The sequence below is a fragment of the Micromonospora luteifusca genome (assembly GCF_016907275.1).
GTDB lineage: Bacteria > Actinomycetota > Actinomycetes > Mycobacteriales > Micromonosporaceae > Micromonospora > Micromonospora luteifusca.
Map to the genome: position 1 here is coordinate 3,782,028 of NZ_JAFBBP010000001.1, position 57,671 is coordinate 3,839,698.

Sequence of the window (57,671 nt, forward strand, 5' to 3'; positions counted from 1 at the left end):
CCAGGCCAGCACTGGCGCAGGCGTACGCGATGCCCGCGCCCATCATGCCGGCACCGAGCACCGCCACCCGCCGCGCCGGCGGAACGTCGACGGACGGTCGGGCGGCACCACCGTTGACGGCCTTCAGATCGAAGAAGAAGGCCCCGATCATGTTCTTGGCGATCTGCCCGGTGAGCAGGCCGATCAGGTGCCGGGTCTCCACGGTCAGGGCGGTCTCCAGATCGACCTGTGCGCCCTCGACGGCGGTGGCCAGGATCGCCTCGGGTGCGGGCAGTCGTGCCCCCTTGAGCTGCTTGCGCAGGGTGGCCGGGAAGGCGGGTAGTTGGGCGGCCAGCGAACGGCTGGCCGGGGTGCCACCGGGCATCCGGTAGTCCGGTCGGTCCCACGGCTGCCGGGGGTGCGGGTTCGCGGCGATCCAGGCCCGCGCGTGGTCCAGCAGCTCCGTCGGCGTGGCGACCACCTCGTCCACGATGCCGGCGGCCAGGGCGTCGGTGGGGCGCATCCGTCGACCGGTGAGCAGCACCGTGGTCAGCGCCCCGGCCAGGCCGAGCATCCGAACCGTCCGGGTGACACCGCCGGCCCCCGGCAGCAGGCCCAGGGTCACCTCGGGCAGCCCGAGGCGGCTGCCGGGCGCGTCCAGCGCGATCCGGTGGTGACAGGCGAGCGCGATCTCCAGCCCGCCGCCGAGCGCGGAGCCGTTGACGGCCGCGACCACCGGCCGGCCCAGCGTCTCCAGCCGACGCAGGTCCCGTTTGATGGTGCCGAGCAGCTCCGCCAGCGCGGGCGCGTCCTCGCGGGTGGCCCGGATCATCTCCGGCAGGTCACCGCCGGCGAAGAACGTCGACTTCGCGCTGGTCACGATGACTCCAGCGAGGTCGGGCTCGGCCTCCAGCCGGTCGAGCACCGCGCTCATGGACGCGGCGTACGCCCGGTTCATGGTGTTGGCGGACTGGTCGGGGTCGTCGAGGGTGAGCGTGACGATGCCGTCGGCGCCGCGGTCGTACCGGATGGTGTTGGTCATGGTCGTCCTCCGGGTCAGCAGCGCTCGAGAACGGTGGCTACGCCCATGCCGCCACCGATGCAGAGGGTCACCACGGCGCGGCGCAGGTCACGGCGCTCCAACTCGTCCAACGCGGTGCCCACCAGCATCGCTCCGGTCGCGCCGAGTGGATGACCGAGGGCGATCGCGCCGCCGTTGACGTTCACCCGGTCCGGGTCGAGGCCCAAGTCGCGGACGTACTTCAGCACCACCGCGGCGAACGCCTCGTTGATCTCGAACAGGTCGATGTCGTCGAGGCTCAACCCGGCGGCGGCGAGCGCCTTGTGGGTGGCCGGGATCGGGCCGGTCAGCATCAACGTCGGGTCGGCCCCGGTGACCGCCGCGCCGACGATCCGGGCGCGCGGGGTGAGGCCGAGATCCCGGCCGACCTCCGCCGAGCCGATCAGCACGAGCGCTGCGCCGTCGACGATGCCGGACGAGTTGCCGGCGTGGTGGACGTGGTCGATCGCCTCCAACCAGTGGAACTTCTGCAACGCGACCGCGTCGAAGCCGGCCGCCTCGCCCATCGCGGCGAAGGACGGGGTGAGCGTGGCCAGCCCCTCCCGCGTGGTGTCCGGGCGGAGGTGCTCGTCCACGGTGAGGATGTCCAGCCCGTTGCCGTCGCGTACCGGCACGACGGAGCGGGTGAAGTGCCCGCCGGCCCACGCCTTCGCGGCCCGTTCCTGCGACCGCAGCGCGTAGCCGTCCACGTCGTCGCGGGTGAAGCCCTCCAGGGTGGCGATCAGGTCGGCGCTGATGCCCTGCGGCACGAACGAGGTCGCCAGTGCGGTCTGCGGGTCGGTGGCCCAGGCCGCGCCGTCCGAGCCCATCGGCACCCGGGACATCGACTCCACCCCACCGGCGAGCAGCAGGTGCTCCCAGCCGGAGCGGATCCGCGCGGCGGCGGAGTTGACCGCCTCCAGCCCGGAGGCGCAGAACCGGTTGAGCTGCACCCCGCCCACGTGGTCGGGCAGCCCGGCCACCAGCGCGGCGGCCCGGGCCAGATCACCGCCCTGCTCGCCGACCGGGGTGACGATGCCGAGCAGCAGGTCCTCCAGCCGACCCACGTCCAGGCCGGGATTGCGTTCCCGCAGCGCGTCGATCAGCCCGACCACCAGGGAGATCGGCTTGACCCCGTGCAGCGCGCCGGTGTTCCGGCCGCGTCCGCGCGGGGTGCGAACCGCGTCGAAGACGTACGCCTCAGAGGGCACGGGCGATCAACTCCTTCATGATCTCGTTGGTGCCGCCGTAGATCTTCTGGACGCGGGCGTCGGCGTACATCCGGGCGATCGGGTATTCCGTCGTGTAGCCGTAGCCGCCGAAGAGCTGAAGGCACCGGTCGATGACCTCGCACTGCCCGTCGGTGAGCCAGGACTTCGCCATCGCCGCGGTCGCCACGTCCAGGTCGCCGCGGCTGTGCCGGACGATGCAGTCGTCCAGGAAGACCCGGCTGACCCGGGTACGCGTGGCGCACTCGGCGAGCACCATCCGGGTGTTCTGGTGGCCCATCAGGGTCTTGCCGAAGGCGGTGCGCTCCTTGGCGTACGCGACGGTCAGCGCGACGGCCCGTTCCATGGCCGCGACCGCGCCGACGCCGATCACCAGCCGTTCCTGCGGGAGCTGCTGCATGAGCTGGATGAAGCCCAGCCCTTCGGCGCCGCCGAGCAGGTTGGCCGCCGGTACCCGCAACTCGTCGAAGAACAGCTCTGCGGTGTCGTTGGCGTGCAGCCCGATCTTGGACAACAGTCGGCCACGGCGGAAGCCTTCCGGGTCGCCGCCCACCTCGCAGATCAGCAGGGAGACGCCGGCTGCCCGCTGCTCGGGGTCGGTCTTCACGGCCACGATGATCAGATCGGCCAGGCCGCCGTTGGTGATGAACGTCTTCGCGCCGGTGACGAGGTAGTCGTCTCCGTCGCGGACCGCCCGGGTCCGCATCGCCTGAAGGTCCGAGCCGCCGTCCGGCTCGGTCATCGCGATCGCGCCGACCAGTTCACCGCTGCACAGGCCGGGCAGCCACCGCCGCTTCTGCTCCTCGCTGCCGTACGCCACCAGGTAACCGGTGACGATGCCACTGTGGACAGCCAGCCCGAGGCTGCTCTCCCCGGTGTACGCCTGCTCGTGCAGCAGCACGGCCTCGTGGGTGAACCGGCCACCTCCGCCGCCGTACTCCTCGGGGACGGACAGGCCGAGCAGCCCCAGCTCACCGGCGCGCCGGTAGTGCTCGCGGTCCGGATGCCCCTGCGCCAGCAGGCGGTCGGTGTGCGGCAGCACGTCCTTGGTGAAGAAGGCGCGCGCCAGATCGGCGAGGTCGTCGTGCTCCGGCTCGCGCCAGGGTGAGGGCGAGCCATCGAGCGAGGGCGTTGGCATGTGCACCACCCTCGCGCCCTGTTGGCGGCCTGTCAATAAGTCGTGATCGCCGGCTGGCCCGCGGCCATCGGGGGCGTCCGGGGACGTCAGGCGTGAGGGGTGGCTCAGCGGCGCTGTGGGGTCCTTGTGTGCGCCTGCTCCCTGTAGAGCTGCCTCACAGGTGGGGCGCGACTGAGCGAGGATCGAGGCATGAGAGCCACGCCTCCGGCCCTACTCGACGGAGCCCGGGTCACGATGTTCGCCAGCCTGGCGCCCGGGGTCGCCGTCGGTGCGATCAACGCGCCGCTCTGCTCCGAGGCATCCAACCTGCGCAACCTGGAGGGCCACCTGGTCCGGCGACGTCAGGGCCTGCGGTGATCAAGTGATGAGAAGTAGGTCAGGAACGGCTCTGGCACCTACTTCTCATCACTTGATCGAGGTGGGGCGGTGGTTGACGCTAGGCCTGGCGCGGTGAGTGGTCGATAGGGTCGGGCAGATGAGTGTCGAGACGGCTCCGCGCCGCCGCCGTTTGGAGCCGGACGCCCGGCGTGGGCAGATCCTGGCCTGCGCGGTCCGGCTGTTCGGTGAGCGCCCGTACGCGGACGTGTCGACCACCGACGTCGCCCGCGAGGCAGGTGTCGCTCGCGGCCTGGTCAATCACTACTTCGGTGCGAAGAAGGACCTCTACCTGGAGGTCGTCCGGGTCATGGTGACCATCCCCGAGGTTGCACTGGAGCGGCTGCCCAAGGGTGATCTCCGGACCCGGGTCGACGCCAGCGTCACCTGGTTCCTCGACGTGGTTTCCCGGCACAGCACCTCGTGGCTGGCGGCGGTCACCGCCCGGGGGATGGGCGGTGACGCCGACGTGGAGCGGGTGCTCGCCGAGGCCGAGGAGGTCGCCGCGGACCGCATGCTGGTCGCCGTCGGGCTGGCCGGCGAGGCGGAGCACCGCGAGGAGTTGCGCGGGATGGTCCGCGCGTACGGGGGTCTGGCCACCTCGACCGCCCGCGAATGGCTCCAGCGTGGGGCGCTGACCCGCGCCCAGGTGCACCTGCTGCTCACCACGACCCTGCTGACCATCGTCGAACAGGTCATCCCGCAGGTCCTCGACGTGGACGGTTCGGCCCGACCAGCGCAGCCGGCCGAGCCTCCGGCGTAGCGGCTGAGCCTCCGGCGTAGGGCGCAGCCGGCAGCCCGGACCCGCACCCCGGTCCCCGGGTCGGGCCGCTCTGGTGAAGTGGCAGGACGGCTCACCTCCACCTGGTGGTCCTCGGCGTGCCCGGCCTGTTGAGTGTCGCAGGCCACGGGCGCGATGGCGACCCTGAAATAGGCATAGCGGTTATGGTTATTTCAGCGGTCGGCGGGTACCCACCCGCCACAGGCGGGCGATCCACCACCGAGGAGGAGACATGACCAGTTCTGACCTTTCCTACGAGGTCTTCGTCTCGGACGGTCCCGTGCGGGCGGGTGACCAGCGGATGCCGGACGGGTCACGGATCCACTGGAACCCGACAGCGTCCACGCTGATCTTCGGGGCCGAGGAGGCGCTCCTCGTGGACCCGCCGTTCACCCACGAGCAGATCTCGAAGGTGGGTGACTGGATCGCCCAGTCGGGCAGGCGGCTGACGTACATCTACGCCACCCACGGGCACGGCGACCACTGGTTCGGTGCCGCTGAGCTGGTCAAGCGCTTCCCCGGCGCGGTCACCTACGCGACGCCCGGCACCATCGAGGTCATGCACCAGCAGGCCACCGTCGGGCGGAGCGAGTTGTTCGACAAGGTCTTCCCCGGCCTCATCCCGGAATCGCCGGTCATCGCCGTGCCCGTGCCGGCCGAAGGCTTCCTGCTTGAGGGCAACCTCATCCAGGCGGTGGAGACCGGACACACCGACACCGATCAGACGACCGTGCTGCACGTGCCATCGATCGGCCTCGTGGTGGCCGGCGACGTCGTCTACAACGGGGTCCACCAGTACATCGTGGAGACGGTCGACGGTGGCCTGCGGGACTGGCTCAAGGCCCTGGACCGCGTCGAAGCCCTCGCGCCCCGCGCAGTCGTCGCCGGCCACAAGAATCGGGACCGCTCCGACGACCCGGCCTGCATCGACCAGACCCGGAAGTACCTGCTGAACGTGGAGCGGCTGCTGGCCGAGAAGTCGACCGCCCGCGAGTTCTACGACGAGATGGTGCGGCTCTACCCAGACTGGGTGAACCCGGGCCCGGCCTGGTACGGCGCACTCGCCCTACTCGGAAAGTGACCTGCTGATGCCCCCGGTCCCCGATCGCACGACAGAGCCTGACCAAACGACAGAGCCTGACCAAACGACAGAGCCTGACCGCACGACAGCTGGGGTCTCCGGGCCGTGGATCGCCACCGCGAGGTACGGCATCGACCCGGCTCCCGGCGGCCTCGGACTCGTCCAGGATCTGCTCAACACGATCTCGGCCGGCGTGCCACGGCAGCCGGACCTCCTCGACGAGCTGACCAGCGCTACGACGTGGGCGAACGATGCGTCCTCCCGATGGTCCACGGCCACCGGGAGGCCGGCACCCGAGGTCACGCTCGACGCTGCGGGGCTGCGGGCACTGCGGAGCTTTCGCGACGAGCTGTGGGAGGAGATCGATACCCGACTTCGCGGTACGCCGGAAGTCGAGCACGCCGGCCCCGGGGCGCCGGACCGCGCTCCGACCGGACCGCGTACCGCCGGTGCCTCGCTTCGGCTCGATCGGAGCGGGTCCGTGCAGCTCGACCCCGCTGGCGCCGGGGCCGATCTGCTGATCTCGCTCGTCCTCGCGGCGCTGTTCGAGGCGCAACTCGGCGACGTCCGGCGGCGGCTCAAGACCTGCCGCAACCCGCGCTGCCGGGTGGCGTTCTACGACCGCTCGAACAACAACAGCGGAGCCTGGCACTCCGTACGCGTCTGCGGGAACCCGAGCAACCTGCGTGCCCACCGGGCGCGCCAGCGGCAGGTGGACTGAACCGGGCTGGTGGCGCGAGTCGCAGTGCCACCGGAGCGTTGCTGCCCCCGACGTTCAGGCTGCGCCGCGTTCAGGCGGCGCGGCGTTCACCGGCACGGAGTTCACCGGTCCGGCCAATGCGCGCTGCCGGGGTGGCGTTGCGGTCGGCGGCCTGTGCCGGGTACGACTCGGGGCGAACCACCCGCAGCGGCCGGTCCGCCTCGTCGGCGCGGAACCGCCAGTGTGACGGTGCCGGCTGCCGCTGCGGCGCGGGCCCGCCGGGGCGCAGGCCGGGCCGGGACAGCAGCACGGTGATCAGGTAGCCGACCACCAGGAAGCCGTGGCTGATCAGCCGCTCCCCGCCCACCGATCCGGTGGCCAAGTCGTTGACCGAGAGCAGCAGCAACGTGCCGACGAACGCGCTGAGCATCGGCAGCAGCCCGGCCGGCGGGCTGCGGCGTACCGCCACGAAGAGGAAACCGGCGCCAACCGCCACGTTCCAGGCGGCCGACTCATGCCAGAGGTGTTGGCCGGTGGGGTGCAGGTGATCAGCGGTCGCGCCCCGGCCGACCTGGGCCAGGCCGAGCACCAACTGCACCGCGCCGAGCAGCCCGAGCGCCGCGCGCAGCCCGGCGACCAGACGGCCGCGCCCGGCGATGCGCCGCCACCACGACCGGCGGGCCGGCTCCGCCGTGACGGCGGCCAGGATCGCCGCGGTCCGGTCGGGCACATCGACCACCAATCGGGTACGAACCCGACGGGTCACCGCGGTCGCTGCCGTGAACCAGGCCCGGCACTCGGCACACCCGTCGAGGTGCCCCTGCGCCGCCGTCAGTTCGGCGACGGTCTCCTCCCCGTCCAACTGCGCGGACAGGATCTCCCGCCACTGCTCACACCCCATGTACCGGTAGTCGCTCCAGCGGGCGCTCCGGTTCCCGGCGACCGGGGCCCGTTGTGGAATACTCGCCGGATCATGACGCGTTACGGCCTGCTGATCCTGCCCGCCACCAACCGGGTGTACGCCCGCTCCGCCGTCGACCTCACCCGGGCCGAGCTGGAGATCTTCGGCCGTTCGGCGCTCGACGGCCGGATCGGCGAGCTGGACACCGAGGTCGTCGGTGGGGCCTCCTACGTCACGTTCAGCGGCGACGGGCTGACCGAGCGGGACCTGAGCGTGCTCGGCAACCTCTCCGCGGGGTACGCGCTGTTCGAGATCGTCGGTGAGCTGCTGCGGCCGATCGAGTGGAGTCGGCTGGACCGCTACGACGACGACCTGCTCACCATCCAGAAGTACCCGGGCAAGACCAACGAGCAGTTCACCAAGCTGCTGCTCAACGTCACCCTGCTCGCCTCGGACTGGGCCGCTGAGCTGACCAGCCGGCGGTTCCGGGTGCTCGACCCGCTCTGCGGTCGGGGCACCACCCTCAACCAGGCTCTGATGTACGGGTTCGACGCCGCCGGGATCGAGCGCGACCAGAAGGACGTCGAGGCGTACCGGGCGTTCATCACCACCTGGCTGAAGCAGAAGCGGGTCAAGCACCGGGTGCTGGAGTCGGGGCCGGTGCGGCGGGAGCGCAAGGTGGTCGGCCGGCGGGTGCGGATCGAGTTGGCGCCCACCCGCGAGGAGCACAAGGCCGGCCAGGTGCAGTTGCTGGACGTGGTCAACGCCGACACCACCCGCTCTGCGGAGTTCTTCCGCCCGGAGACCGTCGACCTGGTGGTCGCTGACGCGCCGTACGGCGTGCAGCACGGCAGCCGTACCGTCGAGCACGGGCTGACCCGCGACCCGCTGGCGCTGCTCGCGGACGCCGCGCCGGTCTGGGCGCGGCTGCTGCGCCCGGGCGGTGCGCTCGGCATCTCCTGGAACACCCACGTGGCCAGCCGTGACGACGCGGCGGCGGCGCTGGCCGACGCCGGTCTGACCGTCGTCGACGAGGAGCCCTACCGGGCGCTGCGGCACCGGGTGGACCAGTCGATCATGCGCGACGTGCTCGTGGCCCGCCGCCCGGCCTGATCGGCTCCCCGCACCTCACACAGGCACCATCTGCCTCACCGCACCGCTGCGCCACCGGGGCGTCCGGTGTCCTTTCCGCGCGCCTTTCCACGCCGATCTCCTGCGGGCTTGTGCCGCATTTCACCTGATCAGTGGTCGGGTGTGAAAACCACGTCAAGAAAAGGTGCGCCTCCGTCATGGTCGCGTTATGACCCCTGTCGTCCGGCAGGTGGTGGGGCTTTGATTGCCCGGCGCGACCGGAAGGCGGTCGCGACGAACCTTTCCGGTATGAGGAGTCAGCGTGTCTGACGTGGTGTTCGTGGTCCTGACGGTGGTGCTGTTCGCAGTGCTCGCCCTGGTGGTCCGGGCGGTGGAGAAGCTGTGAACGCGGTCAATGCCGTCGGTCTGGTGCTCGCAATCGTCCTGGGCGCGTTCCTGGTGTTCGCCCTGTTGTTTCCGGAGCGCTTCTGATGACCATGACAACAGCGGGCGTCATCTTCGTGCTGGCGCTGGTGGCCGCCCTGGTCGCCGTATACAAGCCGTTCGGCGACTACATGTTCCGGGCGGTCTCCGGAACGAAGCAGTCGAGGGTCGAGCGGGGGATCTTCCGACTGGTCGGGGTCAACCCGGCCGCCGAGCAGACCTGGGGCGTGTACGCCCGCAGCGTGCTGGCGTTCTCGGCGGTCTCACTCCTGTTCCTGTACCTGTTCCAGCGGGTGCAGAACCACCTGTGGTTGTCCCTGGGCTTCGACCCGGTGGTGCCGCACGGCGCGTGGAACACCGCCGTCTCGTTCGTGACCAACACCAACTGGCAGTCGTACTCGGGTGAGTCGACGATGGGTCACCTGGTGCAGATGGCCGGCCTGGCCGTGCAGAACTTCGTGTCCGCGGCGGTCGGTATCGCGGTGGCGGTGGCCCTGGTGCGCGGCTTCGCCCGTAGCCGCACCGGGCAGCTCGGCAACTTCTGGGTCGACCTGACCCGGATCGTGCTGCGGATCCTGCTGCCGATTGCCGTGCTCGGTGCCATCGCGCTGATGATCGGCGGAGCGGTGCAGAACCTCTCCGCCGGCACCGACGTCAGCACCCTGACCGGCGGCACCCAGACCATCACCGGTGGTCCGGTCGCCAGCCAGGAAGTGATCAAGGAGCTGGGCACCAACGGTGGCGGCTTCTACAACGTCAACAGCGCGCACCCGTTCGAGAACCCCACAAGCTGGACGAACTGGCTGGAGATCTTCCTGATCCTGCTGATCCCGTTCAGCCTGCCCCGGGTCTTCGGCCGGATGGTCGGGCAGAACCGGCAGGGCTACGCCATCGCCGCGGTGATGGGCATCCTCGCGATCGCCAGCGTCGCCATCACCAACGTCTTCGAGTTGGCCGGCCACGGCACGGTGCCGCAGGCGGTCGGCGCGGCCATGGAGGGCAAGGAGGTGCGGTTCGACGTGTCCAACTCGGCCACCTTCGCCGCCGCCACCACGTTGACCTCGACCGGTGCGGTGGACTCGTTCCACGACTCGTACACCTCGCTCGGCGGCATGATGACGATGGTCAACATGATGCTCGGCGAGGTGGCGCCGGGCGGTACCGGTTCCGGCTTGTACGGCCTGCTCATCCTCGCGGTGATCACGGTCTTCGTGGCTGGCCTGATGGTGGGCCGCACCCCCGAGTACCTGGGCAAGAAGATCGGTGCGCGGGAGATCAAGTTCGCTTCGCTCTACTTCCTGATCATGCCGATCCTGGTGCTGGTCGGTACGGCGGCCGCGTTCGCCACCGGCAACAACTCCACCGCGCTCAACGTCGGCCCACACGGGCTCTCCGAGGTGCTGTACGCGTTCACCTCGGCCAGCAACAACAACGGCTCCGCCTTCGGCGGCATCACGGTCAACACCACCTGGTGGGACACCGCGCTCGGGTTGTGCATGCTGCTGGGCCGGTTCCTGCCGATCATCTTCGTGCTCGCGTTGGCCGGCTCGCTGGCCCGCCAGGCACCCACCCCCGCGTCCGAGGGCACCCTGCCGACCCACCGACCGCTGTTCATCGGCATGGTCGTCGGCGTCACGGTGGTCCTCGTCGCACTGACCTTCCTGCCCGCGCTCGCGCTCGGCCCGCTGGCAGAAGGGCTCTGACCATCATGAGGAACGAGGACATGTCCGTCACGTCCGCCCCAACAGAGCAACTCCCCGGCACGCCCGCCACTCAGGGCAACCGGGTCGGCGGTGGCCTGCTCGACCCCAAGCAGCTGATCCGCTCCCTGCCGGACGCGGTGCGCAAGCTCAACCCGACCACCCTGTGGCGCAACCCGGTGATGCTGCTCGTGGAGGTCGGTGCGGCCTTCACGACCGTCCTGGCGGTGGCCGACCCGTCGGTGTTCACCTGGGCGATCACCGTCTGGCTCTGGCTGACCGTGGTCTTCGCCAACCTGGCCGAGGCGGTCGCCGAAGGTCGGGGCAAGGCCCAGGCCGCGACACTGCGGCAGGCGAAGAAGGACACCATCGCCACCCGGCTGATCGACTGGAAGCCCGGCGCGAAGGCCAACGCCTACCGGGATGAGGCGGTGCCCGCGCCGGAGCTGCGGCAGGGCGACTTCGTGCTGGTCGAGGCGGGCGGGATCATTCCCGGTGACGGCGACATCGTCGAGGGCATCGCCAGCGTCGACGAGTCCGCCATCACCGGCGAGTCGGCCCCGGTCATCCGGGAGTCCGGCGGTGACCGCAGCGCGGTCACCGGTGGCACCAAGGTGCTCTCCGACCAGATCGTCGTGCAGATCACCCAGAAGCCGGGGGAGAGCTTCATCGATCGGATGATCGCCCTGGTCGAGGGTGCCAATCGGCAGAAGACGCCGAACGAGATCGCGCTGAACATCCTGCTCGCCGCGCTCACGATCATCTTCCTGCTGGCCGTGGTCACCCTTCAGCCCCTGGCCATCTTCTCCAAGGCGTACCAGGCGGCCGCGCCGGACACCGGCGCGATCACCGACTCCGGTGTCACCGGGGTGGTGCTGATCTCGCTGCTGGTCTGCCTGATCCCCACCACCATCGGCGCGCTGCTCTCCGCCATCGGCATCGCCGGCATGGACCGGCTGGTGCAGCGCAACGTCCTGGCCATGAGCGGCCGGGCCGTCGAGGCGGCTGGCGACGTCAACACCCTGCTGCTGGACAAGACCGGCACCATCACGCTGGGCAACCGGCAGGCCGCCGAGTTCGTACCTGTCGAAGGGGTCACCGCCGCGACCGTGGCCGACGCCGCGCAACTGTCCAGCCTGGCCGACGAGACCCCGGAGGGGCGCTCGGTGGTCGTCCTGGCGAAGAACGAGTTCGGGCTGCGCGAGCGCGAGCCCGGCGTGATGCCGCACGCGACCTTCGTACCGTTCACCGCCCAGACCCGGATGAGCGGCGTCGACCTGACCCCGGACGCCAGCGTGGACGCCGGGGCCGCCGGAACGGGGCGTCGGGTCCGCAAGGGCGCCGCCGCCGCGGTGATGAAGTGGGTCCGCGAGAACGGCGGGCATCCGACCGAGCAGGTCGGCGAGATCGTGGACGGGATCAGCAGCACCGGCGGCACTCCACTGGTCGTCGCCGAGCACGTCGACGGTGAGCCCGCCCGCGCCCTGGGCGTCATCCACCTGAAGGACGTCGTCAAGTCGGGCATGCGGGAGCGGTTCGACGAGATGCGCCGGATGGGCATCCGGACCGTGATGATCACCGGTGACAACCCGCGTACCGCGAAGGCGATCGCCGACGAGGCCGGGGTGGACGACTTCCTGGCCGAGGCGACGCCGGAGGACAAGCTCGCGCTGATCAAGCGGGAGCAGGAGGGCGGCCGGCTGGTTGCGATGACCGGTGACGGCACCAACGACGCGCCGGCGCTCGCCCAAGCCGACGTCGGGGTGGCGATGAACACCGGTACGTCGGCCGCCAAGGAGGCCGGCAACATGGTCGACCTCGACTCCGACCCGACGAAGCTGATCGAGATCGTGGAGATCGGCAAGCAGTTGCTGATCACCCGCGGTGCCCTGACCACGTTCAGCATCGCCAACGACATCGCGAAGTACTTCGCGATCATCCCGGCCATGTTCGTCGGCCTCTACCCGAGCCTGAACGCGCTGAACATCATGCGGCTGTCCAGCCCGGAGTCGGCGATCCTGTCCGCGGTCATCTTCAACGCCCTGGTGATCATCGCGCTGATCCCGCTCGCCCTGCGGGGTGTGCGGTACCGGCCGGCCGCCGCGTCGAAGCTGCTCAGCCGCAACCTGCTGGTGTACGGACTGGGCGGCATCATCGTGCCGTTCATCGGTATCAAGATCATCGACCTGCTCATCCAGTTCATTCCGGGGATTTCGTGATGCGCCTACCCAACTGGCTCTCCCAACACCTCGCCGCCCTGCGCGCTGTGCTCGTCTTCACCGTGCTGCTCGGCCTGGTCTACCCGCTGGCCCTGGTAGCGGTCGGTCAGCTGCCCGGCCTCAACCACAAGACCGACGGCTCGCTCATCTCCTCCGGCGGAACGACGGTCGGCAGCGCGCTGATCGGCCAGTCCTTCACCGACGCGGACGGCAACCCCGTCGCCCGCTACTTCCAGTCCCGCCCCTCCGCCGCCGGCGACGGCTACGACCCGACCGCCACCTCGGCCAGCAACCTGGGCCCGGAGAGCGTGGTCGACACCATCGCCACCGACCCGGAGGAGTCCAGCGAGAGCCTGCTCACCCAGGTGTGCGGGCGCAGCAAGTCCGTCGGCGAGCTCAACGGCGTCGACGGCCGGCGCCCGTTCTGCACCGACGACGGGGTGGGCGCCGTGCTCGCGGTCTTCCGCGCCGACGGTCTGACCGGCCCGGTCACCCGGGTGGTCAGCGTCAACCAGGTCGCCCCGGCCACCCCGTTCGTCACCTCGTACGAGGGGGTTGCGGTGGAGTTGGCCAAGCCTGGCGAGGACTACGTGGCAGCCGGCGGGGTGGTCACCCCGATCCGCGGCGACGCGCCCGCCGACCCGGCAGTGCCCGCCGACGCGGTCACCGCCAGCGCCAGCGGACTCGACCCGCAGATCAGCCCGGCGTACGCCGAGCTGCAGGTGAACCGGGTCGCGCGGGAGCGCGGCGCGGACCCGGCGGCGGTCCGCAAGCTGGTCAAGGAACACACCGGCGGCCGAGCGCTCGGCTTCATGGGCGAGCCGGGCGTCAACGTGCTGGAGCTCAACATCGCGCTCGACAAGCAGTTCGCGGCACGCTGAGCGCATTCCGGGCGGGGCCGTGCCATCCGGGCACGGCCCCGCTCGCCGATCCTGACCAGGGAGGATAGTCCCCGTGCCACGCGGAGAACTGCGCATCTATCTCGGGGCCGCCCCCGGCGTCGGTAAGACGTACGCCATGTTGGAGGAGGCCCAGCGGCGTGCCGCCCGCGGCACCGACGTGGTGATCGGCTTCGTGGAGACCCACGGCCGCCAGCACACCGCCGCGATGCTCGGCGACATCGAGCAGGTGCCCCGCCGCACGATGGACTACCGCGGCGCCGAGTTCACCGAGATGGACCTGGACGCGGTGCTGGCCCGCCGGCCCGAGGTCGCGGTGGTCGACGAGTTGGCGCACAGCAACGTGCCCGGTTCCCGGCACGACAAGCGTTGGCAGGACGTCCAGGAGTTGCTCGACGCGGGGATCGACGTCCTGTCCACGGTCAACGTGCAGCACCTGGAGTCGGTCAACGACGTCGTCGCCCAGATCACCGGCACCACCCAGCGGGAGACCGTGCCGGACGAGATCGTCCGCGCCGCCGAGCAGGTCGAGCTGGTCGACATGACCCCCGAGGCGCTGCGTCGGCGGATGGCGCACGGCAACATCTACCGACCCGACAAGATCGACGCCGCGTTGGGCAACTACTTCCGGGTCGGCAACCTCACCGCGCTGCGTGAGCTCGCGCTGCTCTGGCTGGCCGACAAGGTCGACGAGCAGCTCGACCGCTACCGCAGCCAGCAGGGCATCGCCGCCACCTGGGAGGCCCGGGAACGGGTCGTGGTCGCGTTGACCGGTGGCCCGGAGGGCGAGACGCTGATCCGCCGGGCGGCTCGGGTCGCGGCCCGCAGCAAGGGCGCCGACCTGCTCGCCGTGCACGTGGCGCGCAGCGACGGCCTGGCCGGCGCCGACCCAGCCCAACTGGCCCGCCAGCGGGTGCTGGTGGAGAGCCTCGGTGGCACGTACCACCAGGTGCTCGGCACCGACGTGCCGGCCGCGCTGTTGGACTTCGCCCAGGGTGTGAACGCGACCCAACTGGTGCTCGGCGCCAGCCGGCGAGGCCGCTTCGCGCAACTCTTCGCCCGGGGCGTCGGGGTGACCACCACCGCGCTCTCCGGGTCGATCGACGTGCACCTGGTCACCCACAAGCAGGCCGGCAAGGGTCGTCGGGCAGCAGCCGTCCCGGCGGCGCTGTCCCGGCGTCGTCGGCTGCTCGGCTTCGCACTGGCCGTGCTGGGCATGCCGCTGCTCACCCTGCTGCTGAAGACGCTGCCCGACCTGACGCTGACCAACGACATCCTGCTGTTCCTCGCCGGGGTCGTCGGGGTCGCACTGGTCGGCGGGGTGTGGCCGGCCCTGGTCGCCGCACTCGGCGGCAGCCTGCTGCTCAACTGGTTCTTCACCCCGCCCTTCCGCACGCTGACCATCGCCGAGGCGGACAATCTGCTCGCCCTGGCTGTCTTCGTCGGTGTGGCGTTGGCGGTGAGCTGGGTCGTCGACGTGGCCGCCCGGCGTACCCGGGAGGCCGCCCGCGCCGCCGCCGACGCGCAGACCCTCGCCGCCGTCGCCGGTGGCGTGCTGCGCGGCGAACGCCCACTGCCCGCACTACTCGAACAGCTCCGGGAGACCTTCGGGCTGCGCGCGGTGAGCGTGCTGGAGTTGGCCGAAGACGCCAGCGGGCGCCCGGAGAGAGCCCGCGAGGAACACGCCTGGTGTGTCGTGGCCAGCGTCGGCGACCAGCCACCCTGCACCCCGGAAAGCGGTGAGACGGCGGTACCGGTCGACGACCGGATCACCGTCGTCCTCTGCGGCCGACGGTTGGAGGCCGCCGACCGGCGCATCGTCGAGGCGTTCGCCGCCCAGGCCGCCGTCGCGCTGCGCCAGGAGCGACTCGCCGAGGAGGCCGCCACCGCTCGGCCCCTCGCCGCGGCGGACCGGATGCGCACCGCGCTGCTCGCCGCGGTCAGCCACGACCTGCGTACGCCGCTGGCGTCCGCGAAGGCGGCCGTGACCAGCCTGCGCAGCCACGACATCGAGTTCGACGAGCACGATCGCGAGGAGTTGCTGGAGACCGCCGAGGAGTCGCTGGACCGCCTCGCCCGGCTGGTCGCCAACCTCCTGGACATGAGCCGACTCCAGGCCGGCGTCCTCGGCATCACGGAAACCGCGATCGGCCTGGAGGACGCCGTACCCCTGGCGTTGGACGAACTTGGCCCGGCGGCCGCGAGCGTCGGCACGGACATCCCGGCCGATCTGCCAGCCGCCACCGCCGACCCGGGCCTGCTGGAACGGGTGCTGGTCAACATCATCGCCAACGCGCTGCGCTACAGCCCGCCCGACCAGCCCCCGACGATCACCGCCAGCGCGCACGCGGGTCAGGTCGAGCTACGGGTGATCGACCGAGGGCCGGGCATCCCGGAGGACCAGTGGGAGCACGTCTTCCTACCGTTCCAACGCCTCGGCGACCGGGACAACCAGACAGGTGTCGGTCTCGGCCTTGCCCTGTCCCGGGGGTTGGCCGAGGCGATGGGTGGCAGCATCACCCCCGAGACCACCCCCGGCGGTGGGCTCACCATGGTGCTGCGGCTGCCAGCCGCGCAGACCACCTCCGAGGAGCCGCAGGAATGACGCGCATCCTGGTCGTCGACGACGAACCGCAGATCCTGCGCGCCCTGCGGATCAACCTGCGCGCCCGCCGGTACGACGTGGACATCGCCGGAACCGGTGCCGCCGCGTTGAAGGCCGCCGCCAGTCACCCACCCGACCTGGTGGTGCTGGATCTCGGCCTGCCCGACATCGACGGGGTGGAGGTGATCCGGGGCCTGCGCGGCTGGACCGGCGTGCCGATCATCGTGCTCTCCGGCCGGGCCGGCAGCGAGGACAAGGTCGCGGCGCTCGACGCCGGTGCGGACGACTACGTCACCAAGCCGTTCGGGGTGGAGGAGCTGCTGGCCCGCATCCGTGCCGTCACCCGTCGTCTCGGTGGGCCCAGCGAGGCGGTGCCGGCGTTGCGGATCGGCCAGCACACCGTCGACCTGGCCGACCACAGCGTGCTGCGGGACGACGGCACGGAGGTCAAACTGACCCCCACCCAGTGGAGCGTGCTGGAGAAGCTGCTGCGTCACCCCGGCAAGCTGGTCAGCCAGCGTCAGCTTCTGCAGGACGTGTGGGGTCCGGAATACCAGAACGAGACCAACTACCTACGGCAGTACCTGGCCCAGCTGCGGCGCAAGTTGGAGGACGACCCGGCCCGGCCCCGTCACCTCATCACCGAGCCGGGCATGGGCTACCGCTACCGGCCGTGAGCGAGGACCGCTCCGGTGCCGATCGGGACCGGGCGTGCCGTAGGCCGCGGGTCGACGGGCGCGGCCGGAACCCGGGCCGGCACGGTCGCCGACGCTCGGCCGCGTTCACGCGGCGCGCGCTCCCCGGGTCAGTTGCCGGGGAACCGCACGCCCACCAGCCCTTCGGAGACGGTCCAGAGGCGGGCGGCGTCATCCGTGTTGCGCGCCGAACGGTAGACGGCCAGCTCGGTCGGTCTGCCGGTGAACTGCCCCAACCCGTCCGGGCCGTAGAACCGGCCACCCTGCGCCTGTGGACTGGTGGCCGCGTAGAGGGCGGGGAGCAGCCCGGCATCCACCGAGTGCACCAGGACGCCCCAGCGGGCCAGCCGGCTCAGCACGGCATGGTGCGGGGAGGGGCGGCTGCGGCCGAGGTTGGGACCGGACGCGTAGAGGTTCGTCATGGTGGTGCCCGGGTGGGCGACGTTGCTGACGATGCCCCAGCCGGCGGCTCGACTGCGCCTGTCGAGTTCCAGCCCGAAGTGCAGGGTGGCCAGCTTGGAGGCGTTGTACGCGCGGATCGCCGCGTACCGGCGGGTGCTCTGCAGGTCGTCCCAGTCGAGCCGGCCGGAACGGGCGGCGCTGCTCGACATGGTGGTGACCCGGGCCCGGCCGGCCCGCAGCAGCGGCAGCAGCCGTCCGTTCAGCGCGAAGTGGCCGAGGTGGTTGGTGCCGAGTTGGAGCTCGAAGCCCTCGGCGGTGGCGTTTCGGGTCGGGGGCGTCATCACACCCGCGTTGTTGATCAAGAGGTGGATCGGTCGGCCCTCGCCGAGCAGCGTGTCGGCCAGCGCGGCCACCGAGTCCAGCGAGGCGAGGTCCAACTCCCGCGTCGAGACGACGGCACCCGGTGCGGCGGCCCGGACGGCCTCCAGCGCGGCGGCGCCCTTGGCCGGGTTGCGGACCGGCAGCACCACCTCGGCGCCGGCTCGCGCCAGCCGCGTGGCCAGGCCGAGGCCCAGGCCGTCGCTACCGCCAGTCACCACGGCGAGCTTTCCAGTCAGGTCCGGAACGGTCAGGTCGAGCACAACTTCCCCCAGGTCGACGGTGTCCTTCATCGGTCACGGCCAGCCTGCGTCGACCGGCGACCAGCACCCAGGGCGGTCTTGTCCAGGGATCGGCGGTCCCTGGCTCGGGTGTCGAAGACGTCCGTCCGCACAGCGAGTAGCGTTCTTGACGATCAACAACTGGCGTACGAGGAGGCTCGGTGCAGACGACGACGGTGGACATTCCCACGGATGACGGGGTCGCGGACGCGTCCCTCACCCGGCCCGAGGGCAACGGCCCGTTCCCGGCGGTGCTGCTCTTCATGGATGCCTTCGGGCCGCGCCCGCGCCTGGTCGACATGGCGGAGCGGATCGCCGCCCGGGGCTACCTGGTGCTGACCCCTCACCTGTTCTACCGGGCCGGCCGGGCACCGCTGTTCGACCTGTCCCGGCTCGGTGAGCCGGACCAGCGCGGCGCGCTCTTCGAGAAGATCATGCCCCTGATCGGCGCGTTGACCCCCGAGGTGATCAGCCGGGACACTGGCGCGTACCTCGACTTCCTGGCCGCCCGGGACGACGTCCGGCCGGGCCCGGTCGCGATCACCGGCTACTGCATGGGCGGCACGAACGCGCTGCGGGCCATCGAGGCGTACCCGGACCGCATCGCCGCGGTCGCCAGCTTCCACGGCGGGCGCATCGTCACCGACGCGCCGGACAGCCCGCACCTGGGCGTCGACTCGATCACCGGCGAGGTGTACTTCGGGCACGCCGACCAGGACCAGTCGATGACGCCCGAGCAGATCGCCACGCTGGAGAAGGCGCTCGACGCCGCCGGCGTGCGATACCGCTCCGAGGTGTACGAGGGCGCCCACCACGGCTTCACCATGGCCGACACCCCGATGTACCACGAGCAGGCCACCGAGCGGCACTGGGTCGCCCTGTTCGACCTGCTGGACCGCACCCTGCCGACGACCTGACGTCGAGGGCCGCTGCTGCGGCGCCGTGGTCAGCGGCGCAGCAGCACCGGGCCGGCGTCGATGCGGGTGCGGAACAGCGCGTACGGCCGGCGCCGCAGGTCCTGGCCACGCTGGTACTGCGGCTGCCGGTGCAGTTGGTTGGCGGTGACGTAGAGGTACCCGTCAACGGCGATCGACATGGTGTCCGGCCAGAGCAGCCGCGGGTCGTGGACGAGGGTCTCGTACTCGCCGTCCGGCAGCCGGCGCAACACCGCGTTGTGCTCGTACGAGGTGAGGTAGAGCCGCCCCGCGTCGTCGGACTCCAAACCGTCCGAGGCGGTGCCCCTGTCGCCCTCGTCGACGACGGTCGCCTCGACCGCCTCCTGGGTGACGCCCGGGTCGGCCAGCGCCTCGGTGGAGACGCTGTACCAACGCCGGGACGCCAGCGGACAGTAGTAGAGCCGGTTGCCGTCGGCCGAGATGGCGATGCCGTCGGAGCCCATGCTCACCGGCTTCGGCGGCCCGTCCGCCGGCCGTTCGAGGAACGGCCGACCCTCGACCACCGGGCGGAACGACGTCAGTGGCTGCGCCTTCGTCGACGGGTGGTCGTGCAGCCGCCGCCAGGAGGCGCCACTGGCCAGGTCCACGACGATGATCCCGTTCGGCCCGGAGTCCGCCGAGTCGGTGATGTACGCGACCCCCGCCTCACCCCGCCGCAGGTCGAAGCGGACGTCGTTGAGGTACGTCGTCGGCAGCGCCACGTCCGTCGGGAAGGTGATCACCTGGGCGACCGTGTTGGTGTCCAGGTCGACCCGGACCAGTTTCGGGCCGCCCGGCTTCGTCGGCTGGAACATCGGGCTGCCGGTGTCCAGCACCCAGAGCCGGTCGGCCGGGTCCACGACGATGCTCTGCACCGACACGAACGCGCCCGCGTCGTCGTCGCCGGACGGGTCGTTCCACGCCTGGTCGGGGTAGGGCACCTCCCGGCCGTCACGTAACTCGACGACGGTGGCCGGCACCTCGTCGCCCCACTTCGGGAAGTTGACGAAGATCCGGCCCTGGTGCGAGACGCTCACCCCGGTCGGCATCGGGCCGGTGAAGGTGTGCACCAGCTCCAGCTCGCCGAGCGGCTCGTCGCCGACCGGCCCGTTCACGACGCCCGCTCCACGGTGTCCATCGTCCCGCCCCCTGTCCGGTCGGCCCGTTGCCGCGCTCCGGTGCGGTTATTCCCGCCCTGGCGTCCGGTATGCCTCCGGTCAGCCGGCGGCGGTGGCGTGTGCGGCGGGCAGGCCGGGGACCTCGACGTCCACCGCGAGCAGCGCGCCGTCCACCGGGCCCGCCGCGGACAACCCCACGCGGGCGGTGCCGATGAAGAGTCGACGCAGGTCGGGGCCGCCCAGGCAGATGCCGGCGGGCTGCTTCGCCGGCAGCCGGATCTCCCGTTCCAGCGTGCCGTCCGGCCGGTAGCGGCGTACCGCCGCGCCGCCCCACAGCGCGATCCAGAGGTGGCCAGCCGCGTCGACAGTCATCCCGTCCGGGCCGCCGTCGGCGGGGGACAGCCGCAGGAACGGCTCCCGCCCGTGCAGGTCACCGGTGCCCGGGTCGACGGTGAACCGGTCGATCTCGCCGCGCGGGGTGTCGGCCAGGTACATGGTGGTGCCGGCGGCGTCGAACGCCGGCCCGTTCGGAATGGTCAGCCCGGTCACCGCGGGCACCGGTGCCGCACCCGGTGCCAGCCGGTACAGCGTGCCCCCACCGGGCACCGCGGCGTACGTCATGCTGCCGGCCCAGAAGCGGCCGTGCGGGTCGGCGACCGCGTCGTTCATCCGAGTCGGCTCGGGCGCGTCGGCGACCAGGTCGGCGACCGGTCGGGGGTCCCCGGTGGCGGGCAGCAGGGCGACGCCGGTCCCGGCGGCGGCCAGCCAGTCGCCGGGACGGTCGGCCACCGGGGCGACCGCGCCGAGCGGCACGTCGAGGCGGCGCAGCTCCCGCAGCGGGCCCGGCGCCTCGCCGTCGGTCTCCAACAGTCGCCCGGCCAGCAGGTCGACGAGGACCAGCCGGTCGTCGACCCAGCGCAGCCCTTCGCCCAGCTCCAACCGGTCGGTGCTCCAGACGGTCGGTTCGGTCAGCTCCATCTCGCTCCTCCAACAGATCTCCGGCGGCGATCGGTGGCCGCACCGGTCAGCGACGGTCGGCGGCCGTGCCGCCGCATTGGTCAGCGGACGGTACCGCCGGGTCCGTGGTCGAGCAGCGTCAGCTCGGCCCGGTCGGGCAGGCCCTCCCAGTCGCCCCTGGTGGCGACCGCGAACGCGCCGGTGGTGACGGCCCGGTCCAGCCGGGCCGGTGCGTCGGCGCCGTCGAGCCAGGCGGAGAGCAGCCCGGCCACGAAGGCGTCGCCCGCGCCGACGGTGTCCACCACCGGCACCGTCCGGGCTGGACGGTGGACCGTGCCGGTGGCGCTGTGGCTGGTCGCCCCACCCGCGCCGTGCTTGACCACGACCTCGGTCACACCCGCCGAGAGTAGCGCCGCGGCCGGGTCGGTCGCGTCGGTCAGCACGGCCAACTCGTCGTCGGAGGCGATCACCAGGTCGATCGAGGGCAGCAGCGGGCGCAGCGCGACGGCGGCCTCGGAGACCGACCAGAGCCGGTTGCGGTGGTTGACGTCCAGGCAGACCGTGCTGCCGGCCGCACGGGCGCGCCGCACGGCCTCCACCACCGCCTGGTACGGCTCGACGCCGAGGGCGCAGGTGATGCCTGTGACGTGCAACAGCCGGGGCGGCGGCCCGGGTGCGTCGAAGGCAGCGGTCACGTCGGCCGGGCGCAGCCGGGAGCCGGCCGAGCCGGCGCGGTGGTAGGTGACCCGGTTGATGTCGGCGACGCGGTTCTCGAAGAGGATCAGCCCGGTGGGCGCGGTCGGGTCGACCCGGGACCAGGTCAGGTCGACACCCTCCGCGCGCAGCGTCCGGCGGATCAGCTCGCCGGGCTCGTCGGCGCCGGTGACCCCGACCCAGGCGGCCCGGTGGTCGAGCCGGGCCAGCCCGATCGCCACCGTCGACTCGGACCCGGCGACCGAGATCCCGGCGATGCCGCCCAGCCGCAGCGGGCCGGTGGTGCGGAAGGCCGCCATCGTCTCGCCGAGCGTGAGCAGGTCGGTCACTGCCGGACCGCCGTGAGGAAGGCCGCGGCGCGCTCACGCAGCGCCGCCGGGTCACCGCCGCGGACGGCGTCGCCCAGCAGCGGGGAGCCGACGCCGACGGCCACCGCTCCCCGGTCGAGGTAACGCCGGGCGCCGTCCGCGTCGACCCCACCGACCGGCACGAACGCGGTGCCGGGGAACGGGTCGCGCAGCGCGCCGAGGTAGTCGGGCCCACCGAGGGAGGCCGGGAAGAGCTTGACCGCGGTGGCCCCGTCGCTGTTGGCCTGCACCACCTCGGTCGGGGTGAGCGCGCCGGCGAGCACCGGCAGCCCGAGTCGACCGGCCTCGGCGAGGCTCGGTGCGAGCGCCGGGGTGACCAGGAAGCCGGCGCCCGCGTCGGCTGCGGCGCGGGCATCGTCGGCGCTGAGCACGGTGCCCGCGCCCAGGGCGTAGTCAGGCCCGAGGGCGGCTCGGGCGCGTCGGATGACGCCGAGCGCGTCGGCGCTGGTCAGCGAGACCTCGACCAGCGCCACGCCGCTCTCGGCCAGGGTGAGCACGGCGGTCAGCGCGGCGGCCGGGTCCGGTCCGCGCACGATGGCCAGCAGTCGATGGGTACGCAGCTCGTCGAGCAGGTTCATCACGGATGTCCTCAGTGGATGCGGTGGGCGGAGATGGTAAGTCGCCAGGCGACCTCACCGGTGGGCGGAACGACCGCCGCGTCGGCTGGGCCGGCGTCGGCCAGGTCGAAGGCGGCACCGAGCATCGGTTCGACGCCGACGCTGCGGTAGGGGCGGTCGGTCGGCCAGCCACCCAGGTTGCGCCAGAGTGCCGTGCTGCGAGGCTGATCAGCGCACTCCAGCTCCAGGGTCAGCCGGTCGACGCCGTCGATCACCTGGACCCGGGGGCAGTCGAGCAGCACCGCGCCGAGCGCGGTCCCGTCGTCCGGGCCGAGGGTGTCCAGGGTCAGCCCGGCGGGGGCCGGCCACGGCCCGGTCAGCCAGGGTGCACCGGCGGGCCAGCTACCCGGCGGCAGGAGCGCCGCGGCTTCCGGGTGCAGCCGGGTCTGGACGCCGGTGGGCGCGTCGAGGCGGGCCGACGGGGAGAGGTCGAGCAGAGCGTGCGCGGCCCAGACGAACCGGTGCCCGGGGTCGGCGGCCAGCCGGTAGTCGGCCACCACCACGCCGTCGGAGTCGCTGATCCGGCGGGTCAGGACGAACGTCGGGCGTTGCACGACCACGGTGCCAGGGCCGACGGCGCGCCACGGCCGCGACCACACCTCGCCGTGGTCGGGCCGACCGCGCACGGTGGGCAGGCACTCCTCCAACCCGCCGGCGTCGATGAACGCATCGTCGGGGCGTACCTCGTGCCGGCCGGGCTCAGGGCCGCGCCAGAGCCACTCCCGGCCGCCGCCGTGCAGGCTGGTCCACCGACCGCCGTGCTCCGCGTCGTACGCCGCGCGCAGCGGCACCGGCTTCGCGCCGGTCACCATTCCGCGAACGACCCGTCGGCGTGCTGCCAGATCGGGTTGCGCCAGGCATGCGGGGTCTGCGCGGCCTTCCGAACCGCCGCCTCGTCCACGGTGATGCCCAGGCCGGGCCGGTCGAGGCGGGCCATGTGCCCGTCGACGAACCGGAACGGCTCCGGGTCGACCAGGTAGTCCAGCAGTTCGGACCCGGCGTTGTAGTGGATGCCGATGCTCTGTTCCTGGATCAGGAAGTTCGGCGTCGCGAAGGCCACCTGGAGGCTGGCCGCCAGCGAGATCGGGCCGAGCGGGCAGTGCGGGGCGAGCAGCGCTCCGTACGTCTCGGCCAGCGCCGCGATCCGGCGGACCTCGGAGATCCCACCGGCGTGCGACAGGTCCGGCTGCACCACGGCGACGCCGGCCTGCAACGGGCCGAGGAACTCGGAGCGACCGTAGAGCCGCTCGCCGGTGGCCACCGGGATCGGCGTGCTGGCGACGATGTCGCGCAGGTGGTGAGCCTGGTCGGGTAGGAGCGGCTCTTCCACGAAGAACGGTCGCAGCGGAACCAGTTCGGGCAGGATCCGGCGTACCGCGGCCAGGCCGGCCCGACCGTGGAAGTCCAGTGCGATGTCCCGGTCGGGGCCGAGCACCTCCCGGGCGGCGGCCACCCGGCTGACGACCTCGTCCACCTCGGCGGAGGTGGGGATGGGGGAGAGCCGCCCGCAGGCGTTCATCTTGACGCCGGTGAGACCGGCGGCGACCTGCGCGGCGGCGGCGTCGGCCACCTCGTCGGGCTCGTCCCCGCCGATCCAGGAGTAGACCCGTACGCGGTCGCGCACCGGCCCGCCGAGTAGCGCGTGCACCGGCGCTCCGTACGCCTGCCCGGCGATGTCCCAGAGCGCCTGGTCGAGGCCCGCCACGGCGCTGGAGAGGATCGGGCCGCCCCGGTAGAAGCCGCCCTTGGTGAGCACCTGCCAGTGCTGTTCGATGCGAAGTGGATCCGCACCGATCAGGTATTCGGAGAGCACCTCGACGGCACTGCGCACCACTTCGGCGCGCCCCTCCACCACCGGTTCACCCCACCCGACCAGCCCGTCGTCGGTCTCCACCCGGCAGAACAACCACCGTGGTGCGACGAGGAAGGTCTCGATCCGCTCGATCTTCACTGACTGCCCCTCTGTCCCCGTACCTTCGCGACGTCCCGGACGGCCTTGTCCAGCAACTCACGCATGGCGGTCTCGGCCGCTGTCTCGTTCCGCTCGCGCAGCGCGTCGACGACGGCACGGTGGCTGGGCACCGGGTCGTCGTGCGCGGCGCCGCCGTGCACCAGCCGGTCCCGTTCGGCGAGCCCGGTCTCCATCACGACCTCCATCCGCTCCAACAACTCGTTGTGGGTGGCGGTGAGCAGCGCGCGGTGGAAGGCGAGGTCGGCGGCGACGGCGGCGGCGGGATCACCGACGGCCTCGGCCATCTCGGCCAGTGCCCCGTCGAGCGCGGCCACGTCGTCCTCGGTCGCACGGGTGGCGGCCAGGCGTGCGGCGGCCGGCTCGATGATGGCGCGTACCTCGTGCAGTTGGTCGAGCAGCCGCTGGTCGGTGCCCTCGGCGAACTGCCAGCGGATCACGTCACCGTCGAGCAGGTTCCAATCGGCGCGGGGTCGGACGAAGGTGCCGCGTTTCTGCCGGGCGTCGACGATGCCCTTGGCCGAGAGGACCTTCAGCGCCTCGCGTAGCGCCGTCAGGCTGACGTCGAACTCCTCCTGCAACGCGGCGATGTTCAGGGTCGCGCCGGCGGCGATCTCACCGGTGAGGATGCGACGGGCGATCGCCTCGACGGTCTGCCCGTGGATGCCGCGGCGTGCGTACTGTGCCAATGTTCCTGGCCTTTTCGCTGGTCGGTATCGATCTCTCAGGCCGAGGCTTTCACCGCTGTCCAACCGCCGTCCACCACGAGGCTCGCGCCGGTGATGTAGGCGGCGTCCGATGAGGCGAGGAAGGCGACCGTCGAGGCCACTTCGTCCGGTGTGCCGAAGCGCTTCGCGACAGTCTCCGCGACGCTGCGTTCCCGGTCCTCTTCGGACACGTCTGCCCAGGCGCCGGTGAGGATGGGCCCGGGCAGCACGGTGTTGACGCGCACCTGGGGGCCGTACTCCACGGCGAGTTGGCGGCCGAGCGCGACCAGGCCGCCCTTGGCGGCAGCGTACGCGGGCCGGCCGGGCAACCCGACCAGCGCGTGCACCGAGGAGATCAGCACGACCGCGCCCGAGCGGGCCCGCAGGTCGTCCAGGCAGGCGCGGACGCCGAGGAACGAGCCGGTGAGGCTGACGCCGAGCTGGTGGTCCCAGGACTGCCGGCTGGTCTCGTGGGCCGGGGCGACCTGCACGGCGTACGCGTTGCTGACCAGGATGTCGATCGGGCCGAGGCTGGCGCGGACGGTCGACACCGCACTCGCCCAGTCACTCTCTTCGCTGACATCGCCCATTACGGACAGTGCTCGTCCGCCACGGGCGGTCAGTTCGTCGGCCAGCGGGGTCGGGTCGTGCACGTCGAGCAGTGCGACCGCCGCCCCTTCGGCGGCGAGCCGCCGGGCCGTGGCGGCACCGATCCCGCCCATCGCACCGGTGACCAGCGCGTTCCTGCCTTCGAGCCGGCGCATAGGCTGATCCACCTGTCCCCGCCTTGGTCTCGTCTAATCATTAATTACGAAGATATCTTGACAGCCGGCAACCGCCGATGCAACCTTCTCGTCACAGCATTCACATGGACGACACGCTGAGCAGTGACGCTACGTGTCGTAGAGGAAGGGACACCTCCGTGAGCGACTTCGACCCCGGTCGCCGGCGATTCCTTGGCCACCTTGGGCTCGCCGGCCTGGGTGCGCTCGGCGCCAGCTCGTTCCTCAGCGCGTGCGCCAGCTCCGCAAGCGGACCGACCACGAGCAACGGCTCTGGCGCGGTCACCATCCAGTCGAACCTCTCCTCGCCGCAGGCCAAGGAGGCGATGGAGAAGCTGATCGCGAACTTCAACGCCCAGGGCAAGGGCACGGCGAGCCTCAACACGATCGCCTCGGAGACCTTCCGGACGCAGCTCCCGACGTACCTGACCTCGGCGAACCCGCCGGACCTCTACACCTGGTACGCGGGCTCGGTCGCCAACGACTACGCCAGCAAGAACCTGCTGCTGGACGTCTCCGACGTGTGGAAGTCGATGGGCGACTACCCCCAGTCGCTGCGCACCCTGTCCACCGAAGCCAGCGGCAAGCAGATCTTCATGCCGATGAACAACTACTGGTGGGGCTTCTTCTACCGCAAGTCCAACTTTGCCAAGTGGGGCGTGCAGGAGCCGAAGACCTGGACCGAATTCCTGGCCCTGTGCGAGACGCTGAAGAGCAAGGGCGTTCCGCCGATCGGCATCGGTCTCGGCGACACCCCGTGGGTGGCCTCGGCCTGGTTCGACTACCTGAACATCCGGATCAACGGCGCGCCGTTCCACCGCGAGCTGCTCGCCGGCAAGCAGCGCTTCGACGACCCCAAGGTCAAGGCGGTCTTCACCCGCTGGCGCGAGGCGCTGCCCTACTTCGACCCCAAGGGCAAGGCGTACCCGTTCCAGGAGGCGACCACCGCGTTGCTGGCCGGCAAGACCGGCATGTTCCTGATCGGCACGTTCTTCGCCGACGCGGCACCCAAGGACGCTCTCGGCGACCTGGACTTCTTCCGGTTCCCGATCATCGACCCGGAAGTGCCACTGGCCGAGGAGGCCCCGACGGACGGCTTCTTCGCGAGCGCGAAGACCGCCAACCCGACCGGCACCAAGGCCCTGCTGACGTACCTCTCCGGGGTCGAGGCCCAGGAGGCGTACGTCAAGGCCAGCTCCGGCATCGTGCTGCCGGCCAACCCCAAGGCCAAGGCCTCCGACTCGCCGCTGGTCGTCAAGGGCAAGGCGATGCTGGACGAGGCCAAGGAGCTGACCCAGTTCTTCAACCGCGACTCGAGCGACGCACTCCAGCCGACCGCGGACACCGCGCTGACCAAGTTCCTCGACAAGCCGGACCAGATCGACGCGATCCTGCGGGAGTGGCAGGCCGGCGCCGAGAAGGTCTTCAAGGGCTGACGTGACAGCAACAGTCTCCACGACTTCGGTCACACCCACCCGGCGGCGGCGACGGTCTGCTCGACTGTCGCCGCTGCTGGTGGCGTTCGTCCTGGTGCCGTTCGCGGTCGAAAGCGTCTGGGTCTTCTGGCCGGCGCTCCAGGGTTTCTGGTTCTCCCTGACCCGCTGGGACGGGATGTCGCCGCCGACCTTCGTCGGCACGGACAACTACGTCGAACTGGCCGGCGACGCCACCTTCCGGGGTGCGCTGCTCAACACGGTGATCTGGCTGGTGCTCTTCGGTGGGCTCTCCGTGCTGGGCGGTTTCGGCATGGCGTTGGTCCTGCAGAAGGAGCGGCGCGGGGTCGGCTTCTACCGGGCCGCCCTGTTCACCCCGGTGGTCTTCTCCCTGGTGGTGACGGCGCTGGTCTGGCGGGTGTTCTACCAGCCCGACGGCATCGCCGACACGCTGCTGCGGGCCGTTGGCCTGGAGCAGCTGATCCGGCCCTGGCTCGCCGACCCGCAGACCGCCCTGTACGCGGTGATCCTGCCCGCCCTGTGGCGGCAGATCGGTTACGTGATGGTGCTGTTCCTGGCCGGGTTGAAGGCGATCGACCCGGCGCTGCACGAGGCGGCCCGGATGGACGGCGCCAACGCCTGGCAGCGGCTGCGGCACGTCACCATCCCCCAGCTGAAGGGGGTCAACGCCGTCGTGCTGTCGGTCATCGTGATCGACTCACTGCGCTCGTTCGACATCGTCTGGTCGCTGACCAAGGGTGGGCCGTACCACTCCTCGGAGCTGCTCAGCACCTACATGTACTCGACCGCGTTCCAGAGCCTGCGGCTGGGCTACGCCTCCGCGATCGCCGTCGTGATCTTCGTGCTCGCGCTGGCCGTCATCCTCGGCTACCTGGTTCGCGCGTTCCGGGAGGAAGCGTGATGAACAAGCTCCGCACCGGCGCCTTCCACACCAGCATGATCCTGCTCTCGCTGCTCTGGCTGGGCCCGGTGCTCTGGGTCGTGGTGATGTCCACCCGATCGTTCGACGACATCGCCGCGCACGGCGTGGGCAGCCTGCCCCAGTCGTTCACCCTGGACACCTACCGGCAGGCCTGGACCGACGGCGGCGAACTGCGCGCCTTGATCAACAGCATGCTGGTCACGGTCCCGTCGGTGGCGTTGAGCCTGTGTCTGGCCGCGATGGCCGCGTTCGCGCTGAGTCGCTTCCGGATCCCCGGCCGGCGGACCGTCCTGCTGCTGATGCTCGCCGGCAACCTGCTGCCGCCGCAGATCCTGCTCATCCCGGTAGCCAAGTTCAGCGAGCTGACCGGCCTCTACGACACGCTCTGGGCGTTGATCGCGGTGCAGGTCGGCTTCGGGCTCGGCTTCTACACCTTCGTCCTGCACGGCTTCATGCGGGACCTGCCGGGCGAGATCCAGGAGGCGGCAACGATCGACGGTGCCGGCACAGCGCAGATCTTCACCCGGGTCATGCTGCCGCTGACCCGGCCCGCGCTGGCCGCCCTCGGGGCGCTCTCCTTCACCTGGATCTTCAACGATCTGCTCTGGGCGATCACCGTGCTGCGCACCGACGACAACATGCCGGTCACCCCGGCGCTGCTCGGCCTCCAGGGGCAGTTCGTCTCGTCCTGGAACGTGATCGCCGCCGGCACGGTCATCGCGGCCGTCCCCACCGTCGCGGTCTTCCTGCGCTTCCAGCGGCACTTCGTCTCCGGCCTGGCACTCGGAGCGGTCAAGTGACCGCCGCGACGCCACAGCGCTGGACGCTGCTTGGCGTGCACACCGAGTACACCGTCACCGTCCCGGCCCACGGCCGCTGGCTCGAGCTGGTCGCGTGGGGGCCGCACGGCGTCTCCGACGGTCCGTCGCCGGTCGCCTACGACGGCCCGGTGCCGTTCCTCACCGCCGGGGACGGCGCCCCGATCGAGTACGCCACCGACGCCGATCGCCCGTTCACCGGTGCCGACCTGGTGATCGAAACCTCCACCGGGGAGCGCCGGATCGGCTTCGTCCACACCGACGTGCGGGTCGACGCCGACGGGCAGGAGTTGGCCGTCGACTTCGCCGATCCGCTGACCGGGCTGCGCGCCACCGTGCACTACCGGGTCCCCGCCGGCACCGACGTGGTGCAGCGGTGGGTCGAGCTGACCAACGACGGCACCGGCCCGCTGCGGATCGTCCGGGCCGGATCGGGCGGGTTCTGCGTACCGACGCCGCACGGCGCGCTGCTCAGCCACCAGTGGGGGCAGTGGGCGCAGGAGTTCCAGCTCTCCCACGTCGACCTGGGTCACGGCACGTTCAGCATCGGCAGCTCCCAGGGCGTACCCGGGCACCTGCACGTGCCCTGGCTGGCCGTGCGGGACACCGCCGAGCCGACCGGGGCGGCCTGGGGGATGGCGCTGGCCTGGACCGGTTCATGGGAGATCAGCGCCGAGCGGGACACCGGTGGCCTGACCCGGGTACGGGCCGGCCGTCACCTGGCCGACGGCCCGCTCGAGCTGGCCGCGGGAGCGCGGCTGACCCTGCCGGTGATCACCGGGGCGTACAGCGCGGACGGCCTGGACGGGCTGGCCCGGGTCTGGCACACCCACCAGCGGTTGCTCGCAGGTAGGCGCCTCACCCCGCGCCCGGTGCTCTACAACTCCTGGGAGGCCACCTACTTCGCGGTCGAGGCGGAGAGTCAGCTCGCGCTGGCCCGGATCGCCGCCGAGCTGGGTGTGGAGACGTTCGTCGTGGACGACGGCTGGTTCGTCGGCCGCAACGACGACACCGCCGGCCTCGGCGACTGGACGCCCGATCCGGCGAAGTTCCCGGCCGGGTTCGACGCTTTCATCGCCGACGTCCGGGCGCTCGGGCTGAACTTCGGGCTCTGGGTCGAGCCGGAGTGCGTCAACCCGAAGTCGACCCTCTACGCGGAGCACCCCGAGTGGGTCTACTCCGTCGACGGTCGGCCGCTCACCCCTGTACGCAACCAGTACCTGCTCGACCTGGGCCGACCGGAGGTAGCCGAATTCGTCCACTCCACTGTGGATGGTCTGCTGCGCCGGTACGACATCGACTACCTGAAGTGGGACTTCAACCGGCCGCGTACCGAGCCGGGGCGGCCGGGCGGGGGCGGGCCGCTCGACCTGGACGGCGCGCACGTCGCCAACCTGCACCGGATCTACGAGCAGCTGCGCCGGGACCACCCCGGGGTGCTGATCGAGGCGTGTGCCGGCGGCGGCGGGCGGACCGACCTGGCGATGGCCGCCCGGGCCGACGTCTTCTGGCCCAGCGACAACACCGGCCCGTTGGACCGGCTGGCCATCCAGTACGGCTTCCTGCACGCCAACGCCCCGCACCTGCTCAGCTCCTGGGTCACCGACGCGCCCGGCCTGTTCGACCCCCGCCCCCGCTCGCTGGCGTTCCGGTTCGTCCTCGCGATGGCCGGCGTGCTCGGCGTCGGCGCGGACATCCGGGCCTGGACCCCCGCCGAGCGGGCCGAGGCGGCTGGCTGGATCGCCCGCTACAAGGAGATCCGGGACGTCGTCACGCACGGCGAAGTGCACCTGATCGGCGGTCCCGACCAGGCCCGCTGCGCCGTGCAGTACACCGCGCCGGACGAGAGCCAAGTGGTCGTGCTGGCCTGGCACACCGGCCGGCTCGACGGTGCCGGCCTGCTGCCGTCCCGCCCGGTCCGGCTGCCACTGCGCGGCCTCGATCCGGCGGCCCGTTACCGGCACGGCGACCGGCACTACTCCGGCAGCCACCTCGGTTCGTTCGGCCTGCCCGTGCAGTGGAGCCCGACCCACGACGCCGACCTCATCGTGCTGACCCGCGACTGAGGCCGGAGCACCACAGTAGGAACACCTGCTTCGGCCTCGGTGGCGATCCCACCGAGGTCGAAGTCAGGTCGGTCACCGACCACACGCCGACATCCCCCAGTTCGCCCGGGCCCGGCGGCCGGGCCGGCTCAGGCCGGGACGAGTTCCCGGCACCGGCGCAGGGCGGCCAGGGCGAGCGGCGCGTCACGGCCCGCGATCCCGATTTCCAACTCGGTCACCGCTGCCGCGGCCCGAGCCGGCTCACCCGCTGCGACCGCGGCCTCGGCCAGCACCAGCACGGCCTCGGCCGCCCACGCCAGGATGCCCTTACCGCGTACCAGCGACAGTGCCTCCGTCGCGTGCCGGACGGCCTCGTCCGGCCTCGCGGCCAGCGTCAACCGGGCCAGCGCCGAGAGTGCCTGCACCAGCGGCCAGATCGCGCCGACCCGCCGGGCGTCGACCACCACCTCCCGCAGCGCCCGTTCGGCCAGCTCCACCTGATCGCCGCTCCCGCTGTCACCGTCGGCGCTGGCGGTGGTGGCGGCGGTGTCGGCGCTGTCGGCGGTGGCGGCGGTGGCGGCGGTGTCGGCGGTGGCGGTACGGGCCAGTACGGTGGCCAGTTCGACCCGCGCGTCGAGCAGCGTGACCGGCATCCGCTCAGTGCTGGCAACCAGTCGGGCGAGGCGCTCGACGAGCCCGTCCAGCCGCCCGGCGGCCCGGTCCAACGACAGTTCGGTCGCCTCGACCAGGGAGGTCAGCCGCTCGTACCCGGTCTCGTCGACCAGCGCCCGGCCGGCCGCCAGGAGCGTTTCCGCCTGTGCCGGGTGCCCGGCGTGCAACGCGCCCTGCGCCCAGTTCAGGCAGGCCCGGGCATGTTCGCGGGGCCGGTCGGCCAACTCGGCGGACGCCCGCAGCTCGGTGATGATCGCCCAGGCTGCCGGATCACCCAGCTCCAGTAGCAGCGAGGCTCGGGTGATGCGGGCCGCGAGGTGCGCCCCCGGGTCCCCGCTGGCCGTCGCGGCGCTCTCCGCCTCCGCGCAGCGGGCCAGGTGGTCGTCGACGTGCCGGCCGACGACGGTGTCCGGGGCCGCCAGCACCGCGAGCGCCGGTGCCTTGCGTCGCGGTGCACGCAGGTACGGCACAGCACGTTCGATCTCGGTGTAGCCGCGCAGCGCCTCGCCCTGCTGGCGCAGCATCCGCCCGAGCACCAGGCCCAGCTCGCCGCGGGCACCGGGCGGCAACCGTCGGTCGGCGAGCAGCCGTTCCAGCACCGGGATCGCCTCCGCCTGGCTCAGCCCGTCGATGGCCGAGCGGCCCAGCTTGGCGGCGAGCCGTACCCGTACCGGGCGGGGAAGCTCGGCGACGTCCATCGTCTGGAGCAGGAAGCTGGCGGCGGTCGCGTCGTCGCCGCGCTCGGTGGCCAGGTCGGCGGCCGCCTCGGCATTGCGGACGAAGTCGGCGCCGCTGCCGGCCCGGCGGTAGTGGTGCGCCAGTTGGGCGACCGGCTTCGGCAACTCCTGCTCCAACACCCGTGCGACGCGCAGGTGCAGCCACTCGCGGTTCTCCCGGGGCACCAGGTCGTACACCACCTGTCGGGCCAGGTCGTGGCGGAACCGCAGACCGTCCCCGGCGTCGTGCAGCAGGCCGGCCCGGTGGGCCGCGGTCAGTGCCGCGCCGACCGCCACCCGGTCCAGGCTGAGCACCGAGGCGATGATGCGCTGGTCCGGTGCCAGCCCCAGCACGGCAGCGGCCCCGAGCACCTCGCGGGTGGCCTCGTCGAGGGGGCGCAGCCGCCAGAGCAGCACGTCACGCAGGACGAACGGGACGCTGTCGTCGGCCAACGGGTCGCCACCCCGCTCGGCGAGCGTACGCAGCACCTCCTCGACCACGAACGGGATGCCGGCGGTGCGGTCGAGCAGGGTCGCCGTCAGTTGCTGCGGTGGGTCGTCGAGCCGCAGGGTCCGGGCGGCCAGCCGGCGTACGTCATCGGCGTCCAGCGGGCTGAGTGCGACGCGGGTGACGCTCCACGGCGGGGTTCGCGCCAACGCGTCGTGGATCGGCGTACTGCCTCCCGGCGCCGCCGTGCGGGCGGTCAGCACCACCGCCAGTCCGTCGACCGGGTGGGTGCTCAGGTAGGCGAGGAGTTCGCAGGTCGCCGGGTCGGCCCAGTGCAGGTCCTCGAGCAGCAGCGTGGCGGGAGTCAGTGCGGCCAGCACTGCGGCGACGGCCCGGAACAGGCGGTGCCGTTCGGCCGCCGGGTCGGTCAACGGGAGTGGCGCGGCGGGCAGCGCGTCCGCCAGTTCGGGCAGCAGCGGTGCGAGGGCACCGGCCACCGGACTGAGCGCGCCGAGTCGGTCGGCGCTGCCGCGGATCGCGTCCAGCAACACACCGAGTGGAAAGGGTTCCGGCACGTCGTCGCACTCGCCGACGAGGTGGTGCCCGGGAAGTTCGGCGAGCAGTTCGGCGACCAGCCGGCTCTTGCCGATCCCGGGTTCGCCCTCCAGCAGGATCAGGCACGGCGGGGCTTCGACGAGCTGGCGTAACCGGGCCAACTCCGCTGCTCGTCCGACGAACTCGACGGGTCCGCGCAGACGTTCGGGGCGGACGGGAACTGGGCCCCCGCCGCCCCGCGTCTTGTCCTCGCTGCCGTCGATCACCGTGGGGTCGAGCAGATCACCCCCACCGGCGCGAACGGTCGGCCGGCGGACCGACGGTGACCTGGGTCACACGTCGGGCCGCCGGCCCGTCGACACCGTCAGGACTGGACGGTGACCGGCACGGTCTTCAGGGAGCCGTCACCGTTGCGGAACTCCAGCACCCCGAGGTAGCGCTTCGCTGGCGCGAGGCCGGACCAGCGCAGGGTCAGGTTCGCCGTCGCACCCGGCTGCACCCTGCGCTGCTTCGGGTCGATGGTGAACCGGCCGGTGGAGGTGCCCGGCGCCCCCGGCAGGTAGCTGGTGACGGTGTACGCGTTCGCGCCCGTCGGGATGTTCTCGGTGAACTCCTGCTCGACGACGACGATGTAGTCGCCGGCACCCTCCGGCAACGTCACCTTGGCGCCGTCCCGACCACTGGCGGTGGCGGTGACGAACTTCCCGTCCTTGTCATAGACGTTGAGGCTGAACTCGGTGCACTCCATCACCCCCTCCTCGTCGTCCCAGTCGATGTGGGAGCAGGTGGGCCGCTCCGACGTGACCTGGATGAGCGGGCTGCGGGTGCCGGCCGGTACGTGCAGGGTGGTCCTGCTGATCGACGCGGGCAGCGGCACCGGCAGGTTGTCCGACGTGCTCCAGTCCCAACTCGGTCCGTCACCCTGCAGGGTGACGGTGCTGCTGGTGCCCGCGGTCAGGCCGGAGAGCTGCGAGATCAGCTGACCCTTGTAACCGACCTCGGCGGCGATCGGAACGCTGCCGGAGGTGCCCTTGCCGGTGATGGCGTCGGGGGCGACCAGCCCGGAGTTGTGCACGACCAGTGGGCTGCGTACCTCGTGCTTGAACTGGTCGCGCCAGGTCAGCGAGCCGTCGGCCCAGGTGTCGAACGCGCCGCCGGTGCTGGTCACCTCCACAGTGAAGCGAGCCGACTGGCCGGGACGGATCTGCATCTTGGCCGGGGTGACCTTGACCTTGTAACCCGGCGGGGCCTGCACCGACGAGGTGTAGGTGCTGGTCTTGTCGCTGACGTTGGTGACGGTGCGGGTGACCGTCTGCTTGCCCACCATCTGGCCCAGCGAGATCGACGGGTAGTTGAGCTGTGCCGTCTCGATCGAGCCGATCGTGTCGCAGCCCTCCAGGTCGAGGCCGTAGTCGCTGCCCCGGTCGGTGGACACCCCGCACAGGTACTGGATCCAGTCCTGCTGGTTGGAGTCGTACACCAGACCCGGGTCGAAGGCGCTGCCCGGCTCGACCTGGCCGGCACCGTAGTTCAACGGCGTGGCGTCGTACGTGCCGATCTTGATCGGGTTGCCCTTGTCGGTCTTGTCCACGGCGCTGGTCATCAGCGCCGAGCGGACCGCCGCCGGCGACCAGTCGGGGTGCTTGGCCAGCAGCAGGGCGGCGATACCGGCGATGTGCGGCGCCGCCATCGAGGTGCCCGACTCCAGGGCGAAGTCGTTCCCGCCGATGGACGGAGAGAACGCCGCGACGATGTCCTGACCGGGCGCGCTGATGTCCGGCTTGAGCAGCTCGCCGGCGTTCAGGTTCGACGGGCCCGCCGAGGAGAACGCGGCGACCGACGGCGCCTCGACCGTCTCCAGCTTGCTCGGCGAGATGGTCGCCGTGGCGTTGCCCTTTGCGACGTACGCGGTGACCGTGGCCAGGTCGACCTCGTTGATGTGCACGGTCGGCACGGCCTGCACGTCGGCGTTGAGGGAGTTCAGCTCCTCGTTGTACAGGACCATCCCGACCCCGCCGGCCCGGGCCACCTCGATGCTCTTGTCGGTACGGGGAATCTCGCCGCGTACGCAGAGCACGATCGCGCCCTTGACCTTGGCCGGATCCAACGTGTCGTCGGCGCAGAGGCCGGCACCGTAGGCACCGTCCGGGTCGAGCGCGCTGTCCTTGGCGAAGACCAGTCGGGCCGGACCGACGCCGGTCTCACCCATGCCCGCGCCGGTGATGGTGGTGCCGTTGCCGAGGGTGAGTTTCCGGTTGTGCTGTCGGTCGGTGGTGCTCGCGGCCACCGTGGTCAGCCACGGCGTCGAGTTGTCGACGGTGTTGGCGAACGGGCCGGAGTTGCCGGCGGCGGCGGCGACGAACACCCCGGCGGCGGCAGCGTTGAAGAACGTGGCGTCGACGGCCCCGAACCGCTCGGTGTCGTCACCGATCGAGTAGTTGATCACGTCGACGCCGTCAGCGACCGCGTCGTCGATGGCGTGCACGATGTCGATGTCGGTACCGGTCGCCCCGCCCGCACCGTTGTCGTACAGCGCCTTGTAGATCGCCAGTCGTGCGGCCGGCGCCATGCCGGAGATCATGCCCAGGTCCTGGGTGCCCGACGTCGCCCGCACGCCGTTGAGGCCGGCTGCGGTGCTGGCCGTGTGGGTGCCGTGGCCGTTGCGGTCACGAGGCGAGGAGTAGTCGTCGGGGAACGCCTCGGCGATGCCGCTGTCGTTGTACCAGCGGGCTCCGATCACCTTGTTGTTGCAGGTGACCGGCGCCTCGATGCCAACGTCGCAGGTGCCCTTCCACTTGGCGTCGATGATGGCCTGGTCGGGACGCGGGCTGGGCAGGGGTGCGAAGCTCGCGCTCTCCGGCCAGTAGCCGCTGTCGATGATCCCGACGATGACGCCTTCACCCGCGTGGGAGTCTCCGCCGAACTCCTTCTTCCACACCCCACCGTTGCCGGTCAGGCCCAGGTAGTCCGGGGTGTGCGAGGTGGTCGCGTGCACCTTCTGGCTCTCGTACACCGCCCGCACACCCTGGGTGGCGCGCAGCCGGGCGGCCTGCGGCCCGGTCAGGTCGGCGGCGAAGCCGTTGAACGCGGTCTCCATGGTGACGCGCGTGCGGTCGGCCGGCACACCGACCCGGTCCAGCACGGACTTGCGCTTCTGACGCAGGTGATCCCGGTACGCGTTCGCGCTGCCCGACGTGCGGTTCAGTTTGGAGCCGCCGGCTGGCTTGGTCGCGGCGATCCCGGGGACACCGCCCGTGTAGGTGGCCAGCGGCTCCTCGTCGAGCTGGACGAGGTAGCGGGCGGTCGGTCCACTGCTGGTCGGCGCGGCGGTGGCGCTGCCGGGCAGGCTGGTCAGGCCGGCCGCGGTCAGCGCAACGGCGGCCAGCATGCTGACCCCGCGCCTGGCCCGTCCGGTCCGATGTGTGTTCGGTTGTGGCACGTCGTTGCCTCCACGTTCGGTGCCGGCCGCCACGACTGATGACGGTGGCCGAAACCTAGAATTGGTATCGATCGTCGAGAAGCACTCGTAACCTCCCGGTAATCTTGGAAACAATCTCGTAACGCAACGGGTACTTTGCGCGTCATTTTGGGTCGCCGGCGGCGCTGTCTCCGCGCGGCGCTGTCCCCGTGCGGCGCCTTTTGTCCGCTGGCGGGCGCCGTAGTCTCGTCGGGTGTCCGTGCCATCGATCGAGTCGGCCTTCGTGGTCTTCGACGCTCAGGACTCCGGATGCCTGTCCTACGGAGCCGAGGAGGCGGGCCGGCGCTGGCTCGTCAAGACGGCCACCACGGCCGCGGGGCGAGCATCCCTCGACCGGGCCTGCGCGGTGCACGCCACAGTCCGCCACCCGGTGATCGTCCGCCCATGGTGGACAGTCCGTGGCGAGGCCGGCCCGACGCTCATCTACCCCTGGTACGACGGCAGCGTGCTGAACCACGCCACCGTGCACGGCACGGACCGCACCGGGCTGAGCCGGTTCCTGCGTCTGCCGGTGCCGCAGGTCGAGGTGGCACTCGACGCGATCCTCGACGCCCATCTCGCCGTCAGCGCCGCCGGCCTGGTCGCCGTCGACCTCTACGACGGCTGCTTCCTGTACGACTTCTCCGCCGGCCGGATGCGGTTGATCGACCTGGACGAGTACCGGCCCGGCCCGTTCCAGCTCGACGCCGACCGGCTGCCCGGCTCACGCAGCTACATGGCCCCGGAGGAGTTCGTTCGTGGCGCGGTGATCGACGAGCGGACCACCGTGCACCTGCTCGGCCGCACCCTGCACCACCTCCTTGATGCGGCGCAGGGCTGGCGCGGAAACGGTGACCAGCGCCGCGTCGTGGACCGGGCGACCGGGGCCGCACCTGCCACGCGCTACCCCGACGTGCCGGCACTGGTCCGTGCTTGGCGGGTGGCAACACCCCTGACTCGACCTCGGTGAGCCGAACCCTGACTCGATGCCGGTAGGCCGAGCGCACCATGCGGCTCGACCAGCGCCATGACGCCGATGGGTGCAGCCATGCCCGCCGTGCTTACGTGCGTCGGTGGTAGTGGTTGCGGCGGGGGACCTGTTCGGGGTCGAGCCAGGCGGGTGGGATGAACTCGGGGTGGCTGTCGCCGCCGAGGCGGACGGTCCAGTCGCTGTGGTGGAGGTGGCGGTGGTGGTGGCCGCAGAGGAGGACGGCGTTGTCGAGGCCGGTGGTGCCGCCGTCGGCCCAGTGGTGGATGTGGTGGGCGTTGGTCTTGCTTCGGTCTCACGGACAGATGCTTGCGCTGTCAGTGTAGGTCTTGGGGCTGACGTAGCCGAGGGCTGAGTGCAGCCGCGGTCGCGAAGGACGAGGGCGCGGCGTAGGGGCCCGGTGATGAGGCGGCGTTGCCGGCCGACGTCGAGGACCTGGCTGGCGCTGCCGAGCACGGCAGGGCGGATCGTGGCGTCGCAGGCGAGGCGGCGCACTGTTTCCGGGGTGACATGGAGACCGGTGTCGAGGGTGCCAGTGTCGAGGGTGCCGGCGTCGAGGGTGCCGGCGTGGAGGCCGGCGTCGAGGGTGCTGGTGTTTAGCTGTCGGGCGAGGCCGTCATAGCTGGTGGTGACGACGATCTGGGCCGGTTCGCCGCCGTGTTCGGGTAGCTGCCCGGTGCGCAGCGCGAGTCGGCACACGTCGGCGAGGGCGTCGTGGCGGCGTTGCCCGGGGGTGCGGGCGTCGTCGGGGCCGGAGGGTGCGGTCAGCGGGTCGATGGCGGCGCGCAGCAGGCCGGCGGTTTCGGCGTCGAGGGTGCCGGTGAGTCGGAGTCGGCCGTCGGTTTGCTCGGACAACGTGAGGTGGCGGTCGCGGGTGGCGCGGGTGGTTTCGGCTTGCAGTGCGGCCCGGGCGGCGGTGTCGGCGATGTCGGGTGCGACGTGGTCGAGGATGCGGGTGCCGAGTTTGCGCAACAGGGTGGGGTCGAACTGCCCAGCCCAGTGGACGAGCACTCCGACGGCTTTGTCGGCGGTTTCGGGGCCGGCGGCGGTGTGCACGGTGGTGACGGTGTCGGCGATGACTCGGGCTTGGTCGAGGGTGATGGTGGCGTCGGCCAGTGCTCGTCGTACGCCTGGGTTGGCGGTGTCGAGTGCGGTGGCGAGGTCGACGAGTCGGCGGGCGGCGGGGATGGTGAGGTGGAGCCGTTCGCGCAACCAGACCGCGGTGGATGAAGCGCCCTGTGCGCGGGCCGTGCCGCGGGCGTCGATCTCGCGGATCAGGGCGAGTTTCACGGCGGCGAGGCGCTGCTCCAGGCGGTGCGCGGCATCGAGTGCCGCGATCAGGTCGTGCTCGGCTTGGGCCCAGGTGGCGGCGTCGACGCAGGCTGCGACGGCGTCGTCTGCCTGCGCCAACTCCTCAACCATGAGCCGAGATTAGAACAGGCGTACGACAAATTCAGCTGTCATGATCGATTGGCGGCGGTGGCCTCGGAGGCGTCAGTCGCGACGGATCCGGCCCGGTCCGGCGCTGATGTCGATCTCGCCGTCCTCTACCTCGTGGCCGGCCGCGCAGCGGAGCACCGCGTGGACCGGCTGGCCACAGTCGTGGTGGGTGGCGATGACGGACGGGCCGGCGTCGTCGGCGGCCCAGGTGTCGCCCCAGTTGCGCAGCGCGGTGATGGCCGGCAGTAGTTCGCGGCCCTTGCGGGTGAGCTGGTACTCGTGGCGGGTGCGCTGCCCCGGCTCCCGGTACGGGATCCGTTCGAGTAGCTCGGCGGCGACCATCTCCTTGAGTCGGGCAGCCATGGCGGGCTCGCCGATGCCGACCCGGCGGACGAAGTCGTCGAAGCGTCGCGTGCCGAGCAGCGCCTCGCGCAAGATCAGGACTGTCGACCTGCTGCCCATGATGTCCATCGCCCGGGCCACCGAGCAGTTCGCATTCGACCAGGAGTCGCGGTCGTCCCGTAGGTCCTCCATGTGGTCAAGCGTACCTGGCTTGCGTTGATGCTAGCCAGGTGCTTCACTGGGGTTCTGCTGACTTCAGCCGACGAAAGTCAGCCCGACCAGCCCCGAGGACACCAGTGACAACCAGCACCGCGGCCCCACCCGCACCCGAATCGGCCGGCACCGCCCGCTCATCCGTCCGTGGCTCCCGCGCGGTGACCCTGATCGCCATGTGCCTGGGCGCGATGATCACGTTCCTGCAGATCACCGCGACGGTCTCCGCCCTGACCACGATCCAGCAGGATCTGCAGGTCGACCCGACCACCCTGGTCTGGATCCCCAGCGCCTACACCCTGGTGGTGGCGAGCGTGGTGCTGTCCGCAGCCACCCTGGGTAACCGCTACGGGCGCAAGCGCATGTTCGGTGCCGGAGTCATCGCGATGATCGTGGGCGCCGCCGTCGTGGCCGGTGCCCCGACCGTGGCCTGGGTCATCGTCGGGCAGTTGGTGGCGGGCCTCGGCGGGGCCCTGATCCTGCCGAACAGCCTCGCGATCCTCGGTGCGACCTTCACCGACCCGCACCGACGTACCGAGGTCATCACCGCCTGGTCGGCGGCCTCCGGCATCGGGCTCGCGATCGGCCCACTCATCGCCGGCGCGCTGCTGCGGCACTACCAGTGGCACAGCGTCTACCTGTCGACGATCGTGCTCGGCGTGCTCACCCTCGTCGTCGCCGCCATCGGGGTGGCCGAGTCGCGGCCGAGCGCCGCCCGACTCGACGTGCCCGGCCTGCTGCTCGGCACCGTCGCCATCGCCGCAGCCGTCTACGCGATGATCCAGGGCGGCAAGGACGGCTACACCAGCCCGGTCGTGACGGCGGCCTGGATCGTCGCGGTCGTCGCACTGGTCGGGTTCGTGCTGGTCGAGCGGCGGGCCAGCGCGCCGATGCTCGACGTACGGCTGTTCCGGTCCGCCTCGTTCAGCGCCGTCATGGTCGTCGCCGCGGTGTCGCTGTTCGGCTTCACCGGCGTGGCGATCCTGTTGGTTCTCTTCCACGAACGTGCCCAGGCCCTCAGCCCGCTGGACACCGGCTGGCGGATGTTGGTGCTCTTCGGCGCCTACGTGCTCGTCGCCTTCGGCGCCGGGCGCGTGATCCGTCGTACCGGCTTCAAATTGCCGCTCACCCTCGGCCTGGTCCTCGGTGCGGTGGCCAGCTTCGCTCTGGCGGCCCAGGGGCCGGCCACGCCGTTCGGACACCGCTGGGCGCTGTTCGCCCTCTTCGGTGTCGCTGGTGGCCTGGTGGTGGCGCCGGCGACCGCCGCGGCGCTGGCCAGCGTCGCGCCCGCGCAGGCCGGCATGGCCTCCGGTGCGGTCAACGCCGCCCGGCAGGTCGGCTCGGTGCTCGGTTCGTCCCTGCTGGGCACGCTGCTCACCACCACGATGCTGGCCGACCTGCCTGACCGGCTCGTCGCCCACCAGGTCGACGAACCCACGAGGACCATCGTGCGGGCGGCGGCGGCCACCGGTGCCACCGGCGACCAGCCGCTGCCCGATTCGGTACGAGCGGCGCTCGCGGAAGCGTTGACCTCGGGAGTCCAGGCTGGGTTGCGAGTGAACGGAATCGTCTTCCTCGTCACCGCCGTGCTCGTGCTCGCGCTCGTCCGCAACCGCCCGCACAACCACTAGGACGGCCTCCGGCCGGGCGATCCGGCCCGCCTCCACCCGCTGGAGTGAACCGCGCGACGACTCAACCGCATCGCGCCCTGAGCGCCTTTTTGTGCCGGCTGGCTTGATGGCCTTGGTTTGTGACTGCACATGTGCAGTTGAACACCGCGAGGGCGTACGGTGAACACGTCGCCCGGGAACCCGGTGGCCGCCAGACGCCGTCGCCACCAGCCCATCAGGGGCGTTATCGATCGTCATCCCCATCGCCGCGATGTGCTGGTCGTGTTGGTTGATCACCGACCACGTCCCAGCTGTCGGATTCGCCGCTCGTTGCGGCCGGGACGGCTGAGGGTCCGGGTGCGACAGGCGTTCACACCGCTGTCCGCGCGAATGACCGTTCTGAACGCCTTAACCAGGGAGCACCAGATGAGGATCGCCAGGCACAGGATCGTCAGCGCGCTGCGCGACCGGGGCCAGCAGGCCAGGGCCGACTGGGTCGAGCGCGAGCTGCCCGAGCGGGTGGACCCGGCGAAGCACTCCGGGCTGCTCGCCACCCTGCACCTCGACCCGGCTGACCTCGCCGACGCGCCATCCCCGTGAGGGTTGCGCTGCTCGGACCGGTCGCCTGGCGTACGCCCCCGCACCACTACGGGCCGTGGGAGCAGGTGACCGGCCTGCTCGCCGAAGGGCTGGCCAACCGCGGCGTCGACGTGACGCTCTTCGCGACACTGGACTCCGTCACCTCCGCCCAACTCGACGGAGTCTGTCCCCGGGGGTACGCGGACGACCCGGACATGGACGGTCGGGTGTGGGAGGCCATGCACGTCTCCCACGCGATGGCCCGCTCGGCACAGTTCGATCTGGTGCACAGTCACCTCGACTGGCTGCCACTGGCGTTCGCGGACCACTGCGACGCTCCGTTGCTGACCACGGTGCACGGCTTCTCCGGCGCGGGGATCCTGCCCGCGTACGCCCGCGCCCGCTCGTCGTACGTGTCGATCTCCGACGCCGACCGGGCGCCGGAGCTCGACTACGTCGCCACGGTGCACCACGGCGTCGACCTCGGCGGGCTGCCGTTCACCAGTGACGCCGGTCCAGGGCTGGCGGCCTTCGGCCGGATCCACCCCGACAAGGGCACCCACACCGCGATCGAGATCGCCCGCCGCGCCGGTCGACCGCTGACCATCTGCGGGATCGTGCAGGACGAACGGTACTTCGCCGAACAGGTGGCTCCGCACATCGATGGTGATCAGGTCGTATTCCTCGGGTCGGTCGGCCCGCAGCGGCGAGCCGAGGTGCTGGGAACCAGCGCCGCTCTGCTGCACCCGATCGCCTTCGACGAGCCGTTCGGGCTGTCGGTGGTGGAGTCGATGGTCTGCGGCACTCCGGTCGTCGCCTACCAGCGGGGGTCCATGCCGGAGGTCATCGACGAGGGTGTGACGGGTTTCCTCGTCCACACCGTCGACCAGGCCGTCGACGCGATCACCCGGGTCGACGGCCTGGACCGGGCCGAGTGCCGGGCGCGGGCTCAGCAGCGCTTCGGCGCGGACCGGATGGTCACCGACTATCTCGCGGTCTACGACCAGCTCGTCCACGGCTGAACCAACCCGTCCCGCCGGTCACACACGCTGACCGGCGTGCGCCGTCCCCGCGTGAGGCTCGCCCCTGTTCGGGGGGCCGGCCGACAACCGGAAGGCCCCAGTTTCATGCCCAGCTACGGATTCCTCAGCACCCACCCACCGACCCGGTGCGGACTGGCCACGTTCAACTCCGCCCTGGCCGCCCAGTTGACCGCCGACGGCACACACGGTGGCATCGTTCGGGTCACCGACCACGGCGACGACCAGCGCCCGACGCCCGGGGTCGTGCACACCTGGTCGGCCCGTACCCCGGGCGGCTGGCGGGACGCGGCGGCTGCCCTGAACGCCTTCGACGTGGCGATCGTTCAGCACGAGTACGGCATCTACCCCGGCAACGACGGCGAGGACGTCCTGCCTCTGCTGCGGCGGCTCACCGTGCCGACCATCGTGGTCCTGCACACCGTGCTCAGTCAGCCTTCCGCCCGGCAGAAGTCCCTGTTGGAGCAGATCGTGGCCACCGCCGGGGCGGTCGTCACGATGACCGACACCGCCCGTGACCGGCTGCTCGTCGGATACGCCGTCACGGCAGGCAAGGTGACGGTCATCCCGCACGGCGCTGCCGAACTTGCCGGCGTACCGGTCGAGCGGCGTACCCGTCCGCACCTGCTGACCTGGGGGCTGCTCGGCCCCGGCAAGGGTGTCGAGTGGTCGTTGCGGGCCCTCGCGCGGTTGCAGGATCTCGAACCGACGCCGACCTACACGGTGGCCGGGCGGACCCACCCGAAGGTGATCGAGCACCACGGCGAGTCGTACCGGGCCGGGCTGCACCAGCTCGGCGCCCAACTGGGCGTCGCGCACGCCGTCGACTACCAGGACGTCTACCACGACCAGGAGGCACTGGGCCTTCTGATCCGTTCCGCGGACGTGGTCGTCCTGCCCTACGACTCCCGCGAACAGGTCACCTCCGGCGTACTCATCGAAGCGGTCGCCGCCGGGGTGCCCGTCGTGGCGACGGCGTTCCCGCACGCCGTCGAGCTGCTGACCGGCGGGCCGGGGCTGGTCGTACCCCACCAGAACCCGGCAGCGCTGGCCAAGGCGATCCGGCGGGTCCTGACCGAACCGGGCCTGGCCGCCCGGTTGGCAGGGCGGGTCCGCCCGCTGGCCGCGCACCTGCGCTGGCCGGCGGTGGCGGCACGCTACGGCACGCTCGCCGAAGAACTCACTGATGCCCGCTCACCTGCGGTGAGCGCGGTGTCGGCGTGACCGCGACCACCGGCCGACCCCGGACACCAACGCATGGGCGCTGGGTGACGGCACCCACGCCGAGCTTCGCGCACCTGGCTCGGCTGAGCGACGACACCGGCCTGTTCGAGCATGCCCGGCACGCCATCGTCCGCCGCGAGCACGGCTACTGCACCGACGACGTGGCCCGCGGCTTGGTCGTCATCAGCCGCGAGCCGGAGCCGAGCGAGGAGTTGCTCCGGCTCGCGGAGTGCTATCTCGCATTCCTGACCCACGCGCAGGACGCCAGCGGCGCCTTCCACAACCGGCTCGGGCACGACCGGCACTGGGCCGACGAACCAGGGCTCGGCGACTGGTGGGGTCGGGCGCTGTGGGGCCTGGGCACGGCCGTCGCCCGCAGCCCCGCGCCCTGGGTACGGGAGGAGGCGCTTGTCGCGTTCAGCCGGGCTGCCACCCGGCGCACCAAGTTCCCGCACGCGATGGCTTTCGCCGGGCTGGGCGCGGCTGAGGTGCTCCGTCGTCACCCGGGTCACGTCGCCGCCGCGTCCCTGCTGTCGGACGCGGCCAGCACGGTTGGCCCGGCGGGGTCCGACCCGCGGTGGCCGTGGCCACGGTCGGCGTTGACCTACGCCAACGCGGCCCTCGCCGAGGTGGTCATCGTCGCCAGCCAACTGCGTGAGGGTGGCCCACCCCTCGACGAGGGTCTGCGGATGTTGGCCTGGTTGCGCGATATCCAGCTCCGCGACGGGCGACTGTCGGTCGTACCGGCAAGAGGATGGCGGGACGGCGCGGTACGCCTGCGCCACGACCAGCAGCCGATCGAGGTCGCGGCGTTCGCCGATGCCTGCGCCACGGCGGCCACGGTCACCGGCGATCCCGAGTGGGACGACGGGGTGCGCCAGGCGGTCGGGTGGTTCCTCGGTGACAACGACCTCGGCACGCCGATGTGGGATCCGGAGACCGGCGGCGGCTACGACGGGCTGACCGCGCACGGGCCCAACCTCAATCAGGGCGCCGAATCCACCCTCGCACTCATCTCCACCCTGCAGCACGCCCGGCGGTGGTCGTGACCCGGGGCCTGGCCGTCCGGCAGGACGTCACTCTGGCCCCGGATCCACGCCGGGTCATCGTCAAGCTCTTCGTCCCGGGTGAGGACGCCGCGGTGGTACGCACCCGGGCGCGGGCACTCATCGACCGGGTCGCGCAGCTCGACGACGAGGAGACCGGCCGGCTGTTGCGGGACACCTTCGACCGCTTCGGCGCCCGGCACCGCGACCTGGCCGGCACGTTCCACCACCATTACGGCCTCGTCCGGCACCGGGCCGCCCGGGCTCGGGATCTCTCGCCCACCAGCCGGCTGCTGGTCGGCGCCTACTTCAGCCACGAGTACGCCGTCGAGGCCGCCGCCCTGTGCAACCCGTCGATGGTGGCCCACCCGGACCAGACGGATCTGGGCACCGGTCAGTTGCGCGTCGCGGTCAGCCTGCGCCAGATCGGCGAGGGTCATGTGTCGTCCATCGGGTTCGCCACCGCGGTCCTCGGACCCGGGCGACAGCTCAGTGTCGCCGACCGGGCCGGCCCGCTGGCGGTGGGGCAGCGGATGGGCCTGCGGCACCGCCGGGACCTGCTCGTTGCCGGCCTCGCCGAGGAGGACTGCGACAACGAGGTCACCGCCACCGTGCTGGATGCCCTGCCCGACCGGTACGACGAGGTCACCTTCGAGCGGGTGCTCGGCAACCTGCCACCGGATCTGCTCTCCCGCAGTACCGGGTTGGGGACCGTCGAACAACTGCGTCGCACCAATGCCGGTAGCTATGCCACGGCCTTCCCCGCCGACACGGCTCTGCACCAGCGGGTGCTCTGGCCGGCCACCCCGGCAGAGAGCAGTGGCATGGAGGACGCGCGGTTCGTCCGCTTCGTCGATGAGACGGGGCCGGTGTACCGGGCCACCTATACCGCCTACGACGGCCGGAGCATCGCCACCCGTGCGCTGGTCAGCAGCGACCTGCGCCGCTTCGAGATGATGCCGATGCGCGGGCCGGGTGCTCGTAACAAGGGGCTCGCGCTGTTTCCGCGTACCGTCGGCGGCCGGCACCTGGCGTTGTGCCGTGCCGACGGGGAGACGATCGGCCTGACCGTCCTGGACGGCGAGAACCGCTGGCAGGCTCCGACCCCGCTGCACGCCCCGAGCGACAGCTGGGAGTTGATCCAGGTCGGCAACTGCGGGTCTCCGATCGAGACCGACGCCGGCTGGCTCGTGCTCACCCACGGTGTCGGGCCGATGCGCCGGTACGCGATCGGCGCGCTCCTGCTCGATCTGCACCGACCTGAGCGGGTCCTCGCGCGCCTTCCCGGTGCGCTCCTGTCACCCGACGAGAACGACCGGGACGGTTACGTGCCCAACGTCGTCTACTCCTGCGGAGCGGTCATCCACGACGGTGAGCTGTGGTTGCCGTACGGGGCAGGTGACGCCCGGGTGGGTTTCGCCACCGTGCCGGTGCGCGCTCTCCTCGCTGCGATGCTGGAATCCCCAGCAACGAGCGACCGGGACGGATGATCGTCTGCGAGATGGGTGAGACGGGTGGGACGAAGGTGCCCGATCGGCCAGGAGTGGGCACGGAGTGAACACGGCCGGGCAGGGTAGCCTCACCGCTCGTCCTGCCGTGGCCGTACGGTCGGGGAGGACAGGGGGAGGCGGAGCATGGTCGACGTCGGCGAGATGGTGCGTTGGCTGCAGCTCAACGCACCCCGAGGTGGGCCGGACGAACTGTCCCAGTTGGTGGCCCGGGCGGCTCCCGCCATCGACGCCAGCGAGATCGTGATCTATCTCGCCGACTACACGCAGTCTCTCCTCGTGCCACTGCTCGGCGCGGGTCTCGTCCGGGACGCGTTGTCGATCGAGACGACCCTCGCCGGCCGGGCCTTCACCAACCTCGACATCCAACGCGCGCCCGACAACCCGGACCGGGTCTGGGTGCCGCTGCTGCTCGGGTGCGAACGGATGGGCGTGCTGGAGATCGTTTCGCCGGCCGCCGCCGACGTGGCGATGGACGGGCCGGCCTGGGAGGTGGCGGTCAACATCGCCCAGATCCTGGTCAACCGCCGGCTCTACGGTGACGTGGTCGAGCGGATGCGGCGACGTCTCCCGATGCAGGTCGCGGCCGAGATCGTGTGGGGCCTGCTCCCGCCGCTGACCTTCGCCACCGACGACCTGGTGATCACCGCCATCCTCGAACCCTGTTACGACGTCGGCGGCGACATCTTCGACTACGCGCTGAACGACGACGTGCTCAGTGTCGGGCTCTTCGACACCTGCGGGCACGGCATCAAGGCGAGCACCCTGGCCTCGCTGGTGGTCAGCGCGTACCGCAACGCCCGTCGGTGTGGCCTGGACCTGGTCGACACGGCGATCAGCATCGACCGGTGGGTGCGTTCCGAGCATCCGAACTTCTTCGCGACCGGGCTGCTCATGGAGTTGGACCGCCAGACCGGCCGACTGACCATGATCAACGCAGGTCATCCCGGTGCGATGTTGCTGCGCGACGGCAAAGCCATCCGGGAGTTGCCGGGACCGACCGCGTTGCCGCTCGGTCTGGGCCACCTGTCCACCCGCCGCCCGCGGGTGCACGTGGAGGATCTGCACCCGGGCGACCGCATCCTCGCCTACACCGACGGCATCACCGATGCGCGCAGCGCGGATGGGGAGCAGTTCGGGCTGGACCGGCTCGTCGACTTCGTCAACCGCGCACTCAACGACGGGTTGCCCAGCCCGGAGACGATGCGTCGGCTGGTGCGTGCCGTCGTCGGATATCAGGACGACAAGCTTGAGGACGACGCGACCGCACTCTTCGTGGAGTGGCAGCCGCCGCACCTGCCGCTCGCGCATCTTCGCGACCTGGCAGCGGGACGGTCCTGACCGTACCCAGTGGGATTTTGCACTCGCAGTGCACTTGTCTCCGCTGAGAGGGCTGTCTAGCGTCACCTCATGGCTGACTCATGGACCTTCGCCGTGGCGCGTGACGACCTCGGGCAGACCACGATCGTCGATGGCGGCCGGCCCGCTCTGGCCGACGGCGAGGCGCTGCTGCGCGTGGACCGCGTCGGCCTCACCGCCAACAACGTGACCTACGCGGTGCTCGGCGACGCGATGCGCTACTGGGAGTTCTTCCCGCCGGCGTCCCGTGGGCTCGGGCCGCAGTGGGGCCTTCCGCCGCTCTGGGGCTTCGCCGAGGTGGTCACGTCGACAGTCGCCGGGGTCGAGGTGGGGCAGCGGGTCTACGGCTACCTCCCACCCGCGGGTCACCTGTTGGTGCGGCCGGACCGGGTGGACGCGTCCGGGTTCCGCGACGCGAGCCCGCACCGGGCCGAGTTGCCGTCGCCGTACAACGCCTACCGGTCGACCACCGGCGATCCGGCGTACCGGGCCGACCAGGAGGATCTGCTGATCCTGTTCCGGCCGCTGTTCTTCACCTCGTTCATGCTGGCCGACCAGGTCGTCGACAACGACTTCTACGGTGCCGAGGCGCTGCTGGTGTCGTCGGCGTCGAGCAAGACCGCGTACGCCGCCGCGTTCGAACTACGCGGTCGCGGACCGCGCCTGGTCGGGCTCACCTCACCTGGCAACGTGGCCTTCACCCGGTCGCTGGGCTGCTACGACGAGGTCGTCTCGTACGACGACCTCGCCGCCCTCGACGGGGTCCCGACCGTCTACCTCGACCTGTCCGGCGCCCCCTCGACCCGTGTCGCCCTGCGTCAGCGCCTCGGCGACCGGCTCGTCCGGGACATCGCGGTCGGGCTGACCAACCAGACGCCGAATGCCGACACCGCCGAAGAGGTGTTCTTCGCGCCGGTCCAGATGCGCAAGCGCAGCCACGACTGGGGCCGCGACGGTCTCGACCAACGGTTCACCGAGGCCTGGCAACGCTTCACCGCCGTCGTGAGCGGGTGGCTCGACGTCCAGGTCGGTGCCGGGCCGGAGGCTCTCCGACACGCGTGGCTCGACGTCCTCGCGGGTCGTACGCCGCCCCGGGTGGGTCACGTCGTCCAACTGTGACGGTGCCGCCTCAGAACGCGCTGTGGTCGGGGTCGGTCAGGTGGCGACGCAGAGCGGCCAATGATCGGGTGATCAGCCGGGAGACGTGCATCTGCGAGACGCCGATCCGGTCGGCGATCTCAGCCTGGGTCAGGTTGCCGTGGAAGCGCAGACTCAGGATCTCGCGCTCGCGCTCCGGCAGCGTGGCGAGGGCCGGGGCGAGGCCGACGCGGATCTCCACGAGATCGAATTCGTGGTCGTCGCCGCCGAGGGTGTCCCCGAGTTCCCGGCTGCCGTCGGCCCCGACGGGGGTGGACAGCGACGTGGCCCGGTAGGCGCGCGCACCCTCCAGCCCTTCGAGGACGGTCTCCTCGGACAGGTCGAGGTAGGACGCGATGTCGGCCACGGTCGGCAAGCGGCCGAGGGTCTGGGTCAGAGTGCTGTTCGCCGCGGTGATCGAGAGGCGCAGCTCCTGGAGGCGGCGGGGCACGCGCACCGCCCAGGTGCGATCCCGGAAGTACCGCTTGATCTCGCCGATGATGGTGGGGATGGCGTACCCGGAGAAGTCCACACCCCGGTCGTGGTCGAAGTTGTCCACGGCCTTGATGAGCCCGACCGAGGCGGTCTGGGTCAGGTCCTCATCGGGTGCACCACGCCCGGAGTAGCGGCGCGCCAGGTGTCGGGCGAGCGGCAGCCATGCCTCGATGGCGCGGTCCCGCAGCGCGGGGCGTCGCGGGTCGTTCGCCGGGGTCGCCGCAAGGGCGGCCAGGAGGTCATCCGGGCTCTGGTCGCCGCTCGGCTGGCCGACGTTTGTGCTGGTCGCTGTTTCGACGATGATGGCCATCGGGGTGGTCCTTCCCGCACATGCCCGTCGAACGGATCGACCGGAAGGATCTCCGAACCGGCTGCCGCCGGAGCGCACGTACGGGCGAACTGCGCTATCGCAAGGCCACGATCACGGGCCTCGCCACCGCGTCATGTCGTTCAATTGATGACCCGGACATTACCCGAAGGTTTGATTAATTACTAGCCGAAAGTATGAGCCTCGTGGTGCTCGTGGACGGTGCGGGCTCGCTGGATCAGCCGCGCCGATCCGCCTCGTCGGCAGCGGCCGGGGCGTGTGGGGTGGGCTTCACCGCGAACGGGTGGCGCAGCCGCCGCATGGCCTCCTCGCTGCCGTCGAAGGTCACCGCCGACCCGTCGACCTCGGCGTTCGACGTGGCGAGAAACAAGGCGGGTCGACCATTGTCGTTCGATGTCATGCAGGAACCTGTCTTCCATGAAGGAGTGCGTCCGGCCTCGGCAACTCTCGCCGTGCGACCTCAGGACGATTCGGCGCTCACACTGGCGCCCGATCAGGGTGTCTCGTTCACGGGCGAGCGCCCGGCGACACCGACACCCCGCACCATACCCGGCGTCGGCGACCCGCACGCACCACCGGCGGCCCCGGGTCGCATCTGGCCTGCCGGGGCCAGACAATTCTGTAATCCAACCCGCTGGTGCGAGTCTCCGATCCTGAGGGCGGTCAGCGCATCCAGCGTTGGGCGCCGCGCGGATGAGCACACAAGGAGTGACACGCATGTCGTCAGCCGGTCGAGCACTACCCGATCCCGGGTTGGTCGTCGCGGCCCGACAGGGCGACCAGCGCGCTCTCGACGACGTCGTCGCGGCCTCGCTTCCGCTGGTCTACAACATCGTCGGGCGTGCGCTCCGCGGTCACGCCGACGTCGACGACGTGGTCCAGGAGACATTGGTACGGGTCATCCGGTACCTACCCGCGCTCAACGACCCGGCGGCATACCGGTCCTGGCTGGTGGCGATCACCATCCGCCAGGTGCGCGACTGGGAGCAGCGGCGACGCGTCGCGCTCAACCGCGACGCCGGGCTCGACGCGATCCACAACGTGCCCGACCCCGCCTCCGACTTCGCCGGGATGACCATCCTCCGGCTCGGCCTCACCGACCAACGACGCGAGGTCGCCGAGGCGACCCGCTGGCTCGACCCGGACGACCAGGAGTTGCTCTCGCTGTGGTGGCTGGAGGAGACCGGCGAGATCGGCCGACCTGAGCTCGCCGACGCGCTCGGGCTGTCGCTCGGGCACGTCGCGGTGCGGATCCACCGGATGAAGGAGCAGATCCAGAGCGCCCGGGGCGTCGTACGCGCGCTGCACGCACGCCCCGGTTGCCCGGACCTGCGCGCCGTGACCGCCGACTGGGACGGCGTTCCCAGCCCACTCTGGCGCAAGCGACTGGCCCGGCACGTCCGCGAGTGCCCGTCCTGTGGACGACTGGGCTCCAACCTTCTGCCGATCGACCGGCTGCTCGCCGGACTGCCGCTGCTGCCACTGCCGGCGGGTCTCAGCGCCCACTTTCCGAGCGCCGTGCCTCCGGTGGCCACGCAGGCCGTCGGGCAGCACCCCCCGGGCCTGACGGTCGACCACTCGGCCGGGCAGGTCCCAACGGGCGGTGTGCCCACCGACGCGGGCGGCGGCCCGAGCGTCGTCGACCTTGCGGTGCACCGGCCCCGCGGCCTTGTCCCGTCCCTCGCCGCCGGGGTGGTCGCCGCCGTCCTCGCCATCACCCTGGCGGTGGTGATCCTGCCGAAGGATCCGGCCGCGCCCTCATGGGCTGCCCCGCCGCCCCCCGCGCCCACCGCCGTCGCCTCCCCGAGCGCTGCACCGTCGCCAAGCGCCCGACCTTCGTCGAGGGCGCCAGTCGCGCCGGCGGTCAGCTCCGCGCGCAAGGGCGTCGGGGTGTGGAACTTCGCCGGGGCCAGTCAGGCGTTGGCGAGCTCCAAGGCTGGCTGGTATTACACCTGGGGCACCCAGCACCCGGGGATCAGCACTCCGCAGGGTGTGACGTTCGTGCCCATGATCCGCAGCGCGGAGAACGTCACCGCGGCGGAGTTGGCCCGGGCCAGGGCGGCCGGGCCGTATCTGCTCACCTTCAACGAGCCGGACCTGCCCGAGCAGGCGAACATGACCGTCGAGCAGGCGCTGGACCTGTGGCCGCAGCTGATGGCGACGGGCAGCAAGCTGGGCAGCCCGGCGGTCGCCTGGGGCGGCCCGGAGCCGCAAGGTTGGTTGGACAGGTTCATGACCGGCGCCCAGGCCCGCGGTCACCGGGTGGACTTCATCACGCTGCACTGGTTCGGCGCCGACTTCGCGACCACCACCGCGGTCGACCAGCTCCGGCAGTATCTGCAGGCGGTGTACCAGCGGTACCGGAAACCGATCTGGCTGACCGAGTTCGCACTGATCCGTTTCGACGGCGGCGGCCAACAGTTCCCGCGCCAGGAGCAGCAGGCGGCCTTCCTGACCGCTGCCACCGCCATGCTCGGTCAACTGTCCTACGTGCAGCGTTACGCCTGGTTCGGCCTGCCCGCCACCGACAAGGACCGGTCCGGGTTGTTCAGCGACGGCACCAAGGCGACCCTGGTCGGCCGCGCGTTCCAAGCCGCCCGTTGAGGAGGAGGCGGGCGGATGGATGAGCACCAGACGATGACCGAACGCTCCGCGCCCGATGCCCGCGCCTGGCGGGTCGCCGACGTCGTCGCGGCTCTGGTCGCAACGACGTTGGCCGTCGGTCTCACCCACGGATGGGACCGCGCCGACCAGACCGCCGCAGCCCCGTCGCCCGCGACGCCGTCGGCCAGTTAAGCGCGCTGGGCGGTCAGTCCGCAGCGGTCGGGTGATTCGCCGCGAACCGGTCGCGCGTCAGGAACGCGAGTTGGGCACGCTTGTCCGGCATGTCGATCTCCGAGTCGAAGGTGAAGCCCTCGATCTCGAGCCGGCGCAGGGCGAGGTGGTTGCGGACGTCCGGCTCGACCACGATCCGTTGGGCGGCCGGGTCGCCGAACAGGAACCGGGCGAGGGCGGGGCCGACGGCGTTGGTGAGGCCGCGGGCGATGCGTCGGTCCGGGCTGAGCAGCAGGTGCATCCCGATGTCGCCGGGCTGCACCGGGTACCGCTCGCCGACCGGGTCGGCCTCGGGCTGGTAGGTCTGGAACAGGCCGACCGGCTCCGCATCCACCATGATCAGGTACGCGTGGTGCGTCGGCAGGCTGTCCACGAAGGCGTAGATCTCGCGTACCTCTTCGAGGGTGTGCGACCCCATGCCCCAGAAGGAGTTGCGGGGGCGGGTGACCCAGCCGTGCAGGAGTTCGGCGTCCCGGTCGGGGTCCACGGTCACCAACGACAACTCACCGAGGCCGGCGATCTTCTCCAGGTGCGTCATCGCGAGCTGTCCTCTGTTCCATCCGGGGCGCAAGTTAGGTTAACCTCCCCTAACCAAGGATGACCTTACCTGGAGGGGTGCGTGAAACGGAACTGGGAGGCCCTGGTCCTCAAGGCCATGGGAGGCCGGGACTTTCGGTTGACCGTGCTGGGCACCGAGTCGATCGACGGGCACTACCAGCGGCTTCTCCTCGACGGGGGCGGGCTGCTGGAAGCGTGCGGGGTGCACCCCACGATGTGGATCCGACTCTGGTTCGACAACGACGGCCGGGCGCACCAGCGCGCGTACACGCTTGTGGACCCCGACCCGGGCACCGGCCGGTTCACCCTCGAATTCGCCATCCACGACGGCTGCGCCGCCCGCTGGGCCACCACGGCCCACGTTGGTGACACCATCACCGCGACGGTTCAGGGCAGCGCCTTCGAGCTGCCCGATCCCGCGCCCGAGCACCTCTACCTCGTCGGCGACGCGGCGTCGCTGCCCGCGGTGAACAGCCTGCTCGACGCCGGGGCCGACATCCCGGCGACGGTCTGGTTGGAGTACGCGCACGAGGGCGAGAAGGCGCTCGCGCCACGGGCCCGGGCGCACCACGAGGTCACCTGGGTGCCTCGACGCGACGCCGGTCAGCACCTCGTCGACACGGTCTGCGCGGCCCTGCCGACCACCGGGGCGGGTCACTACTGGGTGGCCTGCGAGGCGGCCAGCACCCGTGGCATCACCCGACACATCCGGCGGACGCTCGGCGTAGACAAGGACCGGTTGACCTCCCTCGGCTACTGGAAAGCCGCATGAAGGGCCGTCTCGGCACCCTGACCGCGCTGTACGTCACCCAGTACCTCGGCGTCGGCTTCATCACCGTCGGGCTGACCGCCATCCTGCGCGACGGCGGCACCTCGCTGGACACTCTGGCGCTGTTGCAGATCGTCGGCCTGATCTGGCCCATCAAGTTCCTCTGGGCGCCGATCCTCGACAGGTACGGCTCGCGGCACCGCGGCCACTACCGATCCTGGTTGCTCGTGCTGCAGAGCGCCCTGGTGCTCGCCCTGCTGGCGCTGCTGCCGTTCTCCAACCCGGCCGACGCCCTCGGCCCGATCGTCGCCATCTGCGCCGCGTACGTCTTCTTCTCCGCCACGCAGGACATCGCCGTGGACGCCGTCGCGGTCCGGATGCTCGCCGATTCGGCCCGGGGGACCGGCAACGGCATTCAGGTCGCCGCCAGCTACCTCGGCAATTTGCTCGGCGGCGGTGCCTGCGTCCTGGTCTACGACCAGTTCGGCTGGGCACCGGCGATCGGCTTGCTGGCCGCGCTGACGGCGATCGGCCTGTTGGTGGTGTGGCGGTTCCGGGAGCCTCCGCGTACCGATCGGGTGGCCCGGGTCGGCGCGGCCTACCGGGCGCTGCTGTCGGTGTTCGGCCAGCCGGGCTGCCGGTGGTGGACGTTCGGCGTGGTGCCGCTGGTCTACGTCGGTGCGGGGATGGCGTACGCCCTGGTGACGCCGGCCCTGGTCGACGCGGGGTGGTCGTTGGGTCGGATCGGCGTCGTCACGGGTGTGGTGACCAGCGCCCCGGCCATCGTGGCGGGTCTGGTCGCGGGGCTCGGGATCGGGCGGTTCGGGCGTAGTGGCGTGCTCGTGGTCGGCGGCGCGGCCCTCACGGTGTCGACGCTGCTGCTGTTGCCGCTGATGAGCGGCCGTGCGCCGCTGGGCGCGACGGTGGCCGCGCTCTGCTGCTTCATGGTGGCTTACACCATCGCCAACGTCGTGCTCTACACGGTCAACATGGACTACTCGCGACCCGACACCGGTGGCACGGACTTCACCGTCCTGTCGTCGTTCGGCCTGGTCTGCTCGTTCGTGGCCGCGTCCATCGGTCTCGCGGCCGCCGACGGGGTCGGCTACCCGCCGGTCGCCGTAGCGGCCATCGTGCTGGTGGTCGCAGGTGTCGTCCTCGGCATCGCCCATCAGCGGCGATTCCCAAACCGGCCCCGTCCGGTCGCCGGTTCGGCGGCAGAGCACTCGACGGTGGACGGCGTCAAGGCTGCGGCGTGACGGCGGTTCACCCCGCCGCGGCCACCACGACATCGGCGCGACTGCCGCAGCGGTGGCTGATCCTGGCCGTGCTCTGCGTCGCTCAGCTCGTCGTGGTCCTGCACAACACCGTGCTGATCGTGGCGGTGCCGGTGCTCACCACCGAGCTGGGCGCCAGCACCGCCGAGGCGCAATGGATGATCAACGCGTACGCGTTGGTGCTGTCCGGGTTGCTGCTCGGCTGCGCGCTGGCCAACCCGGCCATCGTCGAAGCGGTGATGAGCGTGATCCCGGCGGAGAAGGCCGGCGCGGGCGCGGGTGTCGACGGCACCATGACCGAGGTCGGCAGCAGCCTCGGCATCGCGGTGCGCGGTGCCGTGCTGAACGCCCGGTTCGCCGCCCTGCTGCCGGCGGCTCTGTCCGGTGCCGGATCGTTCCCCGCCGCCCTCGCCGCCGCGCGCGAAGGGGCCGAGCGGGAGGCCGTCACCGTGGCTTTCGCCTCGGCGCTGGAGACGGGACAGCTGGTGGGCGCGGCTGCGGTGCTGGTCGGTGGCCTCGTCGCCGCCGGGTTGCTGCATCGGGCAGACCGCCCCATACCCGCCCAATAAGGGTAGGCTATCCTAATCGCGACAATCGTCGTCGACGACGGAGGCGGTATGCGGCTGTACCTGACCGCGCTCAACCCCACCGACGCCGTCCTGGAAGGGGTCCTCCCAGCGGCGGCGGCGCTCGGGCTGTCGGCCACCGTGCTGACCGACCGACCTGCGGAATGGCCCTCGGACGTGCCGGTGGTGCGGTGCGCGGTCCGGGACCCGTCCGCGGTGGTCGCGGCGACGGCACCAACCCGACCGGTGGCGCTACTGTCCAACAGCGACCACCTTCAGGAGGTCACCGCGATCGCCGCACGGAAGCTCGGCCTGCCCGGCAAGGACCCCGACGCCGCCCGTCTGTGCAAGGACAAGGCCGCGGCGCGCCGGGCGATCGCGGCTGCCGGGCTCGATCTGGTACGCACCGTCACCATCGACCCCGGCGTCGCGCCGGAGGTGCCGGTCGGGATGTTCCCGGCGGTGGTCAAACCCCGCGAGGGGGTGGCCAGCGAGGACGCGTACCTGGTGGCGGACCACCGCGAACTGGTCGCCCGGGTCACCGAGATCCGTGGACGTCGGCCGGACGTCGCCCTGGTGGTCGAGGAGTATCTCGCCGGGGAGCTGCGGACCTTCGAGACCCTCGGCGACGGCACGACGCTGGCCTCCCTCGGCGGATGGCGCACCAACCTCGGCCCGCCACCGACCTTCACCGAGCAGAGCCTCGACTGGTCGCCCCCGGCGGAGCCGGTGAGCACCCGGTTGCGAGCGCGGCTCGACGCGCTCGGGGTGGGCTTCGGCGCCTGCCACACCGAGTACGTCATCTCCGACGGCCGGGTCCGGCTGATCGAGGTCAACTACCGCCTCATCGGCGACCGGATGGACCTGATCCTCGCTGAGCTGCTCGGCGTGCCGTTGTTCGAACACGTCATCCGGCTGCACCTCGGCGAGCCGCTGGCCGCCCTCAGCCTGCCGACCGCCGTCGACCGGTACGCCCAGGTCGAGTACGTCTGCGCGGACACCTCGGGCCGGCTCGTCACCGCACCGGGCCGGCTGGACACCGTGCACGGCGATGTCCGGCTGGGCTGCCGACCGCTGCGTGCGGTGGGCCGCGTCGCCGAGCACACCGGGACGAACCGCGACTACCTCGCCGTGCTGCACGCGATCGGTCCCGACCACGCCACCG

At 71.3% G+C, this 57,671-nt stretch carries 49 protein-coding genes and 2 pseudogenes (2 of these 51 cut by a window edge); 31 read left to right on the plus strand and 20 right to left on the minus strand.

Annotated features, from left to right (window positions below):
* The 3 genes in view from JOD64_RS17170 to JOD64_RS17180 are tightly spaced (at most 14 nt apart) and all read right to left on the minus strand, a layout consistent with a single transcriptional unit that may run on beyond the window.
* On the minus strand, positions 1 to 1,021 hold the 5' portion of the coding sequence (locus JOD64_RS17170) for a 3-hydroxyacyl-CoA dehydrogenase NAD-binding domain-containing protein (protein ID WP_204943141.1). It extends 1,133 nt beyond the left edge of the window; only the first 1,021 of its 2,154 coding nucleotides appear in the window; the start codon lies at positions 1,019 to 1,021; its stop codon lies off the left edge, out of view.
* Positions 1,022 to 1,035: 14 nt separating this feature from the next.
* Complete coding sequence (locus JOD64_RS17175; RefSeq protein WP_204943142.1) at positions 1,036 to 2,250, minus strand: acetyl-CoA C-acetyltransferase; 1,215 nt, start codon at positions 2,248 to 2,250, stop codon at positions 1,036 to 1,038.
* Complete coding sequence (locus JOD64_RS17180; RefSeq protein ID WP_204943143.1) at positions 2,240 to 3,406, minus strand: acyl-CoA dehydrogenase family protein; 1,167 nt, start codon at positions 3,404 to 3,406, stop codon at positions 2,240 to 2,242. Before JOD64_RS17180 ends, JOD64_RS17175 begins: the two co-directional genes overlap by 11 nt.
* A gap of 189 nt (positions 3,407 to 3,595) precedes the next feature.
* Here JOD64_RS17180 and JOD64_RS17185 point away from each other — a divergent pair, with 189 nt between their 5' ends.
* From JOD64_RS17185 to JOD64_RS17200, 4 genes are all read left to right on the plus strand, one after another.
* Positions 3,596 to 3,763, plus strand: a complete 168-nt coding sequence (locus tag JOD64_RS17185) for a hypothetical protein (RefSeq protein ID WP_204943144.1) — start codon at positions 3,596 to 3,598, stop codon at positions 3,761 to 3,763.
* Between the two features lie 118 nt (positions 3,764 to 3,881).
* The gene (locus JOD64_RS17190) at positions 3,882 to 4,544 is read left to right on the plus strand and encodes a TetR/AcrR family transcriptional regulator (RefSeq protein ID WP_204943145.1); all 663 of its coding nucleotides are present in this window, start codon (positions 3,882 to 3,884) and stop codon (positions 4,542 to 4,544) included.
* Between the two features lie 250 nt (positions 4,545 to 4,794).
* Positions 4,795 to 5,643 (plus strand): MBL fold metallo-hydrolase, encoded by an 849-nt coding sequence (locus JOD64_RS17195; RefSeq protein WP_204943146.1) that lies wholly within the window; start codon positions 4,795 to 4,797, stop codon positions 5,641 to 5,643.
* Positions 5,644 to 5,836: 193 nt separating this feature from the next.
* A complete protein-coding gene (locus tag JOD64_RS17200) occupies positions 5,837 to 6,364 on the plus strand; it encodes a CGNR zinc finger domain-containing protein (RefSeq protein WP_307813453.1) in 528 nt (175 codons plus the stop codon).
* A 70-nt stretch (positions 6,365 to 6,434) separates the two neighbouring features.
* Here JOD64_RS17200 and JOD64_RS17205 read toward each other — a convergent pair whose 3' ends face one another.
* Positions 6,435 to 7,244 carry a zf-HC2 domain-containing protein gene (locus JOD64_RS17205; RefSeq protein ID WP_204943148.1) on the minus strand — a complete coding sequence of 270 codons (810 nt, stop codon included), beginning with the start codon at positions 7,242 to 7,244 and terminating at the stop codon, positions 6,435 to 6,437.
* Between the two features lie 72 nt (positions 7,245 to 7,316).
* Here JOD64_RS17205 and JOD64_RS17210 point away from each other — a divergent pair, with 72 nt between their 5' ends.
* The 7 genes from JOD64_RS17210 to JOD64_RS17240 all read left to right on the plus strand — a co-directional run bounded on the left by JOD64_RS17210 (position 7,317) and on the right by JOD64_RS17240 (position 16,859).
* Positions 7,317 to 8,357: a TRM11 family SAM-dependent methyltransferase gene (locus tag JOD64_RS17210; RefSeq protein ID WP_204943149.1), complete on the plus strand. Its 1,041-nt coding sequence runs from the start codon at positions 7,317 to 7,319 to the stop codon at positions 8,355 to 8,357.
* Between the two features lie 360 nt (positions 8,358 to 8,717).
* Entirely contained in the window at positions 8,718 to 8,807 is a 90-nt protein-coding gene (gene kdpF / locus JOD64_RS17215) for a K(+)-transporting ATPase subunit F (RefSeq protein WP_036390805.1), read from the plus strand.
* Entirely contained in the window at positions 8,807 to 10,462 is a 1,656-nt protein-coding gene (kdpA, locus tag JOD64_RS17220; RefSeq protein WP_204943150.1) for a potassium-transporting ATPase subunit KdpA, read from the plus strand. The genes kdpF and kdpA overlap by 1 nt, the downstream gene beginning before the upstream one ends.
* A gap of 20 nt (positions 10,463 to 10,482) precedes the next feature.
* Positions 10,483 to 12,678: a potassium-transporting ATPase subunit KdpB gene (gene kdpB / locus JOD64_RS17225; RefSeq protein WP_204943151.1), complete on the plus strand. Its 2,196-nt coding sequence runs from the start codon at positions 10,483 to 10,485 to the stop codon at positions 12,676 to 12,678.
* Positions 12,678 to 13,559 (plus strand): potassium-transporting ATPase subunit C, encoded by an 882-nt coding sequence (locus JOD64_RS17230; RefSeq protein WP_204943152.1) that lies wholly within the window; start codon positions 12,678 to 12,680, stop codon positions 13,557 to 13,559. Before kdpB ends, JOD64_RS17230 begins: the two co-directional genes overlap by 1 nt.
* Before the next feature lie 73 nt (positions 13,560 to 13,632).
* On the plus strand, positions 13,633 to 16,182 hold the full coding sequence (locus JOD64_RS17235) for a sensor histidine kinase (RefSeq protein ID WP_204943153.1): 2,550 nt from the start codon (positions 13,633 to 13,635) through the stop codon (positions 16,180 to 16,182).
* Positions 16,179 to 16,859, plus strand: a complete 681-nt coding sequence (locus tag JOD64_RS17240; protein ID WP_204943154.1) for a response regulator — start codon at positions 16,179 to 16,181, stop codon at positions 16,857 to 16,859. The genes JOD64_RS17235 and JOD64_RS17240 overlap by 4 nt, the downstream gene beginning before the upstream one ends.
* Before the next feature lie 128 nt (positions 16,860 to 16,987).
* Here JOD64_RS17240 and JOD64_RS17245 read toward each other — a convergent pair whose 3' ends face one another.
* Positions 16,988 to 17,950 carry an SDR family oxidoreductase gene (locus tag JOD64_RS17245; RefSeq protein ID WP_204943155.1) on the minus strand — a complete coding sequence of 321 codons (963 nt, stop codon included), beginning with the start codon at positions 17,948 to 17,950 and terminating at the stop codon, positions 16,988 to 16,990.
* A gap of 149 nt (positions 17,951 to 18,099) precedes the next feature.
* Here JOD64_RS17245 and JOD64_RS17250 point away from each other — a divergent pair, with 149 nt between their 5' ends.
* Positions 18,100 to 18,855, plus strand: a complete 756-nt coding sequence (locus JOD64_RS17250; protein ID WP_204943156.1) for a dienelactone hydrolase family protein — start codon at positions 18,100 to 18,102, stop codon at positions 18,853 to 18,855.
* A gap of 29 nt (positions 18,856 to 18,884) precedes the next feature.
* Here the strand turns inward: JOD64_RS17250 and JOD64_RS17255 are convergent, their stop codons facing one another.
* The 8 genes from JOD64_RS17255 to JOD64_RS17290 form a co-directional block, all read right to left on the minus strand.
* Positions 18,885 to 19,988 (minus strand): L-dopachrome tautomerase-related protein, encoded by a 1,104-nt coding sequence (locus tag JOD64_RS17255; RefSeq protein WP_204943157.1) that lies wholly within the window; start codon positions 19,986 to 19,988, stop codon positions 18,885 to 18,887.
* A gap of 102 nt (positions 19,989 to 20,090) precedes the next feature.
* Positions 20,091 to 20,969, minus strand: coding sequence for an SMP-30/gluconolactonase/LRE family protein (locus JOD64_RS17260; protein ID WP_204943158.1), 879 nt, complete (start codon positions 20,967 to 20,969; stop codon positions 20,091 to 20,093).
* Between the two features lie 80 nt (positions 20,970 to 21,049).
* Positions 21,050 to 21,991 (minus strand): sugar kinase, encoded by a 942-nt coding sequence (locus JOD64_RS17265; protein ID WP_204943159.1) that lies wholly within the window; start codon positions 21,989 to 21,991, stop codon positions 21,050 to 21,052.
* The gene (locus JOD64_RS17270) at positions 21,988 to 22,608 is read right to left on the minus strand and encodes a bifunctional 4-hydroxy-2-oxoglutarate aldolase/2-dehydro-3-deoxy-phosphogluconate aldolase (RefSeq protein WP_204943160.1); all 621 of its coding nucleotides are present in this window, start codon (positions 22,606 to 22,608) and stop codon (positions 21,988 to 21,990) included. The genes JOD64_RS17265 and JOD64_RS17270 overlap by 4 nt, the downstream gene beginning before the upstream one ends.
* Positions 22,609 to 22,619: 11 nt before the next feature.
* Entirely contained in the window at positions 22,620 to 23,459 is an 840-nt protein-coding gene (locus JOD64_RS17275) for a hypothetical protein (RefSeq protein WP_204943161.1), read from the minus strand.
* Positions 23,453 to 24,598: a galactonate dehydratase gene (dgoD, locus tag JOD64_RS17280; RefSeq protein WP_204943162.1), complete on the minus strand. Its 1,146-nt coding sequence runs from the start codon at positions 24,596 to 24,598 to the stop codon at positions 23,453 to 23,455. The genes JOD64_RS17275 and dgoD overlap by 7 nt, the downstream gene beginning before the upstream one ends.
* A complete protein-coding gene (locus tag JOD64_RS17285) occupies positions 24,595 to 25,305 on the minus strand; it encodes a FadR/GntR family transcriptional regulator (protein WP_204943163.1) in 711 nt (236 codons plus the stop codon). Before JOD64_RS17285 ends, dgoD begins: the two co-directional genes overlap by 4 nt.
* A gap of 35 nt (positions 25,306 to 25,340) precedes the next feature.
* Positions 25,341 to 26,099: an SDR family NAD(P)-dependent oxidoreductase gene (locus tag JOD64_RS17290; RefSeq protein ID WP_307813455.1), complete on the minus strand. Its 759-nt coding sequence runs from the start codon at positions 26,097 to 26,099 to the stop codon at positions 25,341 to 25,343.
* A 146-nt stretch (positions 26,100 to 26,245) separates the two neighbouring features.
* Here JOD64_RS17290 and JOD64_RS17295 point away from each other — a divergent pair, with 146 nt between their 5' ends.
* Genes JOD64_RS17295 through JOD64_RS17310 form a run of 4 tightly spaced genes read left to right on the plus strand, consistent with a single transcriptional unit; the run spans position 26,246 to position 31,365 of the window.
* Positions 26,246 to 27,541: an ABC transporter substrate-binding protein gene (locus JOD64_RS17295; protein WP_204943164.1), complete on the plus strand. Its 1,296-nt coding sequence runs from the start codon at positions 26,246 to 26,248 to the stop codon at positions 27,539 to 27,541.
* Between the two features lies 1 nt (position 27,542).
* Positions 27,543 to 28,460, plus strand: coding sequence for a carbohydrate ABC transporter permease (locus tag JOD64_RS17300; protein ID WP_204943165.1), 918 nt, complete (start codon positions 27,543 to 27,545; stop codon positions 28,458 to 28,460).
* Positions 28,460 to 29,281 (plus strand): carbohydrate ABC transporter permease, encoded by an 822-nt coding sequence (locus JOD64_RS17305; protein WP_204943166.1) that lies wholly within the window; start codon positions 28,460 to 28,462, stop codon positions 29,279 to 29,281. The genes JOD64_RS17300 and JOD64_RS17305 overlap by 1 nt, the downstream gene beginning before the upstream one ends.
* Positions 29,278 to 31,365 (plus strand): alpha-galactosidase, encoded by a 2,088-nt coding sequence (locus JOD64_RS17310; RefSeq protein WP_204943167.1) that lies wholly within the window; start codon positions 29,278 to 29,280, stop codon positions 31,363 to 31,365. Before JOD64_RS17305 ends, JOD64_RS17310 begins: the two co-directional genes overlap by 4 nt.
* Before the next feature lie 128 nt (positions 31,366 to 31,493).
* On the opposite strand, the gene JOD64_RS17315 is transcribed toward JOD64_RS17310, so the two are convergent.
* Positions 31,494 to 34,001, minus strand: coding sequence for an ATP-binding protein (locus JOD64_RS17315; protein WP_204943168.1), 2,508 nt, complete (start codon positions 33,999 to 34,001; stop codon positions 31,494 to 31,496).
* Between the two features lie 98 nt (positions 34,002 to 34,099).
* Positions 34,100 to 37,123, minus strand: a complete 3,024-nt coding sequence (locus tag JOD64_RS17320) for a S8 family serine peptidase (protein WP_204943169.1) — start codon at positions 37,121 to 37,123, stop codon at positions 34,100 to 34,102.
* Between the two features lie 283 nt (positions 37,124 to 37,406).
* Between JOD64_RS17320 and JOD64_RS17325 the strand changes: the two genes are divergently transcribed.
* Positions 37,407 to 38,162, plus strand: a complete 756-nt coding sequence (locus tag JOD64_RS17325; protein ID WP_307813456.1) for a serine/threonine protein kinase — start codon at positions 37,407 to 37,409, stop codon at positions 38,160 to 38,162.
* A 91-nt stretch (positions 38,163 to 38,253) separates the two neighbouring features.
* On the opposite strand, the pseudogene JOD64_RS17330 reads toward JOD64_RS17325, so the two are convergent.
* Positions 38,254 to 39,602, minus strand: a pseudogene (locus JOD64_RS17330) (HNH endonuclease).
* A gap of 72 nt (positions 39,603 to 39,674) precedes the next feature.
* Positions 39,675 to 40,154 (minus strand): winged helix-turn-helix transcriptional regulator, encoded by a 480-nt coding sequence (locus JOD64_RS17335; protein WP_204943170.1) that lies wholly within the window; start codon positions 40,152 to 40,154, stop codon positions 39,675 to 39,677.
* Between the two features lie 104 nt (positions 40,155 to 40,258).
* Between JOD64_RS17335 and JOD64_RS17340 the strand changes: the two genes are divergently transcribed.
* The 8 genes from JOD64_RS17340 (at position 40,259) to JOD64_RS17375 (ending at position 49,660) form a co-directional block, all read left to right on the plus strand.
* Positions 40,259 to 41,806, plus strand: coding sequence for an MFS transporter (locus tag JOD64_RS17340; protein ID WP_307813457.1), 1,548 nt, complete (start codon positions 40,259 to 40,261; stop codon positions 41,804 to 41,806).
* A gap of 405 nt (positions 41,807 to 42,211) precedes the next feature.
* Positions 42,212 to 42,385 (plus strand): hypothetical protein, encoded by a 174-nt coding sequence (locus JOD64_RS17345; protein WP_167517360.1) that lies wholly within the window; start codon positions 42,212 to 42,214, stop codon positions 42,383 to 42,385.
* Positions 42,382 to 43,386 (plus strand): glycosyltransferase family 4 protein, encoded by a 1,005-nt coding sequence (locus JOD64_RS17350; protein WP_204943171.1) that lies wholly within the window; start codon positions 42,382 to 42,384, stop codon positions 43,384 to 43,386. The genes JOD64_RS17345 and JOD64_RS17350 overlap by 4 nt, the downstream gene beginning before the upstream one ends.
* A 105-nt stretch (positions 43,387 to 43,491) precedes the next feature.
* A complete protein-coding gene (locus tag JOD64_RS17355) occupies positions 43,492 to 44,628 on the plus strand; it encodes a glycosyltransferase (RefSeq protein WP_204943172.1) in 1,137 nt (378 codons plus the stop codon).
* Positions 44,625 to 45,677 carry a glycosyltransferase gene (locus tag JOD64_RS17360; protein ID WP_204943173.1) on the plus strand — a complete coding sequence of 351 codons (1,053 nt, stop codon included), beginning with the start codon at positions 44,625 to 44,627 and terminating at the stop codon, positions 45,675 to 45,677. Before JOD64_RS17355 ends, JOD64_RS17360 begins: the two co-directional genes overlap by 4 nt.
* On the plus strand, positions 45,668 to 47,164 hold the full coding sequence (locus tag JOD64_RS17365; RefSeq protein WP_307813460.1) for a glycoside hydrolase family 130 protein: 1,497 nt from the start codon (positions 45,668 to 45,670) through the stop codon (positions 47,162 to 47,164). The genes JOD64_RS17360 and JOD64_RS17365 overlap by 10 nt, the downstream gene beginning before the upstream one ends.
* 144 nt (positions 47,165 to 47,308) lie before the next feature.
* Complete coding sequence (locus tag JOD64_RS17370; RefSeq protein ID WP_239559551.1) at positions 47,309 to 48,523, plus strand: PP2C family protein-serine/threonine phosphatase; 1,215 nt, start codon at positions 47,309 to 47,311, stop codon at positions 48,521 to 48,523.
* 69 nt (positions 48,524 to 48,592) lie between these two features.
* On the plus strand, positions 48,593 to 49,660 hold the full coding sequence (locus JOD64_RS17375; protein ID WP_204943174.1) for a DUF2855 family protein: 1,068 nt from the start codon (positions 48,593 to 48,595) through the stop codon (positions 49,658 to 49,660).
* 10 nt (positions 49,661 to 49,670) lie between these two features.
* Here JOD64_RS17375 and JOD64_RS17380 read toward each other — a convergent pair whose 3' ends face one another.
* Positions 49,671 to 50,483: an RNA polymerase sigma factor SigF gene (locus JOD64_RS17380; protein ID WP_204943175.1), complete on the minus strand. Its 813-nt coding sequence runs from the start codon at positions 50,481 to 50,483 to the stop codon at positions 49,671 to 49,673.
* A gap of 235 nt (positions 50,484 to 50,718) precedes the next feature.
* Positions 50,719 to 50,901 carry an RlpA-like double-psi beta-barrel domain-containing protein gene (locus JOD64_RS17385; protein WP_204943176.1) on the minus strand — a complete coding sequence of 61 codons (183 nt, stop codon included), beginning with the start codon at positions 50,899 to 50,901 and terminating at the stop codon, positions 50,719 to 50,721.
* Positions 50,902 to 51,218: 317 nt separating this feature from the next.
* On the opposite strand from JOD64_RS17385, the gene JOD64_RS17390 reads away from it, so the two are divergent.
* Together JOD64_RS17390 and JOD64_RS17395 are read left to right on the plus strand one after the other, a co-directional pair.
* The gene (locus JOD64_RS17390; protein ID WP_204943177.1) at positions 51,219 to 53,105 is read left to right on the plus strand and encodes a sigma-70 family RNA polymerase sigma factor; all 1,887 of its coding nucleotides are present in this window, start codon (positions 51,219 to 51,221) and stop codon (positions 53,103 to 53,105) included.
* 15 nt (positions 53,106 to 53,120) lie between these two features.
* A complete protein-coding gene (locus tag JOD64_RS17395) occupies positions 53,121 to 53,297 on the plus strand; it encodes a hypothetical protein (protein ID WP_204943178.1) in 177 nt (58 codons plus the stop codon).
* Between the two features lie 13 nt (positions 53,298 to 53,310).
* Here JOD64_RS17395 and JOD64_RS17400 read toward each other — a convergent pair whose 3' ends face one another.
* Positions 53,311 to 53,874, minus strand: coding sequence for a GNAT family N-acetyltransferase (locus tag JOD64_RS17400; protein WP_204943179.1), 564 nt, complete (start codon positions 53,872 to 53,874; stop codon positions 53,311 to 53,313).
* 81 nt (positions 53,875 to 53,955) lie between these two features.
* On the opposite strand from JOD64_RS17400, the gene JOD64_RS17405 reads away from it, so the two are divergent.
* From JOD64_RS17405 to JOD64_RS17420, 4 genes and pseudogenes are all read left to right on the plus strand, one after another.
* On the plus strand, positions 53,956 to 54,666 hold the full coding sequence (locus JOD64_RS17405) for a siderophore-interacting protein (protein ID WP_204943180.1): 711 nt from the start codon (positions 53,956 to 53,958) through the stop codon (positions 54,664 to 54,666).
* Positions 54,663 to 55,922, plus strand: coding sequence for an MFS transporter (locus tag JOD64_RS17410; RefSeq protein WP_204943181.1), 1,260 nt, complete (start codon positions 54,663 to 54,665; stop codon positions 55,920 to 55,922). The genes JOD64_RS17405 and JOD64_RS17410 overlap by 4 nt, the downstream gene beginning before the upstream one ends.
* Positions 55,923 to 56,119: 197 nt before the next feature.
* Positions 56,120 to 56,509: pseudogene (locus tag JOD64_RS17415) on the plus strand (MFS transporter); the annotation flags it as partial.
* Between the two features lie 48 nt (positions 56,510 to 56,557).
* Positions 56,558 to 57,671, plus strand: the 5' portion of a protein-coding gene (locus JOD64_RS17420; protein ID WP_204943182.1) for an ATP-grasp domain-containing protein. Its footprint extends 56 nt past the window's final position; the window shows 1,114 of its 1,170 coding nt (coding positions 1–1,114); it begins with the start codon at positions 56,558 to 56,560; its stop codon lies off the right edge, out of view.

Bases quoted from the DNA above. Each gene is read 5' to 3' on its own strand.
- JOD64_RS17230 (WP_204943152.1), top strand. From the start codon at position 12,678: ATGCGCCTACCCAACTGGCTCTCCCAACACCTCGCCGCCCTGCGCGCT.
- JOD64_RS17210 (WP_204943149.1), top strand. From the start codon at position 7,317: ATGACGCGTTACGGCCTGCTGATCCTGCCCGCCACCAACCGGGTGTAC.
- JOD64_RS17410 (WP_204943181.1), top strand. From the start codon at position 54,663: ATGAAGGGCCGTCTCGGCACCCTGACCGCGCTGTACGTCACCCAGTAC.
- JOD64_RS17205 (WP_204943148.1), bottom strand. From the start codon at position 7,244: ATGGGGTGTGAGCAGTGGCGGGAGATCCTGTCCGCGCAGTTGGACGGG.
- JOD64_RS17395 (WP_204943178.1), top strand. From the start codon at position 53,121: ATGGATGAGCACCAGACGATGACCGAACGCTCCGCGCCCGATGCCCGC.
- JOD64_RS17390 (WP_204943177.1), top strand. From the start codon at position 51,219: ATGTCGTCAGCCGGTCGAGCACTACCCGATCCCGGGTTGGTCGTCGCG.
- JOD64_RS17245 (WP_204943155.1), bottom strand. From the start codon at position 17,950: ATGAAGGACACCGTCGACCTGGGGGAAGTTGTGCTCGACCTGACCGTT.
- JOD64_RS17195 (WP_204943146.1), top strand. From the start codon at position 4,795: ATGACCAGTTCTGACCTTTCCTACGAGGTCTTCGTCTCGGACGGTCCC.
- kdpB (WP_204943151.1), top strand. From the start codon at position 10,483: ATGTCCGTCACGTCCGCCCCAACAGAGCAACTCCCCGGCACGCCCGCC.
- JOD64_RS17320 (WP_204943169.1), bottom strand. From the start codon at position 37,123: ATGCTGGCCGCCGTTGCGCTGACCGCGGCCGGCCTGACCAGCCTGCCC.
- JOD64_RS17260 (WP_204943158.1), bottom strand. From the start codon at position 20,969: ATGGAGCTGACCGAACCGACCGTCTGGAGCACCGACCGGTTGGAGCTG.
- JOD64_RS17275 (WP_204943161.1), bottom strand. From the start codon at position 23,459: ATGGTGACCGGCGCGAAGCCGGTGCCGCTGCGCGCGGCGTACGACGCG.
- JOD64_RS17385 (WP_204943176.1), bottom strand. From the start codon at position 50,901: ATGACATCGAACGACAATGGTCGACCCGCCTTGTTTCTCGCCACGTCG.
- JOD64_RS17270 (WP_204943160.1), bottom strand. From the start codon at position 22,608: ATGAACCTGCTCGACGAGCTGCGTACCCATCGACTGCTGGCCATCGTG.
- kdpA (WP_204943150.1), top strand. From the start codon at position 8,807: ATGACCATGACAACAGCGGGCGTCATCTTCGTGCTGGCGCTGGTGGCC.
- JOD64_RS17180 (WP_204943143.1), bottom strand. From the start codon at position 3,406: ATGCCAACGCCCTCGCTCGATGGCTCGCCCTCACCCTGGCGCGAGCCG.
- JOD64_RS17240 (WP_204943154.1), top strand. From the start codon at position 16,179: ATGACGCGCATCCTGGTCGTCGACGACGAACCGCAGATCCTGCGCGCC.
- JOD64_RS17335 (WP_204943170.1), bottom strand. From the start codon at position 40,154: ATGGAGGACCTACGGGACGACCGCGACTCCTGGTCGAATGCGAACTGC.
- JOD64_RS17380 (WP_204943175.1), bottom strand. From the start codon at position 50,483: ATGGCCATCATCGTCGAAACAGCGACCAGCACAAACGTCGGCCAGCCG.
- JOD64_RS17400 (WP_204943179.1), bottom strand. From the start codon at position 53,874: ATGACGCACCTGGAGAAGATCGCCGGCCTCGGTGAGTTGTCGTTGGTG.
- JOD64_RS17305 (WP_204943166.1), top strand. From the start codon at position 28,460: ATGAACAAGCTCCGCACCGGCGCCTTCCACACCAGCATGATCCTGCTC.
- JOD64_RS17370 (WP_239559551.1), top strand. From the start codon at position 47,309: ATGGTCGACGTCGGCGAGATGGTGCGTTGGCTGCAGCTCAACGCACCC.
- JOD64_RS17185 (WP_204943144.1), top strand. From the start codon at position 3,596: ATGAGAGCCACGCCTCCGGCCCTACTCGACGGAGCCCGGGTCACGATG.
- JOD64_RS17375 (WP_204943174.1), top strand. From the start codon at position 48,593: ATGGCTGACTCATGGACCTTCGCCGTGGCGCGTGACGACCTCGGGCAG.
- JOD64_RS17355 (WP_204943172.1), top strand. From the start codon at position 43,492: ATGCCCAGCTACGGATTCCTCAGCACCCACCCACCGACCCGGTGCGGA.
- JOD64_RS17190 (WP_204943145.1), top strand. From the start codon at position 3,882: ATGAGTGTCGAGACGGCTCCGCGCCGCCGCCGTTTGGAGCCGGACGCC.
- JOD64_RS17345 (WP_167517360.1), top strand. From the start codon at position 42,212: ATGAGGATCGCCAGGCACAGGATCGTCAGCGCGCTGCGCGACCGGGGC.